Source organism: Bacillus cereus group sp. RP37, assembly GCF_040459695.1.
In the GTDB taxonomy this organism is placed as follows: domain Bacteria; phylum Bacillota; class Bacilli; order Bacillales; family Bacillaceae_G; genus Bacillus_A.
In genome coordinates this window covers 2,237,001-2,294,671 of the sequence record NZ_JARVHP010000001.1, presented here as the reverse complement: position 1 = coordinate 2,294,671, position 57,671 = coordinate 2,237,001, and the positions used below count along the sequence as shown (strand labels likewise).

Below are 57,671 nucleotides of genomic sequence, written 5' to 3'. Positions count from 1 at the left end.
ATGGCAATCTGATAATTGAATGAACTTCCCTCTCGCTCTCGTTACTGCAACGTTGACGAGGCGATGGTTTTTATGGTCAAAGAATAACACGCCAGGTCGTTCTTGCGGATAACTATCAACCGTATCAAAAATCATCATATCTCTTTCAGACCCTTGAAACTTATGAACCGTCGCCGCTAAAACTGGTATGTTTTGATATTTCGTTCTCTGCAACATTTCTCTCATACACGTTGATAAAAAGCGGGATTGTGCCCTGTAAGGTGTAACAACACCAATCGATTGAACACCATCTAACAGCCCGATTAACATCATTTGCATCGCTACTAAACCAGACATAATATTAAAACGAGAACCAGAAGCAGCGTCTTTTAAAGAAAATGCTCCCATTAAGCTCGTATCAAATAAAACACTTGCCTCATTTGCGAACGGTTGCAATCGCGCAAGTTCTTTACGTTCTGAAACAGACGGATGATCGTATACTCTATTTTTATAAATAAATGAGTTTGTAAACTTCGATATATCCGCATGCATACGTCTTTGTTCCTGCAGCATAAAGAGGTTTGGATGTGCCTCTGATTTATTTACAGTATCAACAATCCCAGCATGATAAAACATATCTTCGCCGAGCCATTTTCGAACGAGTTCATGGTTTGCCATCGCAATCGGAGGTAACTGTAAAAAGTCACCACAAACGACGATGCGTTTTCCAAGTGAAGCTGCTAATGCAATTTGCGGAACATAGGCCATACTTACTTCATCTACGACAACTAAATCAAATGTACGCTCATAAATAAGTGAATCAATGGCACATTTCGATAAAGTTGCGCCGATTACTTTCGCATTTTCAATGTATTCTTTTTCTACTTCTTTAATTTTCGCTTTTTGCTTTCGAAGATCACTTTCAATCTCTTGTATACGCTTCTTATCAGCAGAAGTCGCTTTATATGATAAAATCTTTTCACGAAGATCTTGGCGTGTTTCCTCTAAATAAAGTCTTTCCTCACCCCATGATCCGTTCGTCGTTTCAACTAACTTCGACGTAAGTAATGTTTCATGATTTCGTATATGTTCATGTTGACTATAACCGTAACGAACAATTTCGCCAGGTGTCCATTTCTTTTTCTTCTCAATTTGCTTCGTTACTTCACTCATTAATACGTCCACTGCCGCATTACTATGAGCTAATACAAGTACCGATTTTCCTTTTTGATAATGCGCCGAAATAATACGTGATAAATTGTAAGACTTCCCTGTTCCAGGCGGTCCCCACACGTACGTTGTCGGATTGTAAAACGAACGATACGCCAATTCATTTTTCGGATTTTTCATCTTCTCAATATGTTTCGGACTGCTCGTCCCATCAACAAGACGCTTTATACGATTACGTTTCAGCTTATCTTTATGAGCTTCTTTTAGTCGCTCTTGTAGTTGCTCTAACAATTGCCACGGTTCACTGTATAAAACAGCTTCTCGTATTTCACCTTGTATATAATCATTTAATTTCAGTTCTATTTCTAATCCATGTACAGATAATACTTCCCCTGTCGCTTCCTCACCATCAAACTCAATTCGAATTGGTGAACCTTCAGGTAAGCTTACTTCCGAAATGAGCTGAAATACGTATACTGTACTTTCATAATCTGTATATAAAAAACGACCGTTCATGATAGAAATTTTACTACCACCTATCGTTTTCCAATGTTTAATTTCATACGCTAATGCATAATGCCACTCTTTCATCGTTGCCGATAATGAAGGAGTTTGAGTAGGTGTATTCATCGTATAATCTCCTTCCTTCTCCCCAAACATACTTTCTCACTATACCATATAACACGCTAAAATTTGTAAGGTTTTTATCTTGCTTATTTTCTTAATTTTCAATAATATATTGTATATAATTTTCAGAAAGAAGGAATCTACATGCCAGTTAGAAGAATCGAACACGTTGGACTTATGGTCGCAAACTTAGAAACATCTATCGCTTTTTATGAAGAAGTAGTCGGCTTATAGCTCATTAAACGTATGGGACACCCGAACCCAGACTTAAAACTCGCTTTTTTAGGTGTAGAAGAATCAAAAGAGACGATACTCGAATTAATTGAAGGCTACAACTCTTCCCTTCCGGCAGAAGGAAAAGTACATCACATTTGCTTTAAAGTAGATTCATTAGAAGATGAAATTGAAAGAATTCAGAAACACGGCGTAACCTTTCTACTAGGAGAAGAAATTGAAACATTACCAGATGGAACACGTTACATATTCTTCGCTGGTCCTGATGGAGAATGGATTGAGTTTTTTGAGACGGAGAGATAAAGTGAAACTTTAGTCAGCCTACAATTAGCGGGATAATAACTTTATGATCAACATAAGGAGTAGAAACTGATGAATACAGTTTTTATTATCGTTTTTTGGGTACTTATATTATTTCCACTTCTTTATATAACCCTGATAAAGAAGTGGAATATAAAAGCAGCTGCCTTATTTGTTGGAAGAATTCTATTAAGCATTGTCCATTTTATAAATGGAATGGTGTTAGGAATGCAACGAAATTGGGCAGAGCCTCCCTATGAAACAGAATGGGATTTCTTTATAAAGTCTTTATTAAACGGAAAAACTGATGCACTTATACACTTGTTACTTCTAATTATTATTGTCACATTCGACTCAATAATCTTATTTTATTATAGAAATAAAAAATTTAGGGTGTTTCCCTATTTCTTTCATCTTGGCTCATATTAATGCGTGGGAAACAACATAATTGATTATATGCCAAAACGACGACAAAAACGGACCTGTTATCAGATCTTTAATTGTTATTTTTCATATAATCTTTCTCCACCTCGATCAAGCTAACAAAAGTACATTTCATCTTACTTTCTCATTATATAGACTATACCAATTTCTCTTCTCACTTAATGGTTTCGTTTATGTTAAAAAAATAGAGCCTCAGGCACGAAATCCTGAGACTCTATTTTTATTTTAAAAAGGACAGCATAATTTTTTCTAACTCTTCTTTACTTAAACTATCTGTAAGAATTAGGACTTGATAAGCGCTATTCTTTCCTTTTGCAGGAACAATCATTTTCATTACTTTCATGTTATATTTTGTATTGTTTTCGGGACTTTCAGTTAAACTTATTTTTGTACCTTCTAATTCATAATTTGTTATCTTTTCATTATTTTCCACTCCCTCATTCAACGAATTTTTCCCTTGATCACGAACGGCTGATTGATGCACAACATACACAGAATCTTCATTTTGATATTGAGAAACAATATCCGGATATATCTTTTCCGTAGTCATCGGGGTTTGAACATCTTCTCCAGTTAGTTTATACCCTTTTACTACATAAGTTGGTGTCTTAATTGGAAAATCAAGATATTTCTGTGCTTCCTTTTTAGATAATCTAAAATGCGAATAAATTTTCTGTCTAAATGGTCCAATTTCTTCAACATTTTTCTCATATTTTTTTTGTTCTTCTGCGTTTAACTTTTCAGGGTTTCCTACTAACTTTACTTTTTTACCCAAAGTATATGCGTCTGTTTCTAATTCAATAAATCGCTCAAATTCCTCTTTCGTAAACAGATTTCGTGCCACTCCAAGTTCTGTAAGTAAAGTATTATACTCCCCTTCTGAAACAATAAATTCTGCTTCTGCCTGTTCTTTTGTGCCAATCATTTTTTCTACAATTTGTTGTATAGAAATATCGGTTTGTGTTTTTAATTCTTTCCTATTATTTTTCACTTCTATTTGTTGTTTCTCAGGATTAGTTGGCATATCAGCACGGGCATTTAATAAGGATACAGATGATACAGCAATAACTGCCACAGCTCCTAGCGCAGACCAACGATACGATTTTTTTTGGAATTTTTTAATCATTAGAATTCTCCTTTTTAACATCCTTTTGTTTTTACTGAAATTTGCCAAACTTGGTACTTGATAATAACTTGAATAATGTTCCAAAAGACTAATAATAGTATGTCCATACGCAATTTGTTCCTCTGAATCTATACATGTAAGAGCTAATGCGTCACATGCTAGTTCTTGATCTTCCCGCATACATGAGTAGGCATACCAAAGAATTGGATTAAACCAATTTAAAATGAGTAAGCCATGCATAAGCCAGTTCACACCAACATCTCTTCGCTTGATGTGAGCTAATTCATGATGGAAAATATATCGTAACTGTTGCTCATCTAATATTTTCATATGTACAGTTGATAATAACAACTTTGGCCAAATAAATCCGAATACTGTTGGACTGGAAACCTTTCCAGATACAAGTAAAGGGACATCTCGTTGGACAGACATAGATTGCTTACACTTTTCAAAAATCTGGACAATCTTCTCATCTGTAATAACAGGTTGCTTTTTTATGTAAAGTAGTAAACGCCTGTTCATTATAAAAGTAGCAAAGCTTAGAAGAATAACGCCTGTAAGCCAAATGTATATACAGATTGTATAGAATGGAACCGTCTCATCATCCTGCTTTTCATTATTGTGTGTTTGTGTCTTGTTTGCCTGATCATTTTGTGTTGAACTTGAGGTATAAGTATCTTCTTTTGTGGGAACCTTTGTATCGTCTATACCTTTCAATTCTTGCATGTGTTCTTTTGAAAGAAAAATAGTTACAGGGTTTCGGCTAGAAATGAATGCATCATCATTCTTGTAAGTAAGAACAGAATAGATACTATAGGAACTATCTGGGGACCAAGGTAATACAAGTCTTATTATTAATATGATCCATAGCATGTATTGCCAACGTGGAGTTAACTTATTTCCAAACAAGACCCTGATACATAAGATTAGGCCCACTAATATACTAGCCATAATAGAGGTCTCTATCAACCAATCGAAAAAATGAGGTAGATAGACATTAATAAACATTTCTATCATTATGATCTATCCTTCCTCTGATTTTCCTCAGTCTTCTCATCCAGTATACGTTTAAGTTCGTTAATGTCTTCTGAAGAAAGCTTTTCTTCTTTCAGGAAATTTACTAGCAAGGGCTTAAATGCTGCACCATAGAAACGTTTAAGCAAAGATTTTGTTTCTACTTGTAAATAACTATCTTGCGAAACCAAAGGATAATAAGCGTACATACGCCCTTTATCTTGATGGTAAGCAACTGCTTCTTTGTGAACTAATCGATTAATTAGTGTTCGAATCGTTTTGGGTTTCCAATCCATTTTCTTCTCCAACTCTTCAATCACTTCATTTGCCGTTTGTGGAGATTTTGACCACAGTACTTTCATTACTTCTAACTCAGCTTCTGAAATTTTAGGTAATTCTTTCATTAGTTTAAATTACACCTCCCTCGGATTACATTTGTAATCCGTAACTGAATATTACACTTGTAATCTCGCATTGTCAATCTTATTTTATATTTGTGAAATCCTTTCCTATGCCCATCAACATAAGGACGAAAAAAATTAACATAAGTATAAAACTTTATGTCCTCCTAATGAGACAAAAAAGTAGATGCTTCATAAATATTTTTTGTTACTAATTATAAAATTGAATTTTAATTTCACACTTAATTAGTATATTCCATTTTTTAAAAAGTACCCATTTTCTTGTTCCTATATCGAGACAAGAAAATGGGTACTAAATGCAATGTATCTGTAGATAATTCAGCATTTTACACTATAAAATAAGTTCCTACTTTCATGTCTTTTTACTCCCCTTTTTTGTTGTACAAGGACATGAAACTCCAAACTATTTAGACTAGAAATTCTAAAATAAGATTTTTAAATATAAAAGACCCAAAACATTAACAATTAGTTTTAGGTCTTTTTAAGTATTTCTGATCCAATTCTTAAATTATTAAGTCGAAAATATTGAACGATCTATAGTTAAAAATTATATACTTATTACTTCTCTTTCGGAAGTACAATTCTTTTATATAATTGAACTGTAATCAAGTAGTAAATCGAGTAAATCACTACAAAAATAACAAGTGGTAACCAAATGCGAGAGTACGGGTCGATTAAAAGAGGGCTAAACATGTTCATACCAACTAATATATGAGTAATCCCCACAATTGCTGGGAATAAGAATATGAAGAATAACTCTTTATAAATTGATTTTGTTAATAATTCTCGGCGGACACCAATTTTATGAAGCATTTGATAACGTGTTACATCTTTTGATGCTCCCGACAGAACTTTAAACATTAAGCAACTTGCCATCATTGCTAAAAATGCAATTCCAACGAAGAAACCCATAAACATTAGTCCGCTGGCAAAATCATGACTCATAATATATGTTTGATACTTACTACCCAATTCTTCCGCTTTCACATTTTTATATTTTGCTATCTGTAATTCATCAAGTTTTTTCCATTCTTTTATGTATGATCCAAAATCATCTGTTTTCCCCATAAACACAATACTTTCTTTACCCTTCAATCCATTGTATATGTTATAATCTACAATTTTCATTTCATAATCAGGATATAAATAATTGGGCTGGATCGTTCTGAAAGCCTGAATCCATTGTTTTGTGTCTGTCTCTCCTTCAGCCCGTTTTATTGAAAATGCACCAATAGGTATTTCCTCTGAAACTTTCTCTATTTTCATACCTTGCAAGAAAGGGCGATTTTTCTCTACATCTTCTTTAAGATAATAAACATACCTATCATCAACTTTGTAATGATATTCAAGTTTTTCTTGAAATAAGATACTATCCAAAATTGTCTTTTCTTCCGCTGTTGGATTATGAATGACTGAATCGTAAATTTGTATTTGATCTGTAATTTTTAGGATGTTGTTTTTAAATGCCATACCACAAGCAATTCCACCAGCACCAAGAGCCACTAAAATTGCTACTGTTGCAAGCACATTTGTTAGACTATTAATGCGGAAATTTAATTGTGCAAAAGTAAAAGCATTAAGGCCTTTTTCACTACGTTTTTTATTACTCTTTAGCTTGTTAATCATAACTGGAAGAAGTGATCCAAATATAAGGTAAGTACCAACGGTTGCTGAGATTAATCCAACGGCCATTAATCCCAAAACAATTAGCGAATTTGCATATGATATATAAATAAGTGATGCATAACCAATACCCAATAAAAGAATACCAAGGAATGCAACTACAACTGTCATTTTTCCTTTTATGGCAACACGTTCTGTTTGTTCATCAGCATGTACAAGTTGCAGTACTGAAATACGAGATAATTTAATACTATTCATAATTGCAGATAATACAAAGAGTGCAAAGAAGAAGATGCAAGTAATAGCTATAGATGGCAGATAAAATGCTTTATAACCTTCGCCAGCAAACTCGAGTTGTTTCATTAATAGCTGACCGATACCTTCTGCAAGTCCTACACCAATTGTAATTCCAATCAAAAGAGAGGTGGCACCTAATATGATTGTTTCGATAAACATAATTAATGTAACTTTATGCTTTTTTGCTCCTAACATCATATACATACCAAATTCTTTTTGACGAAGAGCTGATAAGAAAGAGTTTGCATATAAAATATAGAAAAATGTGATAATCGCTAACAAAACGGAACCAATTTTAAAGACAGCCACAATATCCCTAATAGAAGAGTTAGATTCAAGGAACGTTTTATTGGATGCTAGCGTTTGAAACATATAAAAAGTTGAAATAGAGACAATAAGACCAACAAGTAAAACAATGTAATCTTGCAACTTACTTTTTAGGCCTGACATAGAAAGCTTAAATAACATGATTGAACTTCCTTCCTTACGCTTTTTGTGTGCCCAAGTTTGCAAGCACGTCTAAAATTTCTTTATAGAATTCTTCACGGGTACCACCGCGATGAATTTCTTTATATAACTCACCATCTTGAATGAATAAAATACGCTGACAGTAACTTGCGCTGTAAGGATCATGCGTAACCATCATTATGGATACACCTTGCTCTTTATTTAGGCTTGTCATGGCATCAAGTAAACTCGTTGCATTTTTAGAATCTAGAGCTCCAGTCGGCTCGTCTCCCAAAATAATTGCTGGTTCATGAACTAACGCACGTGCAGCTGCGGAACGTTGCTTTTGTCCACCAGATACTTCAGAAGGATATTTTTGAAGTATAGCTGTAATGCCTAACATATCAGCTACTTTTTCTACTTTCTTTCCAATATTACGAGATGAAACACCTTGAAGTGAAAGTGGGAGTGCGATATTTTCATAGATAGATAAATTTTCTAATAAGTTAAAGTCTTGGAAAATGAACCCTAATTTTTGCGAACGGAAATCAGAAAGCTCACCTTGCTTCATTTTCGTAATATCCGTACCTGCAATTTCAACCATACCGCCCGTTGCTGTATCTAACGTTGAAATTACATTTAATAATGTTGTTTTACCAGAACCAGAAGGCCCCATAATACCAACAAACTCTCCCTCTTGAATAGAGAATGATACACCTTTTAACGCGTGTGATTGATTCTCACCTTTTTTACCGTACAATTTTTGAATGTTTTTTACATCTACAACTGGTTTTATCATATATATCCTCCTGCATTTTTTTATTTCATTACAATAAGCTACAATGAAATCTTTCCTTTTATCTTCTTTGCTCGCCTCATCACTTTGAATACACCCATGATAAACTATGAAAATTAGGAAACACCCCGTAAAATCCTTAAGATTTCTTAAGTTTTAAAAAAAGCTTATGGAACCTGTAGTTCCATAAGCTTTCTATCTAATTGGATGTTCAACAATAAAAGACATCCAACCATCTTTATATTCTGCATGTATATTACCATGATGAAGTTCAACAATTCTTTTTGAGATAGCAAGTCCCAGTCCATTTCCCTGGTCATCTTTTCTTGCCTTGTCCCCCCTGAAAAACCTTTCAAACAATTTATTTGGATCACTAACAGGCGGTTTCTCGACTTTATTTGACACTTTCAAAATTGCTTTGTTATCCATTAATGCAAGACATACGGATAATTCGGATGGTTTCATGCTGTACTTTATCGCATTCATAAAGAGATTTTCATATACACGTACCATTTTTTCCACATCTATGAAGATAGGTATTGTTTCTTCCGCGATAGATCTTTGAACGATTAAACTTTCCTTTTCAAATATAGGTATGTATTCTCCAACTATTTGTTCCAACAAACCTGATAAATCAACTTCATTAAGGTTTAACTTAGCATCTATACCTGATAAACGAGTATACTCAAACAGCTCATCAATTAAATATTTCAGTCTCTGTGACTTTGAATACGTGGTTTCAAGGTATTCCTGTAATTGTGTGTTACTGTTGTATTGCCCTCTTTTTAATAAATCTATATAGCCAATAATAGATGTTAACGGTGTGCGTAAATCATGAGATACATTTGTGATAAGTTCATTTTTTGTACGTTCTAATCGTCTTTCTTGTTCAAATGTATTCTCCAATTCCTTGGACATATAGTTGATATTTTGAGCAAGTTGGGTCAATTCGTCCTTCCCCTTAATCCCAATTGTTAAACCCAGTTTTCCATTGGCAATATCATTCACATTATCAGAAATGAGCTTCAAATATGCTATTTTCTTTCGAACCAATATCAAAAAGATTACTATAAAGTTTAAGATTGCGAACGTAAATAAGAACAACATTGCGAGTCTCACTTCAAACAAGCCAAAATCTTCGTGTTTTATAAAGAATGGATCTATGACGTATTGCACAATGAGGATTGTTAAACCAAATGAAATAAAAAAACTAATTGCAACAGCACCAAGAAGTTTTATAATAATCTTATTTCTGAAACTAACATTTTTCATATTTTATACCCAATTCCCCAAACAGTTTTAATATAAATGGGATGTTTAGAATCCTCTTCAATTTTGTCTCTTATTTTTGTAATATGCACCATGACGGTATTGTCTGATTTATAAAAAACCTCTTTCCAAACTGCTTCATATATTTTTGCTACACTCAGGACAATCCCTTTGTTACGGGCAAGTAATTCGAGAATAGCAAACTCTTTTGGAGTTAACCTTGTTTCTTTTCCTCTTACCCATACTTGACGTGTATCTGTATTTACGGTTAAGTCACCAATTTCTAGAATGCTTTTATTATGTTCTATGGACGTATTATATTTTTTAAACCTTCTTAATTGGGATTTTACCCTAGCGATTAATTCTAGTGGGTTAAACGGTTTTGATAAATAATCGTCTGCACCAGAGGCTAGGCCCTGAATTTTGTCTATATCCTCAGATTTTGCAGATAGCATAATGATAGGCATATTGCGATCTTCCCTAATTTTCATACATGCTTCAATGCCATCCATATTCGGCATCATAATATCTAAAATAATCAAATCAAATTCCTTTTCTTCTAACAGTTGTAAAGCTTGTATAGCATCTTCTGCCTTTTGAGTTTTTAGACCTTCATTTTCCAAATATACAGAGATTAGATTTCTAATCTCTTTATCATCATCCACAATAAGAATTTTTGACTCCATATTATTCCTCCACATTAAATGCAATAAGTATACAATAAAGCATATATTTGTTGTTACTTAATTAATAAACTTAATAGAGATGGTTTCTATCTTTTTTCTTTACTTAAGACGATTCTTTGTAAAATACATAAAAAGACCGTCACAGTATTGTGACGGAAAAACAGGAAAATTTCAATAACTAATTACTATTATTATTTATTTGTAGTTTTTAAGGCATCTAACACTATTTTGGTTGCTTCTGCAATAAGCTTATCATCGTATTTAGCATCCTCTTTATCATGATTAGAAAGTATCGCAAGAACAATTGGCTTTTTATTTGGTGGCCAAATAATTGCGATATCATTTCTAGTTCCATAAGATCCCGAGCCAGTCTTATCAGCTACTTCCCATCCTCCTGGAACTCCGGCACGAATTAAGTTGTCTCCCGTAGTATTCCTTTTCATCCAATCTATTAATAAATCCCGTTTCTCAGTTGAAAGTACATCTCCTAGCGTGAAAGCCTGAAGACTAGTAGCTAATGCCTTTGGGGTACTAGTATCATGTACGTCTCCTGGATGCACTTCGTTTAATTCTGGTTCAAAACGTTCAGGATTTGTAACGGTATCTCCTATTTCTCTCAGTGATTTTTTGAATTCACTAGGTCCACCTAATTGTTTAAGAATAAGATTCTGTGCAGTATTATCACTATATCGAAGGGAAGCATCTGCAAGCTCTTTCAGAGTCATACCCCTATCAACATACTTTTCTGTAATTGGATTGTAATTAACAAGATCTTCACGAGTATACAAAACTCTTTGATTTAGATCTTCTATTGATTTCTTTTGTAAAAGTACTCCCACAGCTAAAGCTTTGTGGGTAGATGCGTATGCAAACCGTTTATCTGATTGATACGTAACGGTTTGATTCGTATCAGTGTCCAATGCATAAATACCGAGTTTAGCATCAAATTCTTTTTCAAGTTTAGCAAAAGAATCATTACCAGTAGTTTCTTGTTTGATTTGATTTGTTTGTTTCGTTTGTTTAGGTGATTCAGATTGAGTATTACTATCGGAACAGCCTATAAGCGTTGCACATGAAAGAAATACTACAGGTACCATCTTTTTGTAATGTAAAATGTTAAAAAACTTGTTTAAGACTATCATACATTTTCAACCTCTTTCAAGAATATATGGTTTTTCTAGGTGTTATACATATCGATACAATTAAAGAGTGTATCGGATATCACTCTTCTTGCATCTCACTTTTCATAAAATGAGCGAACTATCATGAGCCCCTGTTTTATACGTATACTTAATAGACAACCTAAGCAACAAGTTTGTTCCATTTTTATCAGTAGTCGTATCTAGAAACCTAAAAAAGTCCATTTAGAAGATTTAAATGGACTTTTTCACTCATATCATACTATCTATAGTTAAACAAATAAGATTAAATACATTTAAATTTCCTTGTTTTATCTAATAAACTGTTTAGGCATTTCTTTAACGTGCTTATCATCATCACGCCAATCATAGGTTTCTTTCTGTGAAATATCTAAAGTTTGATCTCCAATTCTAACAATATTCTTATTTATCCATTCAATATATGGATCGGTATCTGGATAGTTCCAATATATATTTTTCTCTGAATCTGTATCAAGATTAACTAATTCACCCCTAACAGCATCCGCACTTAATGATCCTGCATTATGAAAATAAGTCTTGATGAGATATTTTCCATCTGGAGATTTCACTGTTCGAATTAATTCCCCTTTTGGAACACCTTGCAAACTAAAAAATTTCCAATATCCAAATCCAATTATAATTACTAACATAGTAAGTATAGTTAGTAATACATTTCTTTTTGTTTTTTTAATTTCACCTTTTGTATTTATAATACTCATTCAACTCCATTCCATAGAAAGAATACCATATTATACCATTAAGTAAATGGTATAATATATCAAAAATAAAAATCCTCCCGTAATAGTATTATAAAAAGAGCATGTGATGGTCTCTCTATTTATAAAGTGAAACTTTAATCCCCCTCACCAGTCGGGCTGCCCGTTAATACGGGATAAACATGAAAATTCCCATTTAGGAAAAATTAAAAAAATCAGACAGTATACTTGAATTGCTCTTCGCAAGAGAATATACTAATAAAGCAGGCTATGACGTTCCTTCCTTCTAACTTCTTTGGCGAAATAGGGATGTTACTTTCCTGCTAAACACATAGGCTATGACAATTCTTCCTTCTTTGTAGAAATTTCAAATTGTTTTAGAGTTGTCAATTCCCTATGAAAAATAATTAGACTATAAAACCTCTTTCTTCTTTGGTCCTGAATAAACTTTAGTTTATCAAACCATTGATGTAGAGGTTTTCTTTTCTTAATTAACAAATTACCACTTAACAACTAAATGTTATACCCCTAATTTTTCACTAAAAAATAGCTATGTACCCTCTGTGCATTTCTCTACAATTAGTGTGTTTATGCATGTAAAAATAAAAATCTACCACTGAAAGGAGGACAGTCAGACTATTCCCCTCTTTTATAAGGAGTGAATAGCTGGCGTTCTCATGAAAAATTCTATTTATATAAGAAGAAGTTTGAAAGTAATTATAAAAAGAGAAGAAAATAAACTACCGAACATTTATTTAGCCACTGTTTTAAAAAACTTGGAAAGTTTAGGATTTACTTTTTCCGAGCCTTTAATAGAAGAGTTGCAAACACTTTCGGTTGATGCATTCACATCGTTTTACAAAGAGTTGGTAAAACATTTAAAAGAAATGGTTGGAGCACATATTCAGTTTACTCCTATGTATCCAAACTTTCCGCAACAAATGATGGATTTAAGTGACGCTGATTTATACATCAATGCCATTATTCATTATGTGACGTTGCGCCTACCTGTATCAAAAATAGAAGAACGACTTCCTCTTTTAGATAGCGTTGATTTGAAAGTTATTGACTTAGGAAGTGAAGAAGATTTCAATCAAATGATTTCTCAATTGATTAGTGCAAACAGCTCTATTTCCTCAACTGATAAGACAGATGTAGAATGGGCTATTACACACACTGAAGATGTTTCCTGTTTTCTACCTAATGTAATTCCTCATAAGGAAAATATGTCTTTTATAATTGGGGTTTTATTAATAAACAGAAAAATATCAGCCGATGCTGCTGCAAAGTATTTTAAAACAGCAACTGATGTTCTTCGCCTTGCAGTTGCTTTATCTGAAGGCGATGTGAGTTTAGCATCCTCCGTTCGATTCAAGAAGTTTAACCGAGCAGAAAGACGCTTCCTTTTAGGATTGTTAGAGCAATGCGGAAACATTACCGAAGATATGCTTCGATACAAAAAACGTTGGATTCGTTTAGGTGAAATTCTTCATCCAGCAGAATATCATACTCGTTTCTCCAAAACCCACCGAGCATTTGAGATTCTTCGCAACAACATTAAAGTTGAAACATTTAATGGAAAAATAGAAGCAGCTTTGTTGAATCGTGATATCATGACAGCGAAAAATCTTTTAAAAACTCGCCCGGGGGAATTTGCCAGACGCTTGGATCATTTAATCCGTTTATGTAGTGATAAGTCAACAGATGTTTTCAATATTCTCGAAGATTTTCTAAGTATAATAGGAAACGTTTCTACTCCTGTATTACTTCAACTTACGGCTCATTTTAAGCATCGAAATGATAAAAATGAATTTCGTACCTTTTTTCCAAAGGGAAATGTAGCAAAAGCTATAGGTATTGAAAATACACTTCCATTTATCTCAGAGGCTATTTGTTTAATGATTGTAAAAATGTGTGAAGATACTTTAAAAAAGCGCTTCGCAGAACTTCCAAGTCTCGGAAAAGTATTTTTGGATGAACAGTTAAAAAATCACTTAGTCCCCTTCTCTCAACGTTCAGCCAGCAAAGCGCTTCGCACATTATCTCGAGGAAGTAAAGTAGATTTACCAGAAGGAGATACGATTCGTTTTTTCCTATGGTGGAAAGAAGGCTATGTGAATGGACAACATACAGGACGCGTTGACATTGATTTGTCTGCTGCAATGTACGACGAAGATTGGCAATACAAAGAACATGTATCCTTCACAAACTTACGTTCAAAAAATTTCAAAGCCTACCATAGCGGAGATATTACTTCTGCACCAAAGGGGGCATCTGAATTCATTGATTTCGATATTCCGTCTGTGCTGAAATACGGTGGACGCTATGTAGTCATGACTTTGCTTTCTTACACAGACCAACCATATAAAGATTTACCAGAATGCTTTACTGGTTGGATGGTTCGTCAATATCCTGGTTCAGGTGAAATATTTGAACCTTCTACTGTTCAAGATAAAGTGGATATTACTGCCGACACCCAAATATCTATTCCAGTTATCTTAGACTTAAAGGAACGAAAATTGATTTGGACAGATTTGTCTCTTACAAGAGATCTAACTTATGATAATACCATCGAGGCTAATCAAAAAGGTATGATACTAGTTGGAAAGGCTTTTACTAATTTAGTTAAACCGAATTTATATGATTTGTTCCGATTACATATTGAAGCTAGAGGTGAACTCGTTCAAGACATCGAAGAAGCAGAAAGCATTTTTTCTTTGGATAAAGGGATTACTCCTTTTGATATCGAAAAAATAATATCTGATTTTATCGCTGACCCACAAGACTAACTACATTACAAACATTGATAATGTGTGGAAAATATCCATGTATAATGTCTATGTGAAACAGGACCTGATAGATGAATATCAGGTCCTGTTTTTTTATTTAGTAGATACTAAATAGTCCGGTTAATCACTATTCATCTAAATACACTATACTAATAAAGTGAAATTTATTCGAAAGAAGTTCATTAGTTAATATGTATCTAATTAAGAAACATTCATATACCAGCCCAAACATCTTTTCCATATCGCCCTTCATCTTGCACACGATCCAACCAATTCCTTGCTTCTTGTTCACTGACTTCATGAATTTCTTGATATGCTTGACAAAGGGTATCTTCTACGTCAGGAGCCATTTTACTTCCATCACCACATATATAAAGATGGGCCCCATTATCTAATAACGAAATTAAATGGATTCTATCTTCTTTTATTACATGCTGTACATATGTTTTAGGGTGTCCTTCTAAGCGAGAAAAAGCTGTGTGTAAAGAGATTAATCCCTCTCTTTCATCATTTTCTAATTCTGTACGATAGAGATAATCCTTTTCAGGATGACGACAACCAAAGTATAGATGTGCTTCTCCTACCTTCATACCTTTTTGCTTTTGCACACGACGCGCTTGTAAGAATCCACGGAATGGTGCAATTCCAGTGCCTGGTCCAACCATGATAATTGGTGTTTCTGGATTTTCAGGTAATTGAAAGTTTGATTGTGGCGTTCGAATGAAACAGATAATCTCATCTTTATTATGACGCTGAGCTAAATAATTAGAAGCTACTCCTTCATATGTCCCTACCCCACTCCATGCAGGTGCATGAACAACACCAACCGTAATACTCAGACGATCCTGTGCAACGAGTGGAGAGCTTGAAATAGAATAGTAACGCGGTTTGAGCGCAGGAAGAAGTTCTAAAAAGCGTTCAAATCGGAGTTCACAAGCCTCATACTTTTCAAGAAGATCCAACATTGACATACGTTTCTTTAATATTTGTTCATGATAAACTCCCTCTTCCAATAATGATTCCAATTCCTTTTTATGAGGAGGGCATGCTGTGAATGTCACCATTTCTCGTATTTGTGCTCGAGTGGCTGCTTCTTGCACTTCTACACTATAACTAAGAAGGTCAAATAAACGAACAGGACTGTCTAAAGGTATGTGATTTACACTACGCCCACTTGCGCTCAATATGACTTGATCCTTCCCGTTTAATCCAAAGCGTTTTAAAATTCGGTTGACATTTTTCTCACTATTAATTGGCAGCACCCCAAGGTGGTCTCCTTCTTGATACGTAGCGCCTTCTGGCAAGGATATCTCGATATGTCGTGTGCTTCTATCACTGCTAGATGATTGAAGTTCACGATTTTCCAATATAGATGCATAAACTGCTTCATATGTTCGCGCAAGAGGCGATCCTCCAAGACGACTAACAAATTGTAAACTTAATGTACTGCGTTCTTTCTCAATGTTTTTGTTAAGTTCCAATCCAAATGCCTTCATCGCATCAGACCACATACTTTGTTTCCATTGCTCGAGCTGTTCCTCGAAATCACCACTTGCATCCGCTTCTCCACGTGTAGAAAATCTTGTTGCTCCTTTTTGAGCCATTTGCTCATCAATGTATCTTGGAATTCGCTGATAAGTACTAGCCCAATTATGATCTCCACAACCAAAAACTGCGTATTGAACACCTTTTAGTTCATCCGGTTTTAATTCCTCCAACCATTGCACAAACTGCCCTGCATTACTTGGTGGTTTTCCATTATAAGAAGAAGTTACAATAAGAACCGCCCCTTCTTTTGGCAGACTTCCAATTCGATCGTTAAGAGCTACCACTTCCGTTTGAACACCTTCTAAACTAGCTGTATCTGCTAGTTCTCTTGCAATACCTTCTGCTACCCCTGTATCCGATCCATACAGAACAAGAAGCGAAAGATTATCGGCTCCAATAATAGAAGGAGTCTTCTGAACTTGCTGTTCGATTTCATCGTTTTTCAATTTCTCCTCTATAGGCGCAAGAACAGTAGTATGGCTAATAGTTTGATTTCGGGGTAGAATCCTAATTTTAAAATCACCAGGCTTTAGCGTTAATGTTTGTTTTACGTCCAGCTGATAGTCTTGATAATCGATGAATTCAAAATGTTGAAGAAGCATTCCCATTACGAGTGTGGCTTCATGAAGTGCAAACTGCATACCGATACATGCTCGTTGACCATTTCCAAATGGCTTATAAGCATGATGAGGAACCTTATCCAACTCTTCAAATCGTTCAGGTTGGAATTCTTCCACATTATCTCCCCACGCGTCTTTATCCCTATGTAGCTGCGGAATAAGAACAGAAATACGATCTTCTCCTTTTTTAATTGGATATTTCCCACCAATCACTGTATCTTCTTTTGCATAGAGACTGAATGCTGGAGCAGTAGGCCATAGACGTAGCGATTCATTTAAAATCATCCGGATATACTTAAGTTTCATAACTTGTTGGTATGTTGGTGTAGGATCTGTCAAAACACGATCTACTTCTTCATAGGCTTTTTTCAATTTATCTGGATTCTTTAATAAAAAATAGATTGCAAAAGATAACAATCCACTTGTTGTCTCATGCCCAGCTATTAAAAAAGTGATAATTTGAAAACGAATATTTTCATCATCTAATTTTTCACCAGTTTCCGGATCCTGCACATTTAACATACGGGAAAGTAAATCATTTTCTTCCTGATTTCCACTACTTTTACGTTCAGCAATAATATTATCTACTAAAGAAAACATGGATTGAATATCATGCTGAAATTGACGTTTCGTTCTCCACATGAGTTTGTCTTCTATATCCAGTCGCTGTAATTGGTGCATCGCCTCATCTAGAGCACGGGTCATGCTAGTGATAAAAGGATGAGAGGTCTCACGATAAAAGCTATTGAATCGGTAATTAAAACCACACAGACCAATTGTATCTAATGTAAGGCGAGTCATATCCTCCGGAACATCCACGTTTTCATTTGGATTAAGCCGTGCCCATTTTTGAACGAGTTGTACGGCAATATCGACCATCATGGCATGGTAATCTTTCATTGCCCGTTGGCTGAATGTGGGCATCAAAATATTATGAGCTTTTTTCCAGTTAGGCTCGTGAGTCTCGCTTGTAAATAATCCGTCTCCAGCAAAGGCACGAACCTTTGCTAAAGCACCCTCTATACTTTTATCGAACCGTGTTTCGTCACAGACTTCTGCTACCAGTTCATGTCCAGAAACGACAATGATGGTATCACTTAAAGTTTGAATTCGAAAAATGGGACCATACTCTTCCGCCAACTTGATAAACGATAAGGTCGGTTTATCTTTATCGATTAATGGGAGATTCCCCAGCGGTCCATATGTTTTCGGCTGAGGAATGGCAGATACTTTTTTATCCATTAAAAACACCCTTTCAAAAAAGCATGAAATAAAATATCCCATTCAATAAAAAGAAGATAACAATGAATCGCCTGGGATAAAGATATGTAATTGATTACCTTATTTTATCTTTTCCCTAACTATTCACGATTATGATATTGCTTATAAGGTTGGTAATCTAAGTTGTTTGTTGACATTAGTTTTATAACTTGCAGAAAAAAATACTAAATGAAAATGAAGCGTATTATTATTATGTTTATCAGAAATTGAGAGCTAAAGATTGTAGTATTTGGAAAATCAGTAATTTCTAATGTCTATTCAAACAAATACGATAAGCAAGTATACTGCGTTACTAGTGAAAAGGATCTGATATGAATATCAGATCCTTTTCACTATGTGTAATTATTTCACTGGTTCTTTTCCAGGTTTAAATACCAGCGCCTTAGCAACAGAAATTTGCATTTTTTCATGGTCTAACTAATCAGCAAAAAAAACTTGTAGGAATCATTATCTCGCGTTTTATTTTGCTCTACCGATTTAACCTCTCGACAGCTTCCGGGCTTGTATCTACACGTTTAACGAAAAAAACTAATAGTAGTGCAACAACATTCATGCCAAGCGCTACATAGAATGAATATTGAATTCCGGATAATAATGCCTTCTGAGTTAATATTGCCTTCGTAGCTTCTGTGAAGGTTGTTGGATCTACTTCAGACATTAGACTTTCAGCTTTTGTTTTTGTTACTGAATTCATAATCGTAACAAGAATAGCAGTACCAATCGAACCGGACACTTGTTGAGCTGTATTATTAACAGCCGTACCGTGCGGATTTAAGCGAGTTGGCAATTGATTAAGGCCATTTGTCATAAGTGGCATCATCACCATCGCCATCCCAAACATCCGCAGTGTGTAAATAAGAATAATATGTGTGTGACTAGAGTCGATTTGCAGGTTTGCCAGCATATAAGTTGAAACAGCTGTAATGGAAAGTCCTACTATGCCAAGAATTCGCGGGCCATATTTATCAAATAGTTTACCTGTAATTGGTGACATAACCCCCATTATTACCGCACCTGGAAGCATCATCAGCCCAGAGCTCAGCGGCGAAATACCGCGGACATTTTGTACATAAGCTGGTGTTAAAATCATACCCGAAAACATAGCCACCGCATTGACAATTGCAATTACAGACGCAAGTGCAAACATTGGGTACTTGTAAACACGTAAATCCAATAAAGGCTCATTCATTTTTAATTGACGGATAATGAAAGCAATTAGGGAAATAGCGCCTATGATTAAGGCTGTTAAGACCACTTTATTCGTCCAACCATCGGAGCTTGCAGAACTGAATCCATATAACAAACCGCCAAAACCGACAGAAGATAATAGTAATGAGAGATAATCAAGTTTTGCATTTTTGTTTTGTCTCATGACATTCTCCGATTTCCAAATCCCTAACAGTAAGCTAATGATTGCTAGCGGTAAAATCATTTCAAACAGCAAACGCCAGTCATAGTACTCTACAATATAACCTGATAGTGTCGGTCCGATTGCTGGAGCTGTAATCATAACTAATCCAAAAATCCCCATTGCTGTTCCCCTTTTTTCTCTTGGAAAGCTTACTAGCATAATATTCATTAACAAAGGCCCCATGACTGAAGAACCTGCTGCTTGAACCATCCGGCCAGTAAGTAATAAACCGAAGTTCGGTGCTACAGCTGCTAAGGCCGTACCAAAAATAAAAATCACCATAGATGTAATAAATAAGCTCCTATTGGAGAAGCGGGTTATTAAAAATGCTGATGCCGGAATTAATATACCACTTACAAGCATATACCCTGTAGAAAGCCACTGGATTGTTGAATAATCTTTAATGTCTAAATCCTTCATGATTGATGGCAAGGCTACATTTAAAAGGGAGTTATTTAAAAATGAAACAAATGCCCCAATAAAAAGGATTACAAGCATTAAATATGGTGGTTTTCTTTTATGTAATGTTTCATTCATATATTTATTTGCCCCTTCATTATAAATTCCATTGATTCGTTTAAATCGTTTGCATATCTGCACAAAAATACATTATCCTTGCAGTATTTTGCCAAACTCTTCGTATAGATATTCTCTTTTTAACAATTCCACTTGATCAACATAACATTTTAAAATTTTTTTATTGATTACACTTTTATAAACATTTAAATACAGGCTTGTAAATCTAGTTATGTAACCATCCATAAAAAGGAATATTACATAGGCTAAGTCAAACATTACATTTTTAAAGTGAGGGGATTAAGCTTATGTACCAATATTGGTATTTGAATTCAAAGGGAAACGGTGAAACATATAATAACCAAATTTCAATGTCGTCATTATATTCACAGCCCCAAATAACTAAAGCGGAGGGAATGGATAGTCTGAAGGTTCCTGAGAATTGGAGTTGTCGAGTCTATCCATTTGGTTGGGATTCACCAGCCAATTATACGGGTTTCAATCCCCAATTCCCTCCCTTCTCTTGGGGGCAGCCAAGCCATTATGCAGGGATGATGCCCCAAGGTCATCCTGCTAATTGGACTCCATTACCAGGCCATGCTGCTTTTAATTTTCAAAAACCTCCCTTCCCCTGGGCCCAACCATTCAATCATGCAGGGATGTTCGCACACGGTAATCTTGCCGCTTTACTATCGCCGCCAGCTAAGGCTTTTAAATTCAGTACCAATAACTGGGGTATTTTCGGAAACTCTCCAGGATGGGGCGGACAGATAAGTCCCATGGGATGGGGGAATAACGGAGGTTACGGTCAGCCAGGAATGCTTGGAAACTTACTTACAGTGGGAAAAGGCACCATGAATGGAATCGGAATGCTTAGTAGTCTAATCGGTATGGGGAAGTTCTTCTTTTAGTTCATTAGCACGGGCGGATAGGTCCATAGCCCAGACAAAAAAACATTTCCTTTTCCATTGATTTAATCTTCTCAAATATGCCCCCTGAGTGTATTTATTGTATGGTTCCAGTACTCCCTCCAAGCTCGTTTCCTCTCCTTTCAAATTATAAAAACATCTATTACCTTGTATGTGATAACTTGATAGAGGTGTGGTGACATCAACAAAACGCAAATTTCGTACACTAAGCAAAACGTTACAAAAAAACGGTTCCTTTACGAAAGAACCGTTTTTTTGTAGTTTTTATTTATTTGAAAAGTAGTCAAATCTTCTTTCACTAGTTAACACTTTGAACACGGCCAATTTGTCCATCTTGTAATCGAACTTTAATGCCGTATGTATGTGTTTCACTATGTGTTAAAATGTCTTTCACAACACCACTTACAGTTTTGCTATAGTCATTATCTAATTGAATAACTACATGTGAACCAACTGAAATTTGTGATCTTGTTGGTTTCCCACCTGTTGCTTGTGTTGTTTTTTCTTGTTTTTGTGTTCTCTGTTGTTGCTGAGTCTTCTGCTCTTCTTGTTTACGCTTCTCTTCTTCTGCTCTTTGCTGCTCTACTTGCTTGCGTTTTTCTTCCTCTACTCTTTGTTGCTCTTCTTGTTTACGCTTCTCTTCTTCTACTCTTTGTTGCTCTTCTTGCTTACGTTTTTCTTCTTCTGCTCTTTGTTGCTCTTCTTGCTTACGCTTCTCTTCTTCTGCTCTTTGTTGCTCTACTTGTTTACGCTTCTCTTCTTCTGCTCTTTGTTGCTCTTCTTGCTTACGTTTTTCTTCCTCCGCTACTTTTTTATCTTCATCTATTTTTTGCTCATCTGATGCTACTTTTAATTTTTCTTCTTCACCTTTACAAGCACTTAAAGACATTACACACAAACTCAAAAGTACAAAAAATAACAATTTCTTTAACATTAAAAAATCCTCCTATATATACATTACAAATCAATAACTTTCATATCATAACAAAAATGTATGTATTTCTTTGTCAAAATTTGTCGTATATATTTAATTTTGACTAACACTCACGCTACAATAAAGGCGGAGATTATTATTATATCGATTCGTGCATAGGAATTACGTTCGTTTGCTAGTCAAGTGAACTTAATTAATGAAATACAAAGAAAAACCTTCACCTTATGTATAAAAGGATCTTTCGATTGAAGATCCTTTTATATTGCTCATTTAACTAAATAGATTGGTTAATTACATAACGCTTTTCTAACTTTCCTTGCGAAGCTTAGCGGATCATCAACGTCTTCGATATTAACGTAAATTAAATTTGGATCATCACATAACCACTCATTGTGTATAGACGAAACGATTATTCCTTGTTTAATAATTGTAGCAACAAATCCATTGACCTCTTTTTGTAAGAGCGCTACCCGTCCTAAACATAATGCCCGTCCAGTTTTATTATCTCTTGATTCGAATGAGAAGGAAGTTGTTACTCTAAAACGTTTTCCTAAAATTGTTGCCTTTATTTCATCCCGATTTATTGTTGCCACGCATTTTCCACCGGCGAATCCTTCTTGGCCACCGATAATTCTTACAAACTGTTGACAAATTAATTCATCATTACACGCCATACCTTGAATCATCCCCCTTTTACTGTTAGGTTATGAATGAATACGTCGGTCTGAAACGGTAATGAATCTATTCTATTACAAAAAAGATTATCGGAATCTCACGAAATCTATTATATGGTAAAACATTTTTAGAGAGCATAAAAAAAAACACCCTAAGGTGCCATCCTCCGACTTGAGAATCATATCTATGTATGGAGAAATTTTGAAAAGAGAAGTTTCTAACTATAATTTATAGAGCTCTTATACCATGAATTACTTACGTACATATTCCCTTATTTACCCGAAGAAGAATCCCGTTATATTACTTTCTGACCAGTCTCGTTAAAGCCATCCCAATAAATCCAGCACCCATCCCTATTAGCCATCCAGCATGCGTATCGCCTAATATAGATCCCACTCCTCCGCCAAGAAACATGCAGCCAACGAATACTAATCCTCCAATTCCCCAATTCGGTCGTTCCATAATGCAATCACATCCCTTCAATAAAACATATGCGATTAACTAGCCTAACTTTCTTGCATAGGATAGTTAATTATTTTGCTTATGCTTAGCACTTCAGGGAATTCAAAAAAAGCGGAGATTGAGCCATTTGAATGGATTGCAGAAGGAGAGTTTCATTTTTTCATATTATAATAACTTAGGAATGTGTTCCACAATTTATGACTCACCCCACCGCTATCCAGCTCAGAAAAGAAAGCAAAAACGAAAATTATATGCATCATTGACTACTGTTAATGAGACGTTATGTTAACCTCACATGAAGACCCTATTCATCCAAATTTATACAAAGTTGTCCTTGCTGATGGTACAATTAAAGTCATGGAGGGATATTATGGGAATTTATTATGTAATAACATTACTTCTTATAAACGGCGCTGCAATATTATTGTTTTTCTTGTCTGTTTCACCAAAAATTAAGGCTAAAAATCTATCATCAATAATGGTCTGTTTAGGGATAAATCTAATCATAAGTCCAGCGGCTCTTCTTATAGGTGGGATAACTGATTATGCAGGTGTGGCGGCTAATTATGGAGCTTATTTTGCGGGTGAGTCGGCAACGGCCCCTCCTCCAGTTAGTCGTGCACTTTATTTTTTAGGAGGATTTCTCTTCATTCAGGGAATACCGCTTCTCATACTACTTGCAGCTTTTTGGAAGTTTGCAAGAGCAAAGAAAACAAAACTAGTATAGAAGAATGAGTGGGTGCCTTTTTAGAGTAGGGATCCGCTTTTTTCTGGCTACCAATAATAGGACGTTATGTCATACAATGGAGTTACTATTAGAAAACTATGAGGATGATTACGTTGATAAAATTTGTAATTAGTTATGCTGTAAGTCTGTTTGCTTTTATTTTCGGATGGTTCTTGATTTCATATATTTCTCATCCTAGCTTTATTCACCCGAACGTTGTATTAGAATTCATTAAAACGATCGTCACTTATGGTAGTATACCGGCTCTTGTAGCTTGTCTAATTGGGGAAGTATTATACAGGAAAATCAAACGATGTAGAGAATTTCAATTTGGAATTCCTGGATTTATAGGACTAGCAGTTATCTATACACTTATACCCTTTCTTTTTCTTTTTCCTTTTAATTTTTCCCATTTCTTTGATTTCGTTGCACCTGTTATTATGGGGGCCTTATCTTTTTATTTAGTACGTAGAAAAATATAATTAACTTCCATTAACGAGAATGATGTAAATAAGCTGTCCATATGGGCTAGTTTATTATATTTTTTTCTTAGCGTAGTTTTTTTCCGAAATGCTGATGTGGTACCCTTATATAGGGCTTTTTCTCAATAAACCATACAACTTAACATGGTAAAATAATAGTTGGATGGGAGCCCAATACATATGATGGTTCAAGTTGAAGAAAGACACCTTAGAGTGTCTTTTCTTTATAAGGGGCCCGCCCCATCGCCATCAAGCTAAGAAAAGCAAATACCCCCAAAAAAGAAAAATTGAGCCAAACTCTAATAAATAACTGTGAAAAGGTAAAATTTTTGTTATGGGAGGTTTCTCAAAATATTAGCTTGATGGGCATGTTGTGGTACCTATTTAAGGGGAAATATGGATGAATTCCTCTCATTCTTTATTTTTATGACATTAGGAGGGGCTAGTCCCTATTTTGTAAAAGAGAAATAGAAAAAGAGTGCTTTTGTAAATAACACTCCCCCATTATTCTGCCATTCTCTTTTATCAATAGGCCCAACAGGAACAGCAATAAAACTAGTATTTGGATCAGTAACTACTGTACTTAGATAGTTCAGACTGCTATATCTAACACAAATGTTAACTTTCAGGAGGGGGACCCCCTTTTATATATTGAAAGCTATTTGGAGTGAATCTGTGTTCCTTATATATTATGAAATGGGTTTACAATTGTGACATAAGGGCTTGTTTTTAATATTTTTTTAATTTTTATAGGTTTTTTCCTTATACTAGTACGTTTGCGGATTCATAAGTTATAAGGTGTAAGTGGGTGAAAGATAAGGTTGGTGTATAAATGAGTGAATTTAGAAAGAGATTTGAGATTCCGTGTGAGTGTTTTTTCCCCCCTGTACCTCTACCTCAAATAGGGCCGACTGGACCTACTGGACCTACTGGACCTACTGGACCAACGGGACCTACTGGATCAACTGGGCCGACTGGGCCGACTGGGCCGACTGGACCTACGGCAGTAGCGTGTTGTCCATGTACTAATATTCTTGATAACCCTGGATTTGACGAACCACCATTAGTAGGCGATCTAGTTCCAGGTTGGAATCAAATTGGGGATGTTACAGAAGTAGGTTTTCCAAACGCCCATAGTGGTCGTATTCTTTCAAATGGGACACTTAGTATCTTAGCTGCGTCAATTGAACCAGGTGGAAGTATTAATCAATCGGTTGATGTTGGCGAAGGTTGTTGTTTTACGTTTTCTTTTGCTGCGGATATAAGGGATGGTGCACTTCTTATAGCTTCTGTATCTTTCCCAGAACTTGGACATGGATGTCCTCCTCTCCCTGCAACTCTTGGACCATCGAATATTCCGAATATTGTCCCAGCTTCGAATCAACCGCAATCTAGCTTCCAACATTATACTCTTGTTGTGTGTATACCTGCTGGTGTGACTACAGCATGTGTTGCTTTCCAAAATATTGCTACAGGTGGGGAAGGAGCAACAGCTTTTGTTGATAATGTTGTATTCCAACCTACTGGTGGACCTTGTACTTCATGTTCACAAAATTTCTAATGTATTGATGCACTTGCAGTTTTTTAATGCGGTTTTTAGTATAAAAAAAGAGAGAGATTATAAAAATCTTTCTCTTTTTTATTTATAAATTATTATCTATTGTAATAAATCTCAAAAAAGGAAACAGGTTTTTTACTTCCAAAAATATCTTAACGTATAATATCCGCTTTTTGACGTCAGGACCCATGCCCATTTTTAATGGATAAATAGTGTTTTAAGAGTTTTTTAGTTTATTTGAACGAAAGTTCACTTTGTTTCCGTTCTTAAGTTGATGGGCATGGGGTACCGCCAGTATTTCGGAAAAAACCACGCTAAGAGTATACAAGATTTTATACAGTTTTTCGGTTAATCCAATAACAGACAAGAACCCTAAAACCGCACCAGGATAGGAATGTATAAAAAATGCATAGATCCATAGAACAAAAAAGATGATTCCCTTGTGAAAGTAGGGATTCTTCTTTTTCTTCGCTACCGTTAACAAGAATTGTGTAAATACGCTGTCCATATGGGCAGCTTATTTTATTTTTGCTTAGCCTGGATTTTTTCAAATATACGATATTTTATTTGTCGATATTTTTTTAATCCTCATTATTGATTTCTATCGTACCTGTTCTAGCACTAACTTTTAAACTATTTAACAGATTATCAGGTGTCTTGATTTCCACTTCATATTCAAATTTAGATTGTGTTAAGTTTTCATCTTCTAATTCGAATTCTTTTTTCACATTAATAATTTCCCCATTTGTATGAGCTAAAGAAATTTCACGAACTTGTTTCTCTGTGTAGTTTTCATTCTTTTTGGCATAATTGTAGCCCATACCATAATATCCACCAACAATAGCAATACCACTTACTAAAATTGCAATTACACTTATCATTATTTTCTTTTTATGTTTTAACATTTTCATCCACTCCTTCATGATTAATCATCTATTCCAAATCTTGCTTCAAGAGCATTTTCTGCTTGCTCTAATTGATCTTCCAGTATATCGTGTTCTCTTTCTTGCTTTTGATATTGTTCAATAGTTATCGTTCCAGCACGATAATCCGCTTCTAGCTGATTATCAGATCGTTCTATCTTGTCATCTAATTGATCAATTTCTTTTTTGGCTGCTAAGTACGTATTTAAGTTTTCTTCTTTTGCTCCAACTGGTTTCGTGTTATTTGCCTTTTCTACAATAGATGAGACTTCGTTTTTGAAATCTTGTATTGGCTTCGTATCATTCACAGCAGGCCCTGTTTTGTTTGGTTCTTGTTGTAGTTGAGCAACTTCTTTTTGTAATGTATCATTTTCCACTTTCAGTTGTTGTACTTCTGTATTGTTATCAGCTTGAGTAGAACAAGCTGTTAAGAATAAACAAGACATTGCTCCAATCAGCATCCACTTTCTCATTCTGTTTTCCTCCCTTTACATGTGCACCTTATCCTTGCCTTTATATTACTGAACAAACATTAAAGGAAGATTAATGTACAAAAAATAAAATGATATAATTAAATCGTTTCTAATCTTTCTTTAATGTTTTGGAATTATAGTGATACATATTAATAAGAAGAAAAGGAGAATGTTAATGCGAGTTCTTATTGTCGAAGATGAACAAGACTTACAAAATATATTAGTAAAACGATTAAATGCAGAACACTATAGTGTCGATGCATGTGGGAATGGAGAAGATGCCTTGGATTATATAAACCTGGCTACCTACGATTTGATTGTGCTTGACATTATGATTCCCGGAATAGATGGTTTACAAGTATTACAAAGATTACGCGCGGACAATAATACAACCCCTGTCTTGCTTCTTACAGCTAAAGATACAATTGATGATCGTGTAACAGGACTTGACTTAGGTGCGGACGATTATTTAGTAAAGCCGTTTGCTTTTGACGAACTGTTAGCAAGAATTCGAGTGTTAATGCGAAGAAATACAGGAAACACATCTAATGTGTTTGAAATCGCTGACCTAGTGGTAGATTGCAATATGCATAAAGTAACAAGAGGAGACCAGGTTATCACTCTTTCCAGTAAAGAATTTGCTATTTTAGAATATATGATTCGTAATAAAGAAGTTGTGTTGACACGAGATAAAATTGAGCAACATGTGTGGAATTACGACTATGAAGGTGGCTCGAATATTATTGATGTTTACGTCCGCTATCTTCGTAAAAAAATTGATAGCCAGTTTGAAACGAAGTTAATTCATACAGTACGAGGAACTGGTTACGTATTGCGAGTAGAATCATGAAAAGACTATCAATAAAAATGAGAGTAACCCTGTGGTATACGGGGCTAATTGTAATTATTATGGCACTCGTGTTAGCTTTTATTTTAACTTCTTCAGATAAAGTTTTGCTTTTTAATATGAAAGATCAATTGAAGAGCACAGTAAAAGAAAGCATTGAAGATATCGAATATAAGCATGGTCAATTAAAGATGGACGATGATTTTGAAACCTTTGAAGATGGAGTAAATATCATCATTTATAGTAAACAAGGTGAGCCGTTGGCAGGACATAGTCCAACAAGCTTTAATAAAAAGATATCGCTTAAATCCGATGAAATACAAACTATTAAAGACGGTAATAAAGAATGGATTGTATATGATTTTCTCCATAATGCAGGCGGCGATGAGCAAGTGTGGGTTCGTGGAATAATGACTATGAACCAATTATCATCAACGATGAATACGCTTATTGTGATAACACTCATCTCATTCCCATTACTGATTCTCATTGCCGCAGTAGGAGGATATTTTATTACGCAAAGAGCGTTTCGACCTGTGCAACAAATGAGTGACTCAGCTAGTAAAATTGGTGATGGTAAAGACCTTTCGAAAAGAATTCATTTACAAGGTTCACCGAAAGATGAAATGTATCATTTAGCACAAACCTTTGACAAAATGTTTGAGCGATTGGAAACATCATTTGAAAGTGAAAAACAATTTACATCTGACGCCTCTCATGAATTAAGAACACCAACATCTGTTATTATTTCGCAATGCGAATACGCTTTATCGCAGAGGAATAATCCGAAAGAAATGGAAGAATCGTTAGAAGTAATTTTAAAGCAATCACGCAAAATGTCCGCGCTAATCTCACAACTCTTATTATTAGCAAGAGCTGATCAAGGAAACCATAATACTTTCCAATTTGAATGTATCAATATGAGTGAATTAACGGAAATCGTTGTAGAAGAGCTTTCACTAATGGTTCAAGAAGCTTCAATTGATATAACAACTACTATAGAGGAAGACCTGTTTATGAAAGCAGATCAAACATTAATGATGCGTTTATTAATGAACTTACTAACGAATGCGATTGCTTATAGCAAAGCGAACGGAACTGTTCATATGCAACTGTTCCGTGATGAAACCAACATAATAGGTAAAGTTTCCGATAATGGCATCGGCATCAGCGAGCAACATATTGATAAAATATGGGACCGTTTCTATCGAGTTGACGCAGCACGAACATCTTCAAGCACCGGAAACACAGGTTTAGGATTGTCGATGGTAAAATGGATTGTCGAACTACACGGAGGAGAAATTACGGTTGAAAGTGAATTAGGAGAAGGCAGTACTTTTACATTTAAACTACCAATTGAAAAACGAGCATAATTTATGCGCATCTGTAGCTTCAGAATAAAGATTGATTCAAAAGCTCTCTTCAATCCTTATGTAAAAATAACTGAAACATTTTAAACAGCATCGATTTTATCATTTTGGACAACCTGGTCTGTTAAGCTGATATACATGTGGGAAAAACGATCGAAATAAAACCCCAGAAATCCAAAGGTCTCTGGGGCTTCATTATATATTTAGCTCTTTTTGCTTTTTGTTTTGTTTATGTCTATGCAGCAATTTTCGACTTATGAGAGATATCAGTAATAAGATCAGTATTAGTACGCAAAGTTGCATAAATGACAAATCAAAATATTTAGCACCAGTAACGATTAAAAGTGTAGAAATCGTGCCTTTTACAACGAAAAAAATAATAACCCATAATCCGCCTTTTTTCCAGTTCATTTTATATTACCCTTTCCTACGTTTAAATTCTTAAAAGATTTAATGATAGTTCCTAAATATGACAATTTAATAGAAATCTATTATATTAACAAAAAATTCATGTCTAATTAAATGCGACGATTCTATATTAAGTGAAAATGATATTCATTGTCAATTTTATTGACTATTTGAATACTTATTCTTTATTTTAATCTCTTTTTACTTTGTTTCTTATAAGCAATTAACTCTTGTATACAAACAAAAAACACCTCCATTGAATTCCCACACTTAGTATGCGAATTCAAGGGGTGTTTTTTTTCATGGACCATCAGGTAAGATTTTCTGCTTTGTTTATTCGTATAAGTTCTTAATACATAGCGATTTTTTAGTACACGATAACTGGATCATAAGTATTCAAACTATCATACACAGTTTTTGCAACATTAGGAAGAAGGTTCACACACCCACCTGATCCCCCTGTTAAATAAGCATTATTTCCCCAGTCTTTTCGCCAGCCTGCATCATGGAATCCTTGACCACTATTTGTGAATGGAACCCAGTAATCTACTTTAACTGCATAATCAGCTTTACCTACTGCGCTTCCTTTCAGCGTGTATGGTGTTCGTTTATATAGAACGTACCACACACCTGGTGATGTATCTTCACTCGTGCTATGTTTACCCGTTACTACATTTGTTGTGACGACTAATTTCCCATCTTTATAAATCCAAATTTGTTGATCTGCAATTGAAACTTCTGCATATGTGTCTCCGATGCCATTATTCGATGTTGTTTTATAGCCGATTCCTTCCTTCTCCCAACCATTCCCGTGAATATTAGAAGCAGAAAGCGATTTTTCGCCTTTCTCAAAGGCTTGTTGAACCTGTTTTGTTTCTTTTTCCACATCTAGTGCCCAGCCGTATCCTTGTCCTTTTACTGATATAACCGAACCAGAATGTGTTTTAAAAGCGAAGTCTTTATGTAATGTAGATTTAGCCTTATTAATTTCAGCAATCTTATTCTTAATTTCGCTCGCATCGATTGTCACTTTCATGTCCTTTGACATAGAGGCATTTTGAATTAAATCTTTTGCTTTTAATGAATACACTTCATCCTGCACTTTATAATCAACAGACTGCCTAAGAAGATTTTGTAATGCTTTCTCTTCTTTTTTGATAATCGGATCGTCTTCTTTAATAGGCTGTATGTATGCAGACTTTAGATGAATTTCGCTTTGATGCTTCTGCTTGTCGTAATCTTTTAGTAGATTCGTAACGTCATACTGTTTTCCATCAACACTCTTCGAAATTACAACTTTTCCTTGTTCGAGCTTCGCCATAGCATCTTGAGGCGCTTTTAATTTTTCATTCATAGAAACAAGCTTTTCTTCTACAAGTTTTTTCATCGTTTCACTACGATACTGATCCGCTTCTTTCGGTAGCAATGAATAATCTTTTTCCTTTGCGGAAGGGAAAAATGTCCACTGGCTTTTTAATAGTTTCTTAACTTGTGGCAAATCTTTTTCCGTCAGTTCCGTTTTTGTATCTTGTTCATCTAAAATTTGTTGTTGATCAATATAGACTTTATTTGCTAGTCCAGATGTTTTTAATTTCTGTATTGCCTGATCAGCGCTCAAACCACCGACCTTTGTATCATTAATCGTAACATTCGAATTGAAGTGAGTTGCCTGATAATAACTCATTCCTCCAATAAGAAGTGCAATTACACCGCCACCCGCAGCGATTAGCTTCCAATTTGTAAAACGTTTTCTTGATCTTACCCGTTTTTTCTCAACTTCTTCAACTGATTCATGTACTGTATTGTTATTCATCAATTTTTCCCCCGTATATATTAACGTCAATCGATTTTAAACCAAAACCATTGAATAGTGTACCTTATTTTTCCTAAAATTTCATTGTTTTTAACCAAATTTTATCTCATTTAATCGATTAAAGTTAGATTTTTTAATAGTAAGATATATAAAGATGGTAGATAAAGTGAAAAAAGGACCACACCAATCGAGCTATTACAGGCACCTCGCATTCGCCGAATTTTAAAGGGCGATACTACTTAACTTGGTAAAATAATTTTCAGATGGTTCAAATCAGAGGAAGGCACCATAGGATGTCTTTATTTATGAAAAATATCCACAAAAAAGGGTCTACATGTAGACTCTTTTTTGTGAATATTTTAATCTCGCATTTTTTATAAAGTTATAATCCCCCTACTTCACTACATTTAACTGCTTTCCGCTGTTCGCCAAGGTTCACAACATCTACTATCAGCCTAACTAATTTCACCTTATGACCTTATCATCAACAATTTCAAGTTTCTTTAAAACTATTATATATGTTTGTACCACGCTTTGTTGATACGTTTAATCTTTACAGATGTTGAAGTTTTAGACTCATTCTTTGGTGTAATCATATTATTAGAACATCCTGCAATAGTGAGACAGCATGTAGCCAATAAAACTAATAATATTAACTTATTCAAATAGCCACTCCTATATAAGCGAAATATTATATTGAGAAAATTAAACATAACACCGAACCTTTGTAAAAACAATATATTTCCTGTTTTTATTATTAATTAACAGATTACTGGACACCTTAAAGTTCTTTTTTGCACTTCTAAGGGTAAAACCTCACGCTCATCAAGTCAAGGTTCAATTTCTATTTAATCCTATTCTCAATATTTATTCCAAAATAAAAAGATAGCCATTTTTGTTGAAATTTATTCATACATTCCTTGCTAATAAGAGTAAATTACAAACTCGTTATCTCCCAAAATGAAAAATACGTTTTGAATTCCTATAACTATATATACATTTATTCAACTAACTTCTCCCCCGAAACAATCCGAAACAAAGTGGCTGCATGTTTTCCTTCTAATTGAGCGTACTGATTATCCCCCGCCTTAATTTCCACTTTATCCTTATTCGGGCTTATCCAAATTTGATACAACACAGCTTTCGCCTCTATTTTCGGATTTTTAAATTGAAAAATAAAGCGATAATCACCTGGACGAGACATTTCCACTTTTTTATTTTCAAAATTAGTATCATTTAATATTTTCTTTACTTGCAACACTTCATCATTTTCTGTCACTACTTTAAGATCCTCATATTCATTATCACCAATATGTTTTTCTACTTCAATTCTTTGCTCTTCATTTCCTAGTATATTTGAACAGCCGGTTATTATGAATATACAGATGGCAATAAAAACGAAAGACAAATTTCTGATCCTCACATTCATCTACCTCTTTTCAATAAAAATACACACATTGTAAAATAAAGGTAATTATCTTATAGTTAGAAATATAAACAATAGTAAGGAAGGAGTGCCATTCCATGCAATTAAAAACATACACTTGGAAAAGTTATACGTTTCTCATTGTAAGTATATTCGTTACTATTAATCTCTTTCTCTTCACACCTATTTTAGACAGAGTTGGAGTCGAATATGTCGTGCCTTTCGCCTACTTCATACTTGCTTCCGCTCTTATAGCAATCCTATTAGCCGTTATCTCTTTTTGTAGCCGAGCTGAGAAAAAAATTTTAGCCATAATCGGTTTATGTTTTACGCTATGTAACACAGCGATTATTTTATTTTTCCTTTGGTTTGGTTACCATTTCACTTAAGTGAAATATAAATACACTCCATAAGCCACAAATGTAATTAGTAAAATAGAAATGCTGAGCACCGTGTATATAATCCATTTTACATTTGAACTCATATACTCCCTCCTCTCACCTTCTAACAATTCCATTATATAACAAAAAAGCATTGGATACCCAATGCTTTTCATACTTACGCAAATAAAGACGTATTCGCATATAACGCTGGTGAACCACCTGAATGTACGAATAAAATGTTGTCTTCTTTATTAAATGTATCTTTTTTAATTAAGTCGATTAGTCCCGCTACCGCTTTACCTGTATACACCGGATCCAGTAAAATACCTTCTGTTTTCGCAAGTAATTGTACTGCTTCCACCATTTCTGGCGTTGGTAACGCGTAACCTGGTCCTACATATTCATCAAAGCATGTAACCGCTTCGCGTGGGATAAAGTTTGGAATACCAACGTGAGCTGACGTTTCCTCTACAAGTTTTGCTACTTTCTCTTCCTGCTCTGCTTTTCCTCTACTTACGTTGATTCCAATTACAGGAATGTTACTTTGTGTTCCAGCAAAACCAGTAATTAAACCAGCATGCATACCAGCGCTACCGCTTACGCAAACGACTGAACTGAAATCAATTCCTTGATCGAATGATTGCGCCATAATTTCTTGCGCACAAGCAACGTATCCCATTGCGCCAGTAGGATTTGATCCACCAACTGGTATTACATATGGTGTACTACCTTTCTCACTTACTTCTTTCGCTACTTTATGCATCTCTTCCATAAGATCTGCTCCGTTTGGTACAACAATTACATTTTCAGCACCTAGTAAATGATATAAGAAATAGTTTCCGTTAAAATCCGGCTTCTCTTCTGGCTCAAGCCCTTCTTCTAATACAAGAATACATTTCATTTTTTCTTTTACCGCAGCTGCAAGTGTTAGACGGCAATGATTTGACTGAATACCACCAGCTGTAATTAACGTATCTGCACCTTTTGCTTGTGCATCCGCAACTAGAAATTCTAACTTTCTCGTCTTATTACCACCAGCTGTTAAACCAAGTAAATCATCTCGTTTAAAATAAATAGTTGGTCCACCAAGTGCTTCAGAAAAATTGTTCAATTTTTCAATTGGTGTATATGACTCTGTATATTTTTTTCTCGGGAATTTAGCTAAATTCATAAATAACGCTCCTTTTGTACTTCTTTCACAATGTATGTAACGATACTATTATTACATGTAAAAATGATGAAGTCATCTTTCTGAGATAAAAATGTATTGAAATTCGGTTTTGGTGAATGGATTTACATGAAAGATTTTAACTACAGTACGGTACATGAAATTTACATCAACTTACCGACAAAACAAAAAGACCCACTCATTAAAAAAGCAGGCCCTCTTCCAATCACTTATTTGCCGAAAATCGAAGTAGCTGCGTTAATCCTGGTTCTAAATTCATTTCGCCTTTATGACGTACGTATACAATTTTTTCCCCATCAAATTTTGGTGGGTTTCCTGAATTATACGTCAACCACTCGTTCGTTCCTTCTACAGAGTACTCCATATACTCCGTTGCACCAACGATTACGTTTTTACTATCATCAGCGGTTACATTTGGTGCCATTTGTGCCATTTTCGAATCACTAATTAATAATTTTTTTATCTCCTTATCACGTTTGTAATCATACGCTGTTACCATTACATCGCTACCATATGCTTTCACTTGCAACCCTTGTTTAAATGAATAGCCATCAGGAGCAGTCTTCTCTCCGCCATTTGGTCCAGCTGACATCCAGCCCGTTTCAATTCCGCCCGTATTTACAACAGTAAATCCTTTTTTATCTCCGCCTGCAATTTTCTTTTTACCAGCCCAGTCTGGTAAATTTAAATCCCAATGCGTGTGACTCGTGAAGAAAACAACTTGCGGATAGTCTTTTAATATATCGTACAACTTATCAACATTTAAATAATCTTGTAAGTACGGTGATTGTCTTGATCCAGATACTGTATCAGGTAAAACGTGATGAGAGAAAATGAAGATTGGCTTATTTTTATCTTTTTGACTGTACTCTTCTAAATTTTGTTTTAACCATCCTAATTGCTCATCACTCATAAATACTTCATCCCACATTTTTGAATCGTGGTATTTCATATATTTTTCAGTTCCTAAAAATAAAAGCGGATAACCGTCTAATTCTTTTTTATGATATACCTTTTCTTGCCCGCTAAATTGTAAGTAGCGGTTGAATAGCGTTTCTTCCGTTACACCATTTGGCCATGTACTTTGAGAGAGTTTCCCATCAGCTGTCCATTTACCAGCATAAAACTCATGATTCCCAACAGTTGACCATACATTCTCTGGATGCTTATTTTTGTTTAACACACGCTTCACATCATCGTATTGTGACTGTTGTCCCGTTGACGTTATATCCCCATTCATAATAAGTGCTCTAGAAAGCGGCATCACTTTATTCATATCTTTTAATACGTGATCAAAATCCCCTAAGTCCCCTTGAATATCACTAATAACGTTAAAAGTTGTAGCTGATTTTCGGATTTGCTCTTTCCCTTCCGCATGTGCTGAAAATGTCGGTAATAACGCCGCCATAACAGCTAATGAAGCAACTGCCTTTTTCATACAAATTCTCCCCCTAATAATAAAATGTACAAACTGACATGTTCTGCTTTCTCTTAGGTGCTTGTCCAATTCACATTATAGGGAGAGATTGTAAAGGTTGATTAGGTAAAAAATTAAGAGTTTTTTAAGGGGTTTTGTCTTTTTTTGCAAACCACAATTAGCGATTTACGCCAATCTAGCTTTCTAGCCTTTAACATTACATAAATGTAAATTTTGATGTTAAATCTTTTAGTTTCATACGTTGTTTTTTGTTACTTCTAATTTTCGGGAAAAATCCACTAATTAATAATGTTATAATCCATACCATTATTAGAATAAAATTTATTGTATTACCGGAATTCAAGCTGAAAACTCTCCACAAATAGGCAGCACAAAAAACGAGGATAGCAGTAATAATAAGTAAAAATGTCCTAACTACTAATCCAATGTAGGATCTCTTCTCTTGCTTAAAAATGAAAGTTCTTCTACCTTTGTACAATCTAATTACAAATAGCAGCAAATATACACTAAGTATGGCTCCAATAACAATTGATGTAATGGAATTACTTTTTCTCTGCTCAGCTAGAGAAATGTAACTTTCAGGTAAATTTCCCGTTTCATATTCAATCCATGCGTGGTAAATATCCTGTCGTAAGTCTATACCACCTTCACCATTTGTAAGGATTACCAATCCATCCTTTGTATTAGGAATGAAACCATAAAAAGAATGCCAGCCTCGATTGTCACCAGAATGATAAAGTAATCTCCATTGATTAGATAGTTTTTTTTCAAATATACCTAAACCATTCTCCCCTAATACTGGCTTTTGCATTTCTTCAACACATTCACTTTTGATGACACCACTCCCTTTATTATTTGCATCCATGCTTGCAAGTATCAATGTCATCATATCCGTAACATTTGTCTTGAGACCTGCAGCAGCCTGTTCGGTAAATTGATAACTAGGGAGCTCCTCTCCAAAATATCCATAAGCTTTTGAAAGGTTATGGTTTTCAGAACGTTGCAAGAATGAACTAGATTTCATTCCTAAAGGTTTCATAATTTGTTCTTCCATATAACGATCAAACGGTATTTCGGTAACCTCTTCAATTACAAGTTGTAAAATTGTATATCCGCCACCAGAGTAAATTATTTCTGAACCTGGTTTATTGGTAACCTCCACTGGTTCATTAAGCCATCCTTTTCCAGATAGAGACTCCTCGATAGAATTAAGATGTTTCCCTGGTGCAATCCCAAGGTATCCTTTATGTGCAGACAGTCCTGCTGTATGACTTAATAATCTTCTTATCGTGACTTCATTATTATTAAACTCTGAATTAGGTAATTTCCATTTGGTCAGATATTTTCCAACGGGATCATCTAGTGATAAACGACCTTCATCTACAAGATGTAGGATTCCCCACGCTGTAAGGCTTTTAGATATGGAACCAGCTTGAAACAATGTATCATCACTCACCGCCTTTTTTGTCTTTTTATCTACATAACCGTAGTTTAGTGTATAAGCAATACGCCCCTCATGTACAACCCCTATTGCAACCCCTGGTACCTCATAATTCCCCTGCCATTTTGGTACCTGTTCATCCAGCTTTCTTTTGAAATCCTCTATACTCCTATCAATCAACGTGCCCGATTCTGCCCTTACCACATTTGTAAACCATGCTTCATTCGTAATGAATATACAAATCATTAAACATAAAATACTTTTGCATATTATCGATGCTTTTTGTCTATTCTTCATTTGCTCTACCCCTTTTTTCAGAATATTCTACCCGTCAATCAGAGTATCCCATTCTAATATCCCGTTCTATCGATTTTTATTACTTAACCTTACAAAATTGTAATAAAAATCAAAGTACTACATACTTAAAGGGTTTACTGTTTTTTATCCGAGGACAATGAAATTCATCAACAAGATAGACATGAGGTTATATTTATGGTTTCAGTTAATGCCCCTAAAATACTAGTTCGGTTAATCAATTGGATATATTACACACTACAAATATTCATTTTATAAAAAGAAGAACCCCACACATTTTGATTAAAATGTGCGAGGTTCTTTTGGCCACCTTAAATTTTTATGAAAAAGATTGATTATTTTATGTAGCTTGCTAAAAAAATATTTTGTTCAATCAACTAACAGAACAAGATTAAACATTTAACTCATATTATTAATTTTTCCTATCTTTGTTGATAAATATAAAACACTTATAGCTCCTACATATTACGAATCTTAACTTTTTTGCTTAAAAGCGATTTTTTTTTGCCATCGGTTCTATATATGTGTTTAATATCCACGTTAATACTTTCCATACCTTTTGTTGCCTAGGTGGTAGATGAGCATTATATACATAACTGTATTCAATCTGCTGTGTTGCACCACGATTTCGTTTGAACTCTCCAGCCCCAGCACTACAATGACAAATTAAATCTTTTTCGATTGAATCCATTGTAATAAGGAGGGAAAGTATACGGTATAAACCTTGTTGCTGGTCAGAGTTTGTATTATAGCCAAGGATCGGCGTTGTCATAACTCCATCCCTAATAAAATAAGCAATGACACCATCAATTGTATTCCCTTTTTTTATAGCCTTTATCTCAAATAAGCGATGCTGCAGAGCATTCCATAAATAAGCGGGTGTAAACATTGGATTATGGGCGGAATATTTTTCAATATATAGTTGGTTGTATAACTGGGAAATTTGTAAAATATCCTCTTTCGTTAATTCTTCATTCGTAATGATTTCATACTTGCTTTTCTCTAATAAACTTTTATCATTTAATAAGTCTTTTCGTTTTTTTCGATTCATTTTTTTATAGTGTTTCGGATCAAATAAGTATATAGAACGAGACATAATTTTCTTGTAACCTACCGTAGATAGTGCTTCTGTCGTTACAGGATATAATTCGTTATTTAAAGAGCGAAATAGAATTGTATGCTCCGGAAATTTCTCAACTAATACATTCGTTATTTGTTCGATTTGTTGTTCGTTGATCGAGTGATAAAGGTTTGTTGAAAGCATCCAATTATTTACGACAATTACTTTATTAATATTTGTTCGTCGTAACCAACTTCCCATAAGATGAATTGGATAGGTTAATAGCTTCTCTAGCCATGGTTTTTTCAACTCCCATAGCTCTTCTAACGCATAAGATACGTAATGTGTATAAGGAGAACATACATATGAATTTTCGAACTCTGCGTTATTAAGAGTAACTGGCAAGATGAGATCATCAATTTCTAATAGAAAGAGCTGCGTGTTAACATTTTCAATAAATGCTGTAACGCCCTTTTGAAAAAGAGGCAGGAAACTATCTCGCACATATGCTCCATCTTTTTTTGATTCCCAATCAATGCTATGCAAGGAATGAACATCGTGTAACTTAATCATTTATGTTCACCAAGCCTTACAAGACTTTCTATTCTTTTTAATTTTTTATCATATACTTGAATATCGTAATGCGAAAAGAAAAAATGTGGTATCGCACACTTTTTAGTAGACCACAGTGTCTGTAATTCTTGCATTACCTTTGATTGACATAATTCGAGATCTTCAGGTAGTGCTTTAAGTTTAATTTCAATTTTGTCTACACTGTGTTGTATCACTTTAAATTCTTGAATGTCACTAGATGCAAACAAAATTGCTCTTCTAATGAAATCTGGAAAAATAAATATTTCGCTCTTATCCAATTCACTTATTCCAATAAATATATCGTCACATCGACCATCAATTCGTTCTAATGCTAAGAAAGGTGAGCCACAGCTGCACGGCGTTTTTTTCTCAATTAATATGTCATTGAGACGATAGCGTATAATAGGCTGTGTTTTCCTCATGAAATCAGTAATAATGGGAACAAATATCCCTTTCTCTTGATCTAAGTATTCTTTTTCAATATGAACGAGGTCTTCATTCATGTGTAATGTCCCCTGCTTACAGGTGGTAGCAAGAAAACCTTCTGTACATTGGTAAACTTGGTGTACTGTTTGCTTGAAAGTTGCATGAATAAAGTCTCTATCAATATCTTCAAGAACTTCTGCTACAGAGATAATTTTCTTAGGACAAATCGTAATCAGTCCTTCTTGCTGCCAATAAGCGATTTTCCGTAACATAGACGGCGGTGCAATTAAAATAGATGGCTGTATTTCATTTAATCGCGTGATATGCTGCTGAAACGAATCTAGTAAATCCAAAAAATGAAATGAGATTCGCTTATTTTTTGTCGCTTCGTATAAATTGCTATTTGCACGTAAGAAAAAAGCAATCGTGTGTTTATGTAGAATGCTAGAAGGAAGCACCTTTCCTATAATCGAGCCAGCCCACAACGTTTGTTCTTCCTCGGAAACGAGAAAAACCCCACGATTTCCACTAGTGCCTGATGATAAACCGACAGTTATATTACGAATGGTTGGTGAGAAATTCCGGGTCTTTTCTGCTTCAAATGCTACATGAAACGCTTCTTCCTTTGAAATATGGACTGTATTTAATGTATCAAAATGTTCCATCATTACTTCTTTATCAATAATAGGGAGTGCAGCCAAATTCCCCTTTTGAATTTCATTTAAAAACGGTGTATATAACTGGCGATAAAAAGGAGACGCCTCTATCGTGAACAAAAGTTGTTTTTCTATTTGTTGTTTATGAAACTGTTCCAATTGTTTGCGATTTGAAAAACGCAAGCCATATTTAGTTTTCAAATATTGCTTGAGAATCCGTAGTTTATTCATAGTACACCCCTGCTTTAATTTTATCCCATGTATGTTCACAATGAGTTGGTACAATTTCAATCTCAGGTGATGTTTGTGATAAATGGTGTAACTTCTCAATATTCTTTCGGTAAGATTTTGGATCGCTCGTTAAAAGGTTGGCAATCTTACTAGGAAATACAAGGTTTTGATACGTTTTACTTAGCCACACTGCGTCTGCACAAAGAAAGACAATTTTTTCACTCTGTAAATGGACGAATATACCGAATTGTCCTGTTGCATGTCCTGTTAAGTCAACAGCAAATAATGAGCCATCCTCAAATACATCATACCCCTCTTCAAACTTTCCATATGTAGAAGGTAAGTTAAAGGATGGCGTTTGATCAATGAATGACATCCTTTTCTCTAAATCTATCGGCAGTGTATCTTTTAGACACCCTTTTAATAGAGCACCAAATTTACTTCTCTTTTTAATATCCTCATAAGCTTTTGCGAAGGTTACTATTTTCGCTTTTGGAAAGTCAGGTAAACCAGCTGTATGATCGCCATGAAAATGAGAAAGAATAATATATTTAATTTCTTCTGGCTGAATACCATCAAGAAGAAGTTGCTGTTTAATAGATTGCTCTTCCGTAAAATGAACAGGCGTAAGTTTTGCATATACAGAGTAAGGAAATTTTTTTGTCGCCTCTTTAAAATGCCCCGCGTATCCAGTATCAAATAAAATATAACCTAATACTGGATGCTGGAGTAATCCTACTGTAGCCGGAAAACGGATTTGTTTCCAACTGCCCTTGGAATATGCAATTTTTTCTGGATGTGTGCAATATCCTGTATCATATAGCTTTAAAGATTTGATTTTCATTGTATTTTCCACCAGTCTACAAATTTTGTAATTCCTTCTTCTATACTGATTTTTGGAGCATATCCTAGTTCTTCTTTAGCTTTATCAATATTTAATGTCTGGCTTTTTGAAAGGACACTAACAGTATACTTTGTAAGAATAGGTTCTTTTCCGAATAAAATAGTTTTTGAGATTCCTTCTAGTATAGCAGCTAGTGAAAAAGCGGTTTTGTAGGAAATTTTTTTATATTTTACTTCCTTATCCAGACGCTTCATTACATTTTCTATAACCTCATATAAATTTACACGCTCGTCATTTGTTATATTGTACTTTTGCCCTAATGTATGTTTTGGGGAATGCATACAAAGAAGTAAAGCATCTACAACATTCTCAACATACGTAATATCAACAAGAACATCTTCAGTACCAATTCTCGGTAAAGCACCCTTTTCACATACTTTAATAAGACGCGGAAGAATTGCATTATCTCCTGGTCCGAATAAAGCGCGCGGGCGTATTGTAATAACTGGTAAACCATGCGCGAAAGCTTGATCAATAGCTTGTTCAGCCATGTGCTTCGTTGTTGCATAATGATTTACAAATGTATCAGGAAGTTTCGCGTTTTCAACTACATTTTGTCGCTCATCATAATAGAAATAAATACTTGGTGTTGATACGTGGATCAGGCGTTTTATACCGTACTTTTGACATCCCTCGATAATATGTTTCGTTCCTAACACATTCGCATTATAAAAATCTTCATATTTACCCCAAGGGGAAGAAAGTGCGCCGCTATGAAAGATATAATCTTTATCTTTACAAACTTGTAGCACACGATCCCTGTCTTCAAGAGGACAATGAACAAACTCGATTCCATTTTGTTCTAATACCTTACCGATTGTTTTATTTCTTCCCGTTGCCGTTACTTCATAGCCCATATTTTTCAGTCGAAAGGCGAGTTTTTGTCCTAGAAAGCCCGTTCCACCAGTTACTAGCATTTTCATAAATCTTCACCATCCCACGATATGTCATATGTTGTTTGTTCTAAAATAGTCCGTTCCTGTTTATAACTTTCACGCCACAATTTATACATGCTAAAGAACTGATAAAAAAATGGTTTCCAATCATTGTGACGATAAACGATATCTGGATAAGAACTTAGAACTTTTAACCATCGCTTACGTCTTTGTTTACTTTTTAAATAAGGAAATCCATATAAAAGCATCGCTAACCGAATTGCACACTCCGAATTTTGTCTTGGAATGAATGTATTGTTTACTGTTTCATTAAAAAAAGCGGGCAATATTTCCTCATCGAATAAATGTAATCCACTAGTAGTACGTGGATTACATTCAATTGGAATCGCGTCTCCATCCTCTGTAACGATAAAATCAAAGGCAATTTGTCCTGAGAAGTTTAGCTCTTTTACAATATGTCTAACAAACTGGTCAATTTTAGGATGATTCATATGCTGAAACGCAATGGTAGCACCTAAGCCTGCCGTGAATTCCGTTTTATAAGTAGAGTGAGCTAACACTTCCCCAGATTGTGCGATGCTGTAGGAACAATGCTGCGTCCCTTGTATAAACTCTTGCATAATATAATTCGACTTATCTATCATGCTTTCTTTTAGAGCATCCTCTTTTGTAATAAATTCCACCTTATCAGAGAAACGGGAGAAAATCGGCTTTCGTACAAAAGGAGTATGAGCTGGTGTTTTGTGCATCATTGAACGTATCGCTTCTTCATTATTTATTCTATATGTTGCAGGTACTTGCCACCCTAAATTCGCTACGAACTGAATAAATTCCCACTTATTATGCAGTAATGAAAGTTTTTGAAAATCATCTACTAATACATGACAAAACGCGCTTAACTCTTCTCTATATTTAGATATATAAAATATTTCTTCACAAGTAGGAATAAGCAAATCCACATTGTGACGTTGAATAATGGATAGTAGCGCACGGATACTTTCATTTGTTTTCCACTTTGGAGAAGGAATTTCATAAAAGTAATCCGTACTGGATGAGACTTTACTTAATGGATAAGGAATACTATCTGCAATAATAACGGTATGTCCGGCGCTATGAAACAGTCTGCATACATGCAGAGTTGCTGGTGCACGTGCCCCTGTAATTAATACTGTTTTCTTAGTATTCAAGAAGGATGCCCCCGATAGAAAGTCCCGCAGAAGTACCTAGTAATAATATTTTATTTCCGCGTTGTACTTTCTTTTGCTTAATCGCTTCGAAAAGAGCGACTGGAATAGATGCGGAAATCATATTACCGTAGTCTTCAAAAATGGTCATAAAGCGCTCTTCATCAACCCCTAATTTTTTACGAATGAGTCTCATAGCTGGTCCACTTGCTTGGTGAGGAACAATTAAATCAATATCAGCCAGGGAATAACCAGTATCCATAAGTAGCTTGTCGATAAACTTCAACAAATACTTAGAAGATAGTTTAAAAATAGCTCTTCCATTCATATCGAACAAGAAGTCTTCTTTTCGTTCCTCACTATACTCCCGAGGATGAATCATCGTTCCACCGCCACGAATTTCTGATAAATGCGCACCAGAGCTATATGTTTCCATATGGGAAGCAATAATAGAAGATGTATGATCGCTTTTTGTTATGACTACAGCTGCCGCACCGTCACCGAATAAAATGCTGCTTTCATTTTGTCCCCAATTCAATCCAACGGAAGAAATTTCAGAAGAAATGATAACAACATTTTTATATCTTCCGCATTCCATTGCGTAAGAAATCGTATCAAGTGCTGTTATGAAACTTAGACATGTTGAATTGATATCAAAACATGGAATACCAGAATGCTGTAGCCCGAGCTGTTCTTGAATAAGTGATGCTGTAGAAGGAATTGCCTGTTGAATCGTTCCGCTTCCGCAAATAATACAATCAATATCATCCCAAGTTAACTTAGCATCTTCTACAGCTTTTTTTGCAGCTTCAGCCCCCATATAAGAAGACGTTTCCTCATCAACAAAATACCTTGTTTTTACTCCAGCTTTTTTTAATGTCCAGCCTTCTGGCACATGTAGCATACGATCTATTTCAAAAGAATCTACCTTTCTTTTTGGAAGATATGTACCGATTCCTTTTATACTAATATATCTTTTCATTTTCTATCGCCTCTTAATCTTTTTATAAATTTAAAAATCCTTTACATCTAAACATCGTTGTGGATACATACAGAAAGTCCTTTTATAAAATTCTGCTATCCCCTTATGTACTTCTAATCCTATTTCTCTTCAAAAAAGAGCAAATTCTCTACTTGAGAACTTGCTCTTTTCACATGAGAATTCTTCAAATACATACTCTAGAAAAAACTTTTATAGCAATTTAATTATATTATAACAATTATCCGAAAATATTTAATAGTATTTTTTGTAAATAAAAGTGAAAATGTGGTATGAATTTACGTGAGATGGTAGTTTATTGGGCAGCGAATATACACATATGGAACGTATATACATCTCATTTCAACATCTTCTATTTTCTCTTTTGTTTCCAAAAAAGACACAGAGATTTCTCCCCATGCCTACTAATCCCCTACTTCTTCACTGCATGCACATAATGCACCGTCTCAAAAGCTTCTAAATAATCGTTTCGTCCTTCAAAATATAATGTATGAATATCCTCTGGTGATAAGTGCTCATAAATGAGTAAGCCTGCCTTCTCTAACAGTGCTTCCATTTCGGCATAAGAAAAACACGATTTCATCGGTTCTCCGCCTACCGAAGCCATTTTTACCATATTTCCAACTCGATTGGACAGTCCCTTTTCTGTAAATAAGTTTTCATCAGGATAATCGAAAACGATAGAACTCCCTACCGGAACCATTTCAAATAAACATTCTATTAAACTGGAAAGTTCCTCTTTCGTTAAATAGTACGTAACACCTAAAAGACTAAAGAAAGTCTTTTTATTTTCAAATCCTTCATTCCGTAACTTTTCATAGAAAAATCTTTTTGTGAAATCCATTGAAACAAAATGAAGGTTGTTTGGAATTTCAATTTCTGCTTCTTTTATTCTTTCCTTCTTAAACTGCTGCGTAGAAGGATGATCCACTTCAAATATTTCTAATTTATTTTCTAACTCTCGGTGTCTGAAACTGAACGTATCTAAGCCTGCACCGAGTATGACGTATTGTTTTGCGCCTAATGTAATTTCATGTAGTAATACTCTTTCACAATATGCCGCACGTGCTAAAGGTGTTGGTGATAATTGAACTTGTGTAATCCATTTTAATATTTCTTTCGGATTATCTCGAAACCGCTCAGCAATGTCTGTATTGAAAAAATGTATCCCTTGAACCATATTCGTTTCAATATCGCTTCGTTCTTTTGGCGATATGAATTCTTTAGCGATATAATCATCAAAGATTTTCGGATTATCAAATTCACTATGATATGCCCTGCTGAAAGCTGATACTAACGACGTTACACTTGCTTCACCTTGTTTCACGTACATACACTCTCCTTCATTTTCACAACAAAAATAGGGTTCCCCTGGCCAGGAGAACCCTATTATACACTTTATTTTTACGTTGGTAAATTATAGCATAAATAAGTTTTTTTGTCAAGTTTTCAGCCTGCTATCACTCCGAAACTTTGTATATTCTCTAGCAGGAAAATTGTCGATTCACATTGAATATTCCTGCTTATAACCATACATATGGAGGCCAATATGAAACGATTCGTCATTATTACAGTAGGAAAAACACACAGCGGAAAAACTACATTTGCAAGAGCATTAGAAAAAGAGTTACCCCACTCTTTCGTTATGGATCAAGATAACCAAGCTGAATTTATTAACACGCATTACGAAAAATTACAGCCGGCTGAAGGTGCTAATAATTTTAAGCACGGCCTTTCGAAATTCATTGTTGATTATGCAAAAGAACATACGAGTTTACACCTTATCATTTGCAACTCCAATCGCAGTAAAAACGGAAGGTTATATTTACTAAACGAATTATTTCCACAAAATGAATATGTACGCATACTCGTTCATTTTGATATTCCAGATGATGTACTTTACGAAAGAGTAGCTCAAAGCACGCGAAGTACCAATATTTTTAGAGGTGGTTATTCCAATTTCAAAGAAGTACTTGATCGACAACAAGCTGAATCACTACATGAAGATGTGGTAGATCCTATAGAAAACGAGGCTGATTATTTGTTTGTTATTCGCAATAATCAAGATGTAAACTTTACTATTGAAGAAGTTGTTCATCTAGCTAAAGATTTGTCCCCTACCCAAAAATAAAAGACTATAAGAATTACATAATCATAGATTATTATGCAAATCCTTCCTCTAAGCGCCTAACATGGTATATAATGATAAGATAATCTACTTCTATATGCTCATTTTTACACAAAACAGCTCATGCATATGAAAGAAAAGAGGTACAAAATATGAAAACAAAACAAACAATCGCAGCTTCTACACTAGCTTTAGCAATGATTGCTGGAGCAAACTCTGCTCATGCAGAAGTAACTGACGCTACTCCCCAGCAAAGTACGGGAGATCGATTAGCTGAAATTAAGCAACATAAACAAGAGTTAGATGCGAAATTGCAGCAACACAAAGAAAACGTGGATCAAACATTGAATGAACTTAACAAGGTTAAGGAAAATGTTGATACAAAGGTGAATGAACTACATGAACGTAAACAAGTTGCTGATGAAAAAATCAATGAGATTAAACAACATAAACAAGAGTTAGATGCAAAACTTCAGCAAGACAAGCAAATCGCCGAAGATAAAATCGCGGAAATAAAAGAGCATAAAAAACAAGTAGAAGATAAAGTTGCTGAAGTAAAAGAGCATAAGCAAAATATCGATAATAAAGTGAATGAGATTAAAGAACATAAACAAACTGTCGATGAAAAAGTGAATGAAATTAAGCAACATAAAGAGAACATCGATCAAAAGGTTAATGAACTTAAGGAAGTGAAAAAGCAGGTAGATGAAAAATTAGCTGAGTTAAAGAAAGCGAAACAAACTGCTGAGGACAAACTTGCTGAGCTAAAAGAAAACAAACCGAATACTGGTAACACGTTAGAGGAACTTAAGAAAATTAAAGGCAATTTAGATAGCCTTTCCGCTAACTTAGAACTGGCTAAACAAGATGTAAAAAACAAACTAGCTGAATTACAAAAAGCTAGAGAAGAATTAATCAATAAAATTAACGAAATGAAACAATCGAAACAAACTGTTTCAGACGATTTAACAAAGAAAAAACAAGACTTAGATATTAAAATCAACGACTTTAAACATACTGAGAAAAAAATTGATGACAAATTAGCTGAGGTACATACAACGAAGCAAAATGTAGATAACAAAATTAATGAAGTATCTCAATCGAAACAAACAGAGACAAAGACTGGTACGACAAACGCAAACAATAATGCTAGAGAACTTCCTAACGCTGGTAATGAGCAATCCAATAATATGGCTTTAGGTATGTTATCTGTATTAGGCGGGATTTTATTAGTAACACGAAATAAAATTAAAACGTTATTCTCAAAATAAAGCCATTATACTTATTAAAAACAATTATACAAGGGCCAACCGCATGTACGGTTGGCCCTTTTCTTTATATTAATTGTCCATCTCGAAGCGTCAATATACGATCACATACATCAAGCATTCTTTCATCATGCGTAATCATAATGGCTGCTTTTTGACTTTCTTTCACTTCGCGTTTCATCATTTCAACAACTTCACGCGCACGTTTTGAGTCTAAGCTTGCCGTTGGTTCATCCGCTAATATTAAATCTGGATTGTTCATGAAAGCACGAGCGATTGCTACCCTTTGTTTTTCTCCACCAGATAGTTGATTTGGATAATGATTTTTTCTTTCTCCTAATCCAAATGCTGCTAATAAGTGATCCGCACGCTTTTCAGATTCTTGTTTGTTTTCTTTTTTCAGCTTAGCAATGTAAAGTAATTGTTCTTTTACATTTAAATATGGAACAAGATTTGCGAATTGGAAAATGAAACCGATTTTTTTCAAACGAATGTCTGTCATTTCCTTTTCTGATAACTTCGTAATATTTTGCTCACGAATGTAAATATCCCCTTTTGATGGTGATAATAAAGCACCCGCGATTGATAATAATGTACTTTTCCCTGATCCCGAAGGACCGACGATTCCGATAAACTCTCCAGCTTTCACATCAAGCGACATCGGATGAAGGGCTGTTACTTCCGTATTCCCTTCTCCGTACACTTTACTTACTTTGTCTAATTTTAATAATGAAGTCATTACATCCCGCCTCCAATTGCTTCTAATGCATCAACTTTTAATACTTGATATAACGAAATAAGTGTTCCTAAAATACTAATTACGATAAAGATTGCTGCATATTGTGCAATCATCGGTGTTGTTAATAAGAACGGCATACCTGCTGGTAAAATTTGTTCTAATCCTTGTACAAGAACAATGCTGATTACCATCGCCACAACTGATAAGAATAACGCCTGTACGACTAAGCTATTTGCTAAATAAGAGTTCTTTGTACCAATTGCTTTTAATACACCTAATTGCTGTGTTTTTTGCAGTGTAATGACGTAGAAGAATACACCGATTAGTAACGCAGCGATAACAAGTAAGAACGCAATGATCATCGTTAATGTTCCTTGCTCTTCTTTAAATCCTGGAATACTTTGTAATACTTCTTTTTTGTCGATAACATGTGCATTTTTAATGTCTTTATCTGTATTCAGCGCAATTGCACTATAATCTTTTTGGTTTGGTTGTGAAATAGCACCCCATACGTCTTCATTTACATAAACGACTGGTGTATGGCTAAACATTTGATCTTTCGTAAATCCAACGATTTTAAATTCTTTCTTTGAAACAGGATCGATAATTGTATCTCCAATATCGATTCCTTTTTCTTTAATTGATTCATCAGCAACCATTTCGTTGTTTGCTGTACCTAATTTCTCACCTTTTACAATTTTCGGTTCTAAAAATGAATCGCGTTCACTTGAGAAAATAGCAACATCAACTTTTTTCGAACTGTCTTTCTTTTCATACGTTGAAACTTTCACACGGAACGGAACGGCCTCTTTCTCGCCTACTTGATTTACTACGTTATTTACATCATCTTGCTTAATTTGTGAACGAAGTAATTTATTTTCCGCATCATCTGCTAAGACGAACTTATTTGCCTCCATATTTTGAATCGATGAAGCATTATCATATGATAATCCATTTGCTAATCCTGAAATAACAAGAACTAAAAATGATAATAACACCATAATCAGTCCGATTAATCCGTATCTTAATTTTGATTGTTTTAATTCACGCAGAGCTAAAAACATTTCGCTCGCTCCTTCCTCTTTCTTTCTATGCACTCATCATAAAAAAGAAATATGAACGGAATATGAACAGAAGATTACAGAGGATAAGATTAAATTTTCAGAAAGTATTGAAAATAATTTGAATCCTTGATACAATTCAGTCAAATAATATTGACCGAGTAATTTTATTTGAGGAGTTGATCATTTTGAAGCCCATGTTAACACTAACTACTTATAGCCAACTAAAAGCAATAAGCGATCCACTACGTGTCGAAATGATGATGCGTCTATGCGAACGACCTTATACAGGACAACTACTATCTGAAAAATTCGGCATTTCAAGGGCTAAAATTCATTATCATTTAAAAGAATTAGAGAAGAATGGTTTTATAGAAATTGTTTATACAGAAGAAAAGAATGGCATCGTTCAAAAGTTTTATCAATCTGTCGCTAGAGGTTTTACCCCTGCTGCTGAACTATTACCTCATTTAGAAATATTAAGTGAATCAGGTCGCCAAATCTTTTTACAAATGACAGAAAGAACGAAAAGCCATATTCTCGCTGCACCAGAAGAAGCTTTTACATTACGAAAAGTAAGCGAAGATCCAGCTGAGTGGAATTACGTTTCGTCTTGCTGGGAGTTTGATGCAACGCCAGAACAATTTCAAGTATGGGTGAAAAAGTTTCATGAATTAATGGCTGAATTAAATGAGATTGCAAAAGACGCAGATAAAGATCCAAATAGTAAATCTTATTACATTTCTACTACTGCACTACAAATCGATGAGCGAGCAATGCAGCGCTTTGTGAAAAAAGAAGAGGAATAAACTTGTCGGTGTTTGTCGATAAGTCGATATCCCCTGTCGAAACGTCGATATATTTCATTTTGCGTCGATATAGTTTCATTTTAAAAAAATCGTAATACGATTTTTTTTTACAACAACGGTCAATTTTATTTTACCGAATAAATTTATTATAAAGGAGTAGATAAAGTGGACATATTAAAAAACCGGAATTTCCTCTTATTGTTTTTAGGGAGAATTTTTACAAACATAGGAGATAGTTTGTACTATGTAGCGGCGATGTGGCTCGTATATAAACTGAGTGGTAATCCTTTCTATTCTGGATTAGCTGGTTTCCTTACATTATTACCTTCTGCACTTCAATTTCTTACTGGACCATTCGTTGATAGATGGTCAATCAAAAACACTCTCGTCATCACACAAGTCCTGCAATGCATTCTTATTTTAATCATTCCTATTACACACTACTTCGATCTATTAACAGTTCAACTACTACTCATCATTATGCCCATCGTAGCCTTTATCGAACAATTCGCCTATCCCGCACAATCAAAAGCTTTACCACTTCTACTGCATAAAACACAATTATTAAAAGGTAATTCACTCTTTTCATTTGCGTATCAAGGCATTGATTTAATTTGTACGACTCTTTCTGGCATATTAGTAGCACTACTTGGCGCAATCACTTTATATGTGATCGACTCCTTAACATTCGCGATTACTGCCCTTCTGTTCTTTTCATTAAAAATGCCAAAGCAAACCGAAGCGGGCACATCGCTTTCAACTAAGCAATATTTCTCCGATTTAAAAGAAGGTTTTTCAATCGTCTTTCGTTCCTTAATGGGTGTCTTCTTAATCGGTTCAGTTGTTGCTAATTTTTCTATCGGTATGACGATGGCCATACTCCCTTCTTTCGCTGACTCTTTAGGAGGCGTGAAATCATATGGCTTCTTCTTAGCTGCTATATCAGCAGGTAGTCTCATCGGTGCTTTATTCAGTTCATGGGTTGGCAAACGTAATGTTGGCCGTGTCTCCATTATTAGCTTTGCGACTGGCGCTATCTTTTGGTTTCTCTCTACCATTGTACCGTTCCAATGGCTGTCTATTCTCTTATTCGGCTTAGCTTGGATACCAATTGGTGCGACCAACATATTATTTGCGACAATTAGTCAAATTGTAATTCCAAATCAATATATTGGACGTATCAACTCAGTCATGCGAAGTATGGGCACAATTGCTATGCCGTTCGGTTCTTTAATTGGCGGATACACGGCAAATGTATTTAGTAGCCAACTCATTTTCGCGCTCGCTAGCATCGGGATTTTATTTATTTCTCTCGTATGGCTACTTCATCCAAAATTACGGGCATTACCGAAAGCTGATGAAATTACAGCGGATACTTTTGGGGTTCGGTTTAAAGAAGAGTGCGGGAAAGGTGCGGCTTTATAACAGAAACAAACATAACCCCGTTCTAAATTTGGAACGGGGTTAAACATATAGTTATTTAATTTTGAATGAAAAATACTTCACTAAAAATATAACAATAGCACCAACTAAAACGTTCAATTATCGATTTGATGACCAAGACCCCTGCATTTTCCTTAATTGAATAATTTGGCCTGTATGATAAGCATCATGAAGCATGATATCTAGTAATTTCCCCTCAAGTGAATTTTGTTCAACCTCTTTTTCAGAAATTGCACTCAATACATGTCTTAAATTACGCTGAGCATTTTCAGAACGTTCAACAACTTTCTTCCATTCCTCATCATCATTGGATTGCTTAGTAAGATAAAAGGTGTCATTACCGTCAAGATTATGTTTCCATTCACGACCTTCTAAGTTTGCAGCAAGCCTCTCTTTGTAATAAATGAGATGATTAACGTTCTCCCAAATGGTATTCGTTTCCTCACCAGATGGTTTCCACATAGCCTGTTCGGCTGTAAGTCCTTCTATAGCATGTTTAAACGGTGCATACCAACTCTCTTTATCGAATGTTGAATCTAGTACGTTTAATAACAAGTCAATTCGTTTCAAAGTAATTTCCTCCCTAAATAGTTAAAGTCTCAATAAAATCCTTATAACTCTGTAGAGATTCTACATGTTTAAATAAACTTCCTCCTGAGCTCACTCCACAAACTCGTCCGATTATGTAATGAAAATGACTCACATTTTTTCACTTTACACGTATACTAGAAACCAAAAAGAAGAGGCCCTTCCGAAGCAGCCTCTTCCATCTATTTCGGAAGCTCAACCTGAACGGTCGTCCCTTCCCCTTTCGTACTATACACTGAAACATTTCCATTATGCAGTTCCACAATCTTCTGCACAATCGATAATCCTAAACCACTACCTTCTACGTTTCTTGCTCTTGCTGTATCTACTTTGTAAAAACGTTCAAAAATACGATCCATTTCTTCTTGCTCCATACCGATTCCGTTATCTGATATAGAGATCATCACACTTGATTCTAATTCTTCTACAACAAATTCAATCGTTCCAGCATCATTTGAAAACTTAATGCTATTCGTAAAAATATTGCTCCATACTTGATGAAGTAAGTTTTCATCACCTTGTATTGTAATGTCCGGCACATCAAATTCAACAGCAATATCTTTTTCACGCCATTTCCATTCGAGCATAAAAATGACGTCTTTAATTTGCTTCTGCAAATTGAATTCTTTTATTTGTAATACTTTCTCTTCTTTATCTAAAGAAGCGAGCGTAAGTAACTGTTTACATAAACTAGACATTCGCTTACTTTCGCCCTCAATAATTCGTAAGTAATGATTTCTTTCTTCTTCACTCATCTTTTCTGATTGCAATGTTTTCGAAAAACCTTGTATAGAAGAAAGTGGCGATTGAAATTCATGCGAGACGTTCGAAACAAATTCTTGTCTCATTTCATCTAATTCTTTTATACTCTTCGTCATCTTCTGGAAGCTTGTAGATAACGTACCAATTTCATCTTTTCGTTTTACATCTAATTCAATTTCATATTTACCACTCGCAATTTTTTGCGTAGCCTTCGTAAATTTACGAATGGGACGAACGATGTAACCTGCTGCAATCGCTATAAAGATAATACTTAATAGTACGATAAATCCAAGTAATACCGCTAAGAAAATTCGCATCTCGCCAAATTGGTTCTGAATGTCGGGACGAATAAATAAAGCGTACTGTTTATCACCGTGTTGCACTGGTACACCGACACTATTTATTAATTCATTATCGAAAAATCCTGTAATAAATAAGCGCGTTGGATATGTGGAAACACCATTAAACGTTTCCCCTTGTAATACTTTATGAACTGTATCGTCGCTAATAGACGTATTACGAAACGCATTTCCGATACGCTTTCCATTCTTTTGATCATCGACAATATAAATTTCATATCCTAATTTCGCAATAGAATGTAAATACGTCTCTTTATTTTCTTCACTTTGCTTTTCATATAACGATTTAACTTCCTCAGCGTACTTTAAAATCTTTTCACTGTTATACGGTTTTAACTTCACTTGATAGTACACATTTGTTAATAAAAAACCGATAATACTACTAAGAAGCATAATCCCAACCGTCATAAATACAAATCTAGAGTATAGTGATTTCATTTTATTTCAACTCCAACTTATAACCGAGTCCGCGCACCGTTGTAATGTGAAAATCGTCTGTTCGTTTTGAGAAACGATCTCGTAGTCTCTTCACATGAACATCAACTGTTCGTTCATCTCCTTCAAAATCCATTCCCCATACTAATTCAATTAATTCTTCTCTTGAAAATGTTCTTCCAGGATAACTAGCAAGTTGTGATAATAACTCAAATTCCTTTAACGGAAGTAAAATCGTTTGACCGTTACACTTCACTTCAACACCTTTACGATCAATTGTCGTTCCGTGAAGTGTAATAATGTCAGCACTCAGCATTTGATAACGACGCAATAATGCTTTCATACGGAAAATGACTTCAGCTGGTTCAAATGGCTTTACAATATAATCGTCCGTACCAGAAATGAATCCTTTTTCTTTATCGACTAACTGATCCTTTGCTGTTAATAAAATAACAGGGATATCATGATACTTACGAATTTCTTCACATAACGTATAGCCATCAACGAACGGCATCATAATGTCTACTATCGCAAGATGAATGTTTTCCTTCTCTAATACTTCTTGCGCTACCTTCCCATCTTCCGCTTCAAAAACTTTAAACCCCTCTTTTTGTAAATGGTAATGTAGTAACTCTCTAATATGCTTATCATCATCAGCTAATAAAATATGTATCATCTTCATTAAACCCTCTCTCGTTCATCCTTCTACATCACTACATTAAGAAACAATTGAATTTTTTGCAAGAAAAAGAAAAAGAATCTATTTTGAAAAAAGATTATTCAAAATAGATTCTCACGTTTTAGTATTAAGATTATTTTAATGAAAAGTAATTTCTACGCTTTAGAAATATCAACGAATCCTTCTCCAAATACGTCACGAACATCGTGTATAGCGATGAACGCAGCTGGATCTGTAGTTTGAACAATCCGTTTTAGCTTGACTACTTCTTGCTTATTAATAACAACATAAAGAATTTCCTTCGGAGTTTTCGTGTAATAACCATGACCTGAGTACACAGTAACCCCTCTGCCCATTAAGGTAGTTACCTTCCCGGCAATTTCATTCGGGTTATCAGAAATAATCGTAATGGCTTTCTTCGGATTTAAACCTTCAATTACAAACTCCATCACTTTCGTTGCTACATATAGCATAATAATTGTTATCATCAGTTTTTCTGCACCAATGATGAAATAAGATGAAAACGCAACAATTAAATCGAAGAACAGTAAACCATAGCTAATGCTCCATCCTAAATATTTATGCGTCATCCTTGCTAAGATAGTAGTACCTGCTGTTGTTCCGCCAACGCGAATAATAAGACCAATCCCGCATCCGATAAATATTCCACCGAAAATGGCATTTACGAGCATTTCATCAGAAGCAATCGTCCATCCTTCTGTTAAATGAAGAAATAGCGAGTTCGTAACTACAGCGATGATCGTATAAATTGTTGTGATCTTATTCAAAAATTTATAACCAGCTATTAACAATATCGCATTTAAAATTAAGTTAACTAAGCCTGGTGACCACTCAAATAAATAGTACGTAATAATCGTGATACCTGTTACCCCGCCCTCACCAAACTCGTTCGGAATAACAAACAAATTGACACCTAACGCAAAAAGAAATGCACCGATAATAATAAAAATAATGTCTGTCGTTCTTTTTTTCATACAGTACCTCACTTCTTATGTAAATATTTATTCTGTCATAAACTCTCACTATTATATCGTGGAATATTCAAATCGAACAGTGGTTTATTTTTATTTTAATATAGGATGATAAAACAACTTTATCCTATATCCACATGTAATTTAAAAAGTAAAACAACTGTATTTATTATGTACTACAAGTAAAGTTTTGATTTCACATGCAGTTGATGCTAAAAAAATGAATATGAACACTCACTCGCACAAACTTCGAATACAAAGCAAATAGGCGAAGCTATAGAATAGACTTCGCATCAAACATTTGATCCCAGAGATTTATATTCATACATTCCAGAAATAAATTTACTTATCTTTCTCCATATATTCTTTAATCTTTCGTTCTTCCCACTCTTTTCCGAATATCCCAACTGGAAAAGTTGTCAAACCATGTATAACGATACCGATCCCCCAACCTCCAAGTGGATATAAAAACCATAATTTACTTGAATCAGAACTTATATTTATGAAAAAAAGCATTAAGTTAACTAGTATATACACCGTTAAATGAATATAAAACGCTTTTAAATTCTCCACCCTTTTTTTAGCTCGTAAATAATTCTCATCTCGCTCCATATATAAACACCTCTTTCATTATTGTATTTTTTAATTCGCTCCGATTTAAACATCATATTCAAATCGGAAATCCCTTATTCTCAATAAAATACAAAACAAAAAAGTACCCATCAAATAATCATACACATGATCATTTGATGGATACTGCATGATACATTTGTTATTTACAGAAGTCTAATTAAGACCAAATCCAAACATCATCATTATTTTCAACACTGCTCTTTACCTCATAAACCTTTTCGATATGATCCGTTGTGTTCCAGTTAATAGAACTGCCGCCCCAGCCCACATACTTCATATCAACTTTCACTTTCTCACCCGTTTTAAACACTTGCCCCTTTGTTAAGAAAACATCAATAATAACTTTCTTCCCGTTTAGCGATGGATATTCAACTACGACATATGTAGTAGCACCGTCTCCCTCATCTTCCATCGTTCCTATTTTTGATACTTCACCAATTACATAATCAGGAGAACCGTCTTCTTTCATATGCATGCCCAACTTGTTTGTTGTATTTTCAACTGCAGTTGCAACCATATATTCTGTAAAATTACGCATCATAGATCCAGTAGCTTT

Annotated in this window: 50 protein-coding genes and 1 pseudogene (2 of these 51 cut by a window edge); 14 read left to right on the top strand and 37 right to left on the bottom strand. The window is 34.8% G+C overall.

The features are described 5' to 3' along the window. Nucleotides 1–1,809, bottom strand: partial view of an AAA domain-containing protein gene (locus QCI44_RS12220; RefSeq protein ID WP_016134878.1) — the 5' portion only. The gene continues 501 nt to the left of window position 1, outside the view; 1,809 of the gene's 2,310 nt are visible here — the first part of the coding sequence; the start codon lies at nt 1,807–1,809; its stop codon lies off the left edge, out of view. Nucleotides 1,810–1,920: 111 nt separating this feature from the next. Between QCI44_RS12220 and QCI44_RS12215 the strand changes: the two are divergent. Both QCI44_RS12215 and QCI44_RS12210 read left to right on the top strand, forming a co-directional pair. Continuing rightward, a pseudogene (locus QCI44_RS12215) lies at nt 1,921–2,313 on the top strand (VOC family protein). Nucleotides 2,314–2,382: 69 nt separating this feature from the next. Then, entirely contained in the window at nt 2,383–2,739 is a 357-nt protein-coding gene (locus QCI44_RS12210; RefSeq protein WP_016134881.1) for a hypothetical protein, read from the top strand. Between the two features lie 235 nt (nt 2,740–2,974). Here the strand turns inward: QCI44_RS12210 and QCI44_RS12205 are convergent, their stop codons facing one another. The 8 genes from QCI44_RS12205 to QCI44_RS12170 all read right to left on the bottom strand — a co-directional run bounded on the left by QCI44_RS12205 (nt 2,975) and on the right by QCI44_RS12170 (nt 12,313). Next, nucleotides 2,975–4,897: a M56 family metallopeptidase gene (locus QCI44_RS12205; RefSeq protein WP_016134882.1), complete on the bottom strand. Its 1,923-nt coding sequence runs from the start codon at nt 4,895–4,897 to the stop codon at nt 2,975–2,977. After that, nucleotides 4,897–5,298 carry a BlaI/MecI/CopY family transcriptional regulator gene (locus QCI44_RS12200; RefSeq protein ID WP_000661427.1) on the bottom strand — a complete coding sequence of 134 codons (402 nt, stop codon included), beginning with the start codon at nt 5,296–5,298 and terminating at the stop codon, nt 4,897–4,899. Before QCI44_RS12200 ends, QCI44_RS12205 begins: the two co-directional genes overlap by 1 nt. A gap of 576 nt (nt 5,299–5,874) precedes the next feature. Then, on the bottom strand, nt 5,875–7,704 hold the full coding sequence (locus tag QCI44_RS12195; RefSeq protein WP_016087234.1) for an FtsX-like permease family protein: 1,830 nt from the start codon (nt 7,702–7,704) through the stop codon (nt 5,875–5,877). Nucleotides 7,705–7,720: 16 nt separating this feature from the next. Further along, nucleotides 7,721–8,482, bottom strand: a complete 762-nt coding sequence (locus tag QCI44_RS12190) for an ABC transporter ATP-binding protein (protein ID WP_016087233.1) — start codon at nt 8,480–8,482, stop codon at nt 7,721–7,723. A 192-nt stretch (nt 8,483–8,674) separates the two neighbouring features. Then, entirely contained in the window at nt 8,675–9,751 is a 1,077-nt protein-coding gene (locus QCI44_RS12185) for a HAMP domain-containing sensor histidine kinase (protein WP_016134883.1), read from the bottom strand. Further along, complete coding sequence (locus QCI44_RS12180) at nt 9,748–10,434, bottom strand: response regulator transcription factor (RefSeq protein ID WP_016081007.1); 687 nt, start codon at nt 10,432–10,434, stop codon at nt 9,748–9,750. Before QCI44_RS12180 ends, QCI44_RS12185 begins: the two co-directional genes overlap by 4 nt. A gap of 191 nt (nt 10,435–10,625) precedes the next feature. Further along, nucleotides 10,626–11,576, bottom strand: coding sequence for a class A beta-lactamase (gene bla, locus QCI44_RS12175; protein ID WP_098412944.1), 951 nt, complete (start codon nt 11,574–11,576; stop codon nt 10,626–10,628). Between the two features lie 308 nt (nt 11,577–11,884). Continuing rightward, nucleotides 11,885–12,313 carry a DUF5412 domain-containing protein gene (locus QCI44_RS12170; RefSeq protein WP_016087230.1) on the bottom strand — a complete coding sequence of 143 codons (429 nt, stop codon included), beginning with the start codon at nt 12,311–12,313 and terminating at the stop codon, nt 11,885–11,887. Between the two features lie 674 nt (nt 12,314–12,987). Here QCI44_RS12170 and QCI44_RS12165 point away from each other — a divergent pair. Continuing rightward, nucleotides 12,988–15,099 carry a TerD family protein gene (locus QCI44_RS12165; RefSeq protein WP_033659719.1) on the top strand — a complete coding sequence of 704 codons (2,112 nt, stop codon included), beginning with the start codon at nt 12,988–12,990 and terminating at the stop codon, nt 15,097–15,099. Between the two features lie 212 nt (nt 15,100–15,311). Here QCI44_RS12165 and cypD read toward each other — a convergent pair whose 3' ends face one another. Further along, nucleotides 15,312–18,509 (bottom strand): bifunctional P-450/NADPH--P450 reductase, encoded by a 3,198-nt coding sequence (gene cypD, locus QCI44_RS12160; protein ID WP_016134886.1) that lies wholly within the window; start codon nt 18,507–18,509, stop codon nt 15,312–15,314. A 508-nt stretch (nt 18,510–19,017) separates the two neighbouring features. Further along, a complete protein-coding gene (locus tag QCI44_RS12155; RefSeq protein WP_033660094.1) occupies nt 19,018–20,496 on the bottom strand; it encodes a DHA2 family efflux MFS transporter permease subunit in 1,479 nt (492 codons plus the stop codon). Nucleotides 20,497–20,783: 287 nt separating this feature from the next. Here QCI44_RS12155 and QCI44_RS12150 point away from each other — a divergent pair, with 287 nt between their 5' ends. Continuing rightward, nucleotides 20,784–21,386 carry a hypothetical protein gene (locus QCI44_RS12150; protein WP_016134888.1) on the top strand — a complete coding sequence of 201 codons (603 nt, stop codon included), beginning with the start codon at nt 20,784–20,786 and terminating at the stop codon, nt 21,384–21,386. 316 nt (nt 21,387–21,702) lie between these two features. Here the strand turns inward: QCI44_RS12150 and QCI44_RS12145 are convergent, their stop codons facing one another. The 3 genes from QCI44_RS12145 to QCI44_RS12135 all read right to left on the bottom strand — a co-directional run bounded on the left by QCI44_RS12145 (nt 21,703) and on the right by QCI44_RS12135 (nt 23,475). Beyond that, a complete protein-coding gene (locus tag QCI44_RS12145; protein WP_353811155.1) occupies nt 21,703–22,338 on the bottom strand; it encodes a YwbE family protein in 636 nt (211 codons plus the stop codon). 287 nt (nt 22,339–22,625) lie between these two features. After that, nucleotides 22,626–23,012 (bottom strand): DUF1259 domain-containing protein, encoded by a 387-nt coding sequence (locus QCI44_RS12140; protein ID WP_016134890.1) that lies wholly within the window; start codon nt 23,010–23,012, stop codon nt 22,626–22,628. Nucleotides 23,013–23,313: 301 nt separating this feature from the next. Next, nucleotides 23,314–23,475, bottom strand: coding sequence for a hypothetical protein (locus tag QCI44_RS12135; RefSeq protein WP_000441005.1), 162 nt, complete (start codon nt 23,473–23,475; stop codon nt 23,314–23,316). 370 nt (nt 23,476–23,845) lie between these two features. Between QCI44_RS12135 and QCI44_RS12130 the strand changes: the two genes are divergently transcribed. The 3 genes from QCI44_RS12130 (at nt 23,846) to QCI44_RS12120 (ending at nt 26,245) form a co-directional block, all read left to right on the top strand. Then, on the top strand, nt 23,846–24,202 hold the full coding sequence (locus QCI44_RS12130) for a hypothetical protein (RefSeq protein WP_016134891.1): 357 nt from the start codon (nt 23,846–23,848) through the stop codon (nt 24,200–24,202). Nucleotides 24,203–24,306: 104 nt separating this feature from the next. After that, complete coding sequence (locus tag QCI44_RS12125) at nt 24,307–24,684, top strand: hypothetical protein (protein WP_033659860.1); 378 nt, start codon at nt 24,307–24,309, stop codon at nt 24,682–24,684. 832 nt (nt 24,685–25,516) lie between these two features. Then, nucleotides 25,517–26,245, top strand: a complete 729-nt coding sequence (locus QCI44_RS12120; RefSeq protein WP_353811154.1) for a collagen-like protein — start codon at nt 25,517–25,519, stop codon at nt 26,243–26,245. A gap of 578 nt (nt 26,246–26,823) precedes the next feature. Here the strand turns inward: QCI44_RS12120 and QCI44_RS12115 are convergent. After that, nucleotides 26,824–27,147: a PepSY domain-containing protein gene (locus tag QCI44_RS12115; RefSeq protein ID WP_016087219.1), complete on the bottom strand. Its 324-nt coding sequence runs from the start codon at nt 27,145–27,147 to the stop codon at nt 26,824–26,826. Nucleotides 27,148–27,167: 20 nt separating this feature from the next. Beyond that, nucleotides 27,168–27,638 carry a lipoprotein gene (locus QCI44_RS12110; protein WP_016087218.1) on the bottom strand — a complete coding sequence of 157 codons (471 nt, stop codon included), beginning with the start codon at nt 27,636–27,638 and terminating at the stop codon, nt 27,168–27,170. Nucleotides 27,639–27,813: 175 nt separating this feature from the next. On the opposite strand from QCI44_RS12110, the gene QCI44_RS12105 reads away from it, so the two are divergent. Both QCI44_RS12105 and QCI44_RS12100 read left to right on the top strand, forming a co-directional pair. Continuing rightward, on the top strand, nt 27,814–28,488 hold the full coding sequence (locus QCI44_RS12105; RefSeq protein WP_016087217.1) for a response regulator transcription factor: 675 nt from the start codon (nt 27,814–27,816) through the stop codon (nt 28,486–28,488). Beyond that, a complete protein-coding gene (locus QCI44_RS12100; RefSeq protein WP_016087216.1) occupies nt 28,485–29,858 on the top strand; it encodes a sensor histidine kinase in 1,374 nt (457 codons plus the stop codon). The genes QCI44_RS12105 and QCI44_RS12100 overlap by 4 nt, the downstream gene beginning before the upstream one ends. 192 nt (nt 29,859–30,050) lie before the next feature. Here the strand turns inward: QCI44_RS12100 and QCI44_RS12095 are convergent, their stop codons facing one another. From QCI44_RS12095 to QCI44_RS12085, 3 genes are all read right to left on the bottom strand, one after another. Continuing rightward, nucleotides 30,051–30,266 (bottom strand): hypothetical protein, encoded by a 216-nt coding sequence (locus tag QCI44_RS12095; protein ID WP_016087215.1) that lies wholly within the window; start codon nt 30,264–30,266, stop codon nt 30,051–30,053. 364 nt (nt 30,267–30,630) lie between these two features. After that, the gene (locus QCI44_RS12090) at nt 30,631–32,076 is read right to left on the bottom strand and encodes a L,D-transpeptidase family protein (protein ID WP_016134893.1); all 1,446 of its coding nucleotides are present in this window, start codon (nt 32,074–32,076) and stop codon (nt 30,631–30,633) included. Nucleotides 32,077–33,076: 1,000 nt separating this feature from the next. Beyond that, nucleotides 33,077–33,499: a YhfM domain-containing protein gene (locus QCI44_RS12085; RefSeq protein WP_016134894.1), complete on the bottom strand. Its 423-nt coding sequence runs from the start codon at nt 33,497–33,499 to the stop codon at nt 33,077–33,079. Between the two features lie 101 nt (nt 33,500–33,600). On the opposite strand from QCI44_RS12085, the gene QCI44_RS12080 reads away from it, so the two are divergent. Next, nucleotides 33,601–33,891, top strand: a complete 291-nt coding sequence (locus QCI44_RS12080; protein WP_016134895.1) for a hypothetical protein — start codon at nt 33,601–33,603, stop codon at nt 33,889–33,891. Nucleotides 33,892–34,060: 169 nt separating this feature from the next. On the opposite strand, the gene cuyA is transcribed toward QCI44_RS12080, so the two are convergent. The 10 genes from cuyA to QCI44_RS12030 form a co-directional block, all read right to left on the bottom strand. Next, nucleotides 34,061–35,056 (bottom strand): D-cysteate sulfo-lyase, encoded by a 996-nt coding sequence (gene cuyA / locus QCI44_RS12075; RefSeq protein ID WP_016087211.1) that lies wholly within the window; start codon nt 35,054–35,056, stop codon nt 34,061–34,063. A gap of 223 nt (nt 35,057–35,279) precedes the next feature. After that, nucleotides 35,280–36,512 (bottom strand): DUF4073 domain-containing protein, encoded by a 1,233-nt coding sequence (locus tag QCI44_RS12070; protein ID WP_016134896.1) that lies wholly within the window; start codon nt 36,510–36,512, stop codon nt 35,280–35,282. Nucleotides 36,513–36,708: 196 nt separating this feature from the next. Further along, on the bottom strand, nt 36,709–38,250 hold the full coding sequence (locus QCI44_RS12065; protein WP_016087209.1) for a serine hydrolase domain-containing protein: 1,542 nt from the start codon (nt 38,248–38,250) through the stop codon (nt 36,709–36,711). Nucleotides 38,251–38,755: 505 nt separating this feature from the next. Then, nucleotides 38,756–39,901, bottom strand: coding sequence for a hypothetical protein (locus QCI44_RS12060; RefSeq protein WP_016087208.1), 1,146 nt, complete (start codon nt 39,899–39,901; stop codon nt 38,756–38,758). Further along, a complete protein-coding gene (locus QCI44_RS12055) occupies nt 39,898–41,235 on the bottom strand; it encodes a F390 synthetase-related protein (RefSeq protein WP_016087207.1) in 1,338 nt (445 codons plus the stop codon). Before QCI44_RS12055 ends, QCI44_RS12060 begins: the two co-directional genes overlap by 4 nt. After that, on the bottom strand, nt 41,228–42,079 hold the full coding sequence (locus tag QCI44_RS12050; protein ID WP_016087206.1) for an MBL fold metallo-hydrolase: 852 nt from the start codon (nt 42,077–42,079) through the stop codon (nt 41,228–41,230). Before QCI44_RS12050 ends, QCI44_RS12055 begins: the two co-directional genes overlap by 8 nt. Further along, nucleotides 42,076–43,062, bottom strand: a complete 987-nt coding sequence (locus QCI44_RS12045) for an NAD-dependent epimerase/dehydratase family protein (RefSeq protein WP_016134897.1) — start codon at nt 43,060–43,062, stop codon at nt 42,076–42,078. Before QCI44_RS12045 ends, QCI44_RS12050 begins: the two co-directional genes overlap by 4 nt. Next, entirely contained in the window at nt 43,059–44,222 is a 1,164-nt protein-coding gene (locus QCI44_RS12040; RefSeq protein WP_016134898.1) for an ATP-grasp domain-containing protein, read from the bottom strand. The genes QCI44_RS12045 and QCI44_RS12040 overlap by 4 nt, the downstream gene beginning before the upstream one ends. After that, nucleotides 44,212–45,201, bottom strand: a complete 990-nt coding sequence (locus QCI44_RS12035) for a beta-ketoacyl-ACP synthase III (RefSeq protein WP_016134899.1) — start codon at nt 45,199–45,201, stop codon at nt 44,212–44,214. Before QCI44_RS12035 ends, QCI44_RS12040 begins: the two co-directional genes overlap by 11 nt. 430 nt (nt 45,202–45,631) lie before the next feature. Further along, nucleotides 45,632–46,552 (bottom strand): class I SAM-dependent methyltransferase, encoded by a 921-nt coding sequence (locus QCI44_RS12030; RefSeq protein ID WP_088084498.1) that lies wholly within the window; start codon nt 46,550–46,552, stop codon nt 45,632–45,634. Between the two features lie 204 nt (nt 46,553–46,756). Between QCI44_RS12030 and QCI44_RS12025 the strand changes: the two genes are divergently transcribed. Both QCI44_RS12025 and QCI44_RS12020 read left to right on the top strand, forming a co-directional pair. Continuing rightward, on the top strand, nt 46,757–47,350 hold the full coding sequence (locus QCI44_RS12025; protein WP_098486732.1) for an ATP-binding protein: 594 nt from the start codon (nt 46,757–46,759) through the stop codon (nt 47,348–47,350). A 149-nt stretch (nt 47,351–47,499) separates the two neighbouring features. Beyond that, nucleotides 47,500–48,618: an LPXTG cell wall anchor domain-containing protein gene (locus tag QCI44_RS12020; RefSeq protein WP_088084500.1), complete on the top strand. Its 1,119-nt coding sequence runs from the start codon at nt 47,500–47,502 to the stop codon at nt 48,616–48,618. A gap of 64 nt (nt 48,619–48,682) precedes the next feature. Here QCI44_RS12020 and QCI44_RS12015 read toward each other — a convergent pair whose 3' ends face one another. Then, nucleotides 48,683–49,354, bottom strand: coding sequence for an ABC transporter ATP-binding protein (locus tag QCI44_RS12015; RefSeq protein ID WP_016512575.1), 672 nt, complete (start codon nt 49,352–49,354; stop codon nt 48,683–48,685). After that, a complete protein-coding gene (locus tag QCI44_RS12010; RefSeq protein WP_016087195.1) occupies nt 49,354–50,418 on the bottom strand; it encodes an ABC transporter permease in 1,065 nt (354 codons plus the stop codon). Before QCI44_RS12010 ends, QCI44_RS12015 begins: the two co-directional genes overlap by 1 nt. A 185-nt stretch (nt 50,419–50,603) precedes the next feature. Between QCI44_RS12010 and QCI44_RS12005 the strand changes: the two genes are divergently transcribed. Next, entirely contained in the window at nt 50,604–51,224 is a 621-nt protein-coding gene (locus QCI44_RS12005) for an ArsR/SmtB family transcription factor (RefSeq protein WP_016087194.1), read from the top strand. 165 nt (nt 51,225–51,389) lie between these two features. Next, nucleotides 51,390–52,649: an MFS transporter gene (locus QCI44_RS12000; protein WP_353811153.1), complete on the top strand. Its 1,260-nt coding sequence runs from the start codon at nt 51,390–51,392 to the stop codon at nt 52,647–52,649. 117 nt (nt 52,650–52,766) lie between these two features. Here QCI44_RS12000 and QCI44_RS11995 read toward each other — a convergent pair whose 3' ends face one another. From QCI44_RS11995 to QCI44_RS11970, 6 genes are all read right to left on the bottom strand, one after another. Beyond that, nucleotides 52,767–53,237 (bottom strand): DinB family protein, encoded by a 471-nt coding sequence (locus QCI44_RS11995; RefSeq protein WP_353811152.1) that lies wholly within the window; start codon nt 53,235–53,237, stop codon nt 52,767–52,769. A gap of 200 nt (nt 53,238–53,437) precedes the next feature. Further along, complete coding sequence (locus QCI44_RS11990) at nt 53,438–54,814, bottom strand: sensor histidine kinase (protein WP_353811151.1); 1,377 nt, start codon at nt 54,812–54,814, stop codon at nt 53,438–53,440. A gap of 1 nt (nt 54,815) precedes the next feature. Further along, entirely contained in the window at nt 54,816–55,493 is a 678-nt protein-coding gene (locus tag QCI44_RS11985; RefSeq protein WP_000781965.1) for a response regulator transcription factor, read from the bottom strand. A 152-nt stretch (nt 55,494–55,645) separates the two neighbouring features. After that, complete coding sequence (locus QCI44_RS11980) at nt 55,646–56,485, bottom strand: YitT family protein (protein WP_000747488.1); 840 nt, start codon at nt 56,483–56,485, stop codon at nt 55,646–55,648. A gap of 339 nt (nt 56,486–56,824) precedes the next feature. Then, complete coding sequence (locus QCI44_RS11975; RefSeq protein WP_000438995.1) at nt 56,825–57,094, bottom strand: 2TM domain-containing protein; 270 nt, start codon at nt 57,092–57,094, stop codon at nt 56,825–56,827. 178 nt (nt 57,095–57,272) lie between these two features. Further along, nucleotides 57,273–57,671, bottom strand: partial view of a F0F1 ATP synthase subunit alpha gene (locus QCI44_RS11970; RefSeq protein WP_016134908.1) — the 3' portion only. The gene runs 243 nt beyond the window's last position; 399 of the gene's 642 nt are visible here — the last part of the coding sequence; its start codon lies beyond the right edge, outside the window; it ends in the stop codon at nt 57,273–57,275.

What these genes read in the sequence shown, in the direction of transcription:
- QCI44_RS12080 (WP_016134895.1), top strand. Translation starts at nt 33,601, where the DNA reads ATGCAATTAAAAACATACACTTGGAAAAGTTATACGTTTCTCATTGTA.
- QCI44_RS12025 (WP_098486732.1), top strand. Translation starts at nt 46,757, where the DNA reads ATGGAGGCCAATATGAAACGATTCGTCATTATTACAGTAGGAAAAACA.
- QCI44_RS12045 (WP_016134897.1), bottom strand. Translation starts at nt 43,062, where the DNA reads ATGAAAATGCTAGTAACTGGTGGAACGGGCTTTCTAGGACAAAAACTC.
- QCI44_RS12105 (WP_016087217.1), top strand. Translation starts at nt 27,814, where the DNA reads ATGCGAGTTCTTATTGTCGAAGATGAACAAGACTTACAAAATATATTA.
- QCI44_RS12170 (WP_016087230.1), bottom strand. Translation starts at nt 12,313, where the DNA reads ATGAGTATTATAAATACAAAAGGTGAAATTAAAAAAACAAAAAGAAAT.
- QCI44_RS12060 (WP_016087208.1), bottom strand. Translation starts at nt 39,901, where the DNA reads ATGATTAAGTTACACGATGTTCATTCCTTGCATAGCATTGATTGGGAA.
- QCI44_RS12035 (WP_016134899.1), bottom strand. Translation starts at nt 45,201, where the DNA reads ATGAAAAGATATATTAGTATAAAAGGAATCGGTACATATCTTCCAAAA.
- QCI44_RS12090 (WP_016134893.1), bottom strand. Translation starts at nt 32,076, where the DNA reads ATGAATAACAATACAGTACATGAATCAGTTGAAGAAGTTGAGAAAAAA.
- QCI44_RS12015 (WP_016512575.1), bottom strand. Translation starts at nt 49,354, where the DNA reads ATGACTTCATTATTAAAATTAGACAAAGTAAGTAAAGTGTACGGAGAA.
- QCI44_RS12140 (WP_016134890.1), bottom strand. Translation starts at nt 23,012, where the DNA reads ATGGCGTGTAATGATGAATTAATTTGTCAACAGTTTGTAAGAATTATC.
- QCI44_RS12205 (WP_016134882.1), bottom strand. Translation starts at nt 4,897, where the DNA reads ATGATAGAAATGTTTATTAATGTCTATCTACCTCATTTTTTCGATTGG.
- cypD (WP_016134886.1), bottom strand. Translation starts at nt 18,509, where the DNA reads ATGGATAAAAAAGTATCTGCCATTCCTCAGCCGAAAACATATGGACCG.
- QCI44_RS12125 (WP_033659860.1), top strand. Translation starts at nt 24,307, where the DNA reads ATGATTACGTTGATAAAATTTGTAATTAGTTATGCTGTAAGTCTGTTT.
- QCI44_RS12010 (WP_016087195.1), bottom strand. Translation starts at nt 50,418, where the DNA reads ATGTTTTTAGCTCTGCGTGAATTAAAACAATCAAAATTAAGATACGGA.
- QCI44_RS11975 (WP_000438995.1), bottom strand. Translation starts at nt 57,094, where the DNA reads ATGGAGCGAGATGAGAATTATTTACGAGCTAAAAAAAGGGTGGAGAAT.
- bla (WP_098412944.1), bottom strand. Translation starts at nt 11,576, where the DNA reads ATGATAGTCTTAAACAAGTTTTTTAACATTTTACATTACAAAAAGATG.
- QCI44_RS12065 (WP_016087209.1), bottom strand. Translation starts at nt 38,250, where the DNA reads ATGAAGAATAGACAAAAAGCATCGATAATATGCAAAAGTATTTTATGT.
- QCI44_RS12145 (WP_353811155.1), bottom strand. Translation starts at nt 22,338, where the DNA reads ATGTTAAAGAAATTGTTATTTTTTGTACTTTTGAGTTTGTGTGTAATG.
- QCI44_RS12100 (WP_016087216.1), top strand. Translation starts at nt 28,485, where the DNA reads ATGAAAAGACTATCAATAAAAATGAGAGTAACCCTGTGGTATACGGGG.
- QCI44_RS12195 (WP_016087234.1), bottom strand. Translation starts at nt 7,704, where the DNA reads ATGTTATTTAAGCTTTCTATGTCAGGCCTAAAAAGTAAGTTGCAAGAT.
- QCI44_RS12185 (WP_016134883.1), bottom strand. Translation starts at nt 9,751, where the DNA reads ATGAAAAATGTTAGTTTCAGAAATAAGATTATTATAAAACTTCTTGGT.
- QCI44_RS12050 (WP_016087206.1), bottom strand. Translation starts at nt 42,079, where the DNA reads ATGAAAATCAAATCTTTAAAGCTATATGATACAGGATATTGCACACAT.
- QCI44_RS12110 (WP_016087218.1), bottom strand. Translation starts at nt 27,638, where the DNA reads ATGAGAAAGTGGATGCTGATTGGAGCAATGTCTTGTTTATTCTTAACA.
- QCI44_RS12130 (WP_016134891.1), top strand. Translation starts at nt 23,846, where the DNA reads ATGGGAATTTATTATGTAATAACATTACTTCTTATAAACGGCGCTGCA.
- QCI44_RS12020 (WP_088084500.1), top strand. Translation starts at nt 47,500, where the DNA reads ATGAAAACAAAACAAACAATCGCAGCTTCTACACTAGCTTTAGCAATG.
- QCI44_RS12155 (WP_033660094.1), bottom strand. Translation starts at nt 20,496, where the DNA reads ATGAATGAAACATTACATAAAAGAAAACCACCATATTTAATGCTTGTA.
- QCI44_RS12115 (WP_016087219.1), bottom strand. Translation starts at nt 27,147, where the DNA reads ATGTTAAAACATAAAAAGAAAATAATGATAAGTGTAATTGCAATTTTA.
- QCI44_RS12095 (WP_016087215.1), bottom strand. Translation starts at nt 30,266, where the DNA reads ATGAACTGGAAAAAAGGCGGATTATGGGTTATTATTTTTTTCGTTGTA.
- QCI44_RS12150 (WP_016134888.1), top strand. Translation starts at nt 20,784, where the DNA reads ATGTACCAATATTGGTATTTGAATTCAAAGGGAAACGGTGAAACATAT.
- QCI44_RS12055 (WP_016087207.1), bottom strand. Translation starts at nt 41,235, where the DNA reads ATGAATAAACTACGGATTCTCAAGCAATATTTGAAAACTAAATATGGC.
- QCI44_RS12030 (WP_088084498.1), bottom strand. Translation starts at nt 46,552, where the DNA reads ATGTACGTGAAACAAGGTGAAGCAAGTGTAACGTCGTTAGTATCAGCT.
- QCI44_RS12190 (WP_016087233.1), bottom strand. Translation starts at nt 8,482, where the DNA reads ATGATAAAACCAGTTGTAGATGTAAAAAACATTCAAAAATTGTACGGT.
- QCI44_RS11990 (WP_353811151.1), bottom strand. Translation starts at nt 54,814, where the DNA reads ATGAAATCACTATACTCTAGATTTGTATTTATGACGGTTGGGATTATG.
- QCI44_RS12135 (WP_000441005.1), bottom strand. Translation starts at nt 23,475, where the DNA reads ATGGAACGACCGAATTGGGGAATTGGAGGATTAGTATTCGTTGGCTGC.
- QCI44_RS12120 (WP_353811154.1), top strand. Translation starts at nt 25,517, where the DNA reads ATGAGTGAATTTAGAAAGAGATTTGAGATTCCGTGTGAGTGTTTTTTC.
- QCI44_RS12200 (WP_000661427.1), bottom strand. Translation starts at nt 5,298, where the DNA reads ATGAAAGAATTACCTAAAATTTCAGAAGCTGAGTTAGAAGTAATGAAA.
- QCI44_RS12180 (WP_016081007.1), bottom strand. Translation starts at nt 10,434, where the DNA reads ATGGAGTCAAAAATTCTTATTGTGGATGATGATAAAGAGATTAGAAAT.
- QCI44_RS11985 (WP_000781965.1), bottom strand. Translation starts at nt 55,493, where the DNA reads ATGAAGATGATACATATTTTATTAGCTGATGATGATAAGCATATTAGA.
- QCI44_RS12070 (WP_016134896.1), bottom strand. Translation starts at nt 36,512, where the DNA reads ATGAAAAAGGCAGTTGCTTCATTAGCTGTTATGGCGGCGTTATTACCG.
- cuyA (WP_016087211.1), bottom strand. Translation starts at nt 35,056, where the DNA reads ATGAATTTAGCTAAATTCCCGAGAAAAAAATATACAGAGTCATATACA.
- QCI44_RS11980 (WP_000747488.1), bottom strand. Translation starts at nt 56,485, where the DNA reads ATGAAAAAAAGAACGACAGACATTATTTTTATTATTATCGGTGCATTT.
- QCI44_RS12210 (WP_016134881.1), top strand. Translation starts at nt 2,383, where the DNA reads ATGAATACAGTTTTTATTATCGTTTTTTGGGTACTTATATTATTTCCA.
- QCI44_RS12165 (WP_033659719.1), top strand. Translation starts at nt 12,988, where the DNA reads ATGAAAAATTCTATTTATATAAGAAGAAGTTTGAAAGTAATTATAAAA.